The sequence below is a fragment of the Acinetobacter sp. YH12227 genome, from assembly GCF_013417785.1.
Classification (GTDB): domain Bacteria; phylum Pseudomonadota; class Gammaproteobacteria; order Pseudomonadales; family Moraxellaceae; genus Acinetobacter; species Acinetobacter gandensis.
In genome coordinates, this window is the sequence record NZ_VPDH01000007.1 from 1 (window position 1) to 57671 (window position 57671).

General features: G+C 37.4%; 63 protein-coding genes and 1 pseudogene (1 of these 64 running past the window's edge). 24 read left to right on the top strand and 40 right to left on the bottom strand.

Annotated elements, in window-relative coordinates; translation table 11 throughout:
• Positions 1-572: pseudogene (locus tag FTV09_RS02465) on the top strand (IS30-like element ISAba125 family transposase); the annotation flags it as partial.
• Between the two features lie 32 nt (positions 573-604).
• On the opposite strand, the gene FTV09_RS02470 reads toward FTV09_RS02465, so the two are convergent.
• From FTV09_RS02470 to FTV09_RS02495, 6 genes are all read right to left on the bottom strand, one after another.
• Positions 605-1213: a hypothetical protein gene (locus FTV09_RS02470; RefSeq protein WP_024160765.1), complete on the bottom strand. Its 609-nt coding sequence runs from the start codon at positions 1211-1213 to the stop codon at positions 605-607.
• Between the two features lie 31 nt (positions 1214-1244).
• Positions 1245-2078, bottom strand: coding sequence for a hypothetical protein (locus FTV09_RS02475; RefSeq protein ID WP_024160764.1), 834 nt, complete (start codon positions 2076-2078; stop codon positions 1245-1247).
• A 12-nt stretch (positions 2079-2090) separates the two neighbouring features.
• On the bottom strand, positions 2091-2732 hold the full coding sequence (locus tag FTV09_RS02480; protein WP_024160763.1) for a hypothetical protein: 642 nt from the start codon (positions 2730-2732) through the stop codon (positions 2091-2093).
• Positions 2733-2952: 220 nt separating this feature from the next.
• Entirely contained in the window at positions 2953-3483 is a 531-nt protein-coding gene (locus FTV09_RS02485; RefSeq protein WP_024160762.1) for a hypothetical protein, read from the bottom strand.
• A 200-nt stretch (positions 3484-3683) separates the two neighbouring features.
• Positions 3684-4157 carry a hypothetical protein gene (locus FTV09_RS02490; RefSeq protein ID WP_227504915.1) on the bottom strand — a complete coding sequence of 158 codons (474 nt, stop codon included), beginning with the start codon at positions 4155-4157 and terminating at the stop codon, positions 3684-3686.
• Positions 4158-4245: 88 nt separating this feature from the next.
• Positions 4246-4680, bottom strand: a complete 435-nt coding sequence (locus FTV09_RS02495; protein ID WP_005006045.1) for a DUF6573 family protein — start codon at positions 4678-4680, stop codon at positions 4246-4248.
• A gap of 150 nt (positions 4681-4830) precedes the next feature.
• Between FTV09_RS02495 and FTV09_RS18285 the strand changes: the two genes are divergently transcribed.
• Positions 4831-5328: a cold shock domain-containing protein gene (locus tag FTV09_RS18285; protein WP_038350031.1), complete on the top strand. Its 498-nt coding sequence runs from the start codon at positions 4831-4833 to the stop codon at positions 5326-5328.
• Between the two features lie 69 nt (positions 5329-5397).
• Here the strand turns inward: FTV09_RS18285 and FTV09_RS02505 are convergent, their stop codons facing one another.
• The 9 genes from FTV09_RS02505 to FTV09_RS02545 form a co-directional block, all read right to left on the bottom strand.
• Positions 5398-5736, bottom strand: a complete 339-nt coding sequence (locus FTV09_RS02505; protein ID WP_042892733.1) for a hypothetical protein — start codon at positions 5734-5736, stop codon at positions 5398-5400.
• Between the two features lie 157 nt (positions 5737-5893).
• Positions 5894-6991, bottom strand: coding sequence for a phosphohydrolase (locus FTV09_RS02510; RefSeq protein WP_042892735.1), 1098 nt, complete (start codon positions 6989-6991; stop codon positions 5894-5896).
• A 176-nt stretch (positions 6992-7167) separates the two neighbouring features.
• Positions 7168-7644 carry a hypothetical protein gene (locus FTV09_RS02515; RefSeq protein ID WP_005006052.1) on the bottom strand — a complete coding sequence of 159 codons (477 nt, stop codon included), beginning with the start codon at positions 7642-7644 and terminating at the stop codon, positions 7168-7170.
• A gap of 72 nt (positions 7645-7716) precedes the next feature.
• Complete coding sequence (locus FTV09_RS02520) at positions 7717-8031, bottom strand: hypothetical protein (protein ID WP_180056644.1); 315 nt, start codon at positions 8029-8031, stop codon at positions 7717-7719.
• 12 nt (positions 8032-8043) lie between these two features.
• Positions 8044-8886: a hypothetical protein gene (locus tag FTV09_RS02525; protein ID WP_042892739.1), complete on the bottom strand. Its 843-nt coding sequence runs from the start codon at positions 8884-8886 to the stop codon at positions 8044-8046.
• Positions 8887-9138: 252 nt separating this feature from the next.
• Positions 9139-9669 carry a hypothetical protein gene (locus FTV09_RS02530; protein WP_024160755.1) on the bottom strand — a complete coding sequence of 177 codons (531 nt, stop codon included), beginning with the start codon at positions 9667-9669 and terminating at the stop codon, positions 9139-9141.
• Positions 9670-9712: 43 nt separating this feature from the next.
• A complete protein-coding gene (locus tag FTV09_RS02535; protein ID WP_024160754.1) occupies positions 9713-10276 on the bottom strand; it encodes a hypothetical protein in 564 nt (187 codons plus the stop codon).
• 145 nt (positions 10277-10421) lie between these two features.
• Complete coding sequence (locus tag FTV09_RS02540; RefSeq protein ID WP_024160753.1) at positions 10422-11180, bottom strand: Fic family protein; 759 nt, start codon at positions 11178-11180, stop codon at positions 10422-10424.
• 69 nt (positions 11181-11249) lie between these two features.
• The gene (locus FTV09_RS02545) at positions 11250-11462 is read right to left on the bottom strand and encodes a hypothetical protein (RefSeq protein WP_047471675.1); all 213 of its coding nucleotides are present in this window, start codon (positions 11460-11462) and stop codon (positions 11250-11252) included.
• 197 nt (positions 11463-11659) lie between these two features.
• Here FTV09_RS02545 and FTV09_RS02550 point away from each other — a divergent pair, with 197 nt between their 5' ends.
• Positions 11660-12115, top strand: coding sequence for a hypothetical protein (locus tag FTV09_RS02550; protein ID WP_005006073.1), 456 nt, complete (start codon positions 11660-11662; stop codon positions 12113-12115).
• A 102-nt stretch (positions 12116-12217) separates the two neighbouring features.
• Here FTV09_RS02550 and FTV09_RS02555 read toward each other — a convergent pair whose 3' ends face one another.
• Entirely contained in the window at positions 12218-12754 is a 537-nt protein-coding gene (locus FTV09_RS02555) for a hypothetical protein (protein ID WP_047471672.1), read from the bottom strand.
• 359 nt (positions 12755-13113) lie between these two features.
• Here FTV09_RS02555 and FTV09_RS02560 point away from each other — a divergent pair, with 359 nt between their 5' ends.
• Positions 13114-13374, top strand: coding sequence for a hypothetical protein (locus FTV09_RS02560; protein ID WP_047471669.1), 261 nt, complete (start codon positions 13114-13116; stop codon positions 13372-13374).
• Here FTV09_RS02560 and FTV09_RS02565 read toward each other — a convergent pair.
• The 5 genes from FTV09_RS02565 to FTV09_RS02585 all read right to left on the bottom strand — a co-directional run bounded on the left by FTV09_RS02565 (position 13366) and on the right by FTV09_RS02585 (position 16794).
• Complete coding sequence (locus tag FTV09_RS02565) at positions 13366-13860, bottom strand: hypothetical protein (RefSeq protein ID WP_228719276.1); 495 nt, start codon at positions 13858-13860, stop codon at positions 13366-13368. The two genes, FTV09_RS02560 and FTV09_RS02565, sit on opposite strands and share 9 nt — an antisense overlap.
• 93 nt (positions 13861-13953) lie before the next feature.
• On the bottom strand, positions 13954-14379 hold the full coding sequence (locus FTV09_RS02570; protein WP_047471664.1) for a hypothetical protein: 426 nt from the start codon (positions 14377-14379) through the stop codon (positions 13954-13956).
• A gap of 41 nt (positions 14380-14420) precedes the next feature.
• Entirely contained in the window at positions 14421-15314 is an 894-nt protein-coding gene (locus FTV09_RS02575; RefSeq protein WP_024160915.1) for a hypothetical protein, read from the bottom strand.
• Positions 15314-15742, bottom strand: a complete 429-nt coding sequence (locus FTV09_RS02580; RefSeq protein ID WP_024160914.1) for a hypothetical protein — start codon at positions 15740-15742, stop codon at positions 15314-15316. The genes FTV09_RS02575 and FTV09_RS02580 overlap by 1 nt, the downstream gene beginning before the upstream one ends.
• Positions 15743-15969: 227 nt before the next feature.
• Complete coding sequence (locus FTV09_RS02585; RefSeq protein WP_024160745.1) at positions 15970-16794, bottom strand: hypothetical protein; 825 nt, start codon at positions 16792-16794, stop codon at positions 15970-15972.
• Between the two features lie 186 nt (positions 16795-16980).
• Between FTV09_RS02585 and FTV09_RS02590 the strand changes: the two genes are divergently transcribed.
• Complete coding sequence (locus tag FTV09_RS02590) at positions 16981-17307, top strand: H-NS family nucleoid-associated regulatory protein (protein ID WP_024160744.1); 327 nt, start codon at positions 16981-16983, stop codon at positions 17305-17307.
• A gap of 79 nt (positions 17308-17386) precedes the next feature.
• On the opposite strand, the gene FTV09_RS02595 is transcribed toward FTV09_RS02590, so the two are convergent.
• From FTV09_RS02595 to FTV09_RS02610, 4 genes are all read right to left on the bottom strand, one after another.
• Positions 17387-17656 carry a hypothetical protein gene (locus FTV09_RS02595; RefSeq protein WP_024160743.1) on the bottom strand — a complete coding sequence of 90 codons (270 nt, stop codon included), beginning with the start codon at positions 17654-17656 and terminating at the stop codon, positions 17387-17389.
• Positions 17656-18000 (bottom strand): hypothetical protein, encoded by a 345-nt coding sequence (locus FTV09_RS02600; RefSeq protein WP_024160742.1) that lies wholly within the window; start codon positions 17998-18000, stop codon positions 17656-17658. Before FTV09_RS02600 ends, FTV09_RS02595 begins: the two co-directional genes overlap by 1 nt.
• A 237-nt stretch (positions 18001-18237) precedes the next feature.
• Positions 18238-19320, bottom strand: coding sequence for a hypothetical protein (locus FTV09_RS02605; protein WP_159123865.1), 1083 nt, complete (start codon positions 19318-19320; stop codon positions 18238-18240).
• 76 nt (positions 19321-19396) lie between these two features.
• The gene (locus FTV09_RS02610) at positions 19397-20041 is read right to left on the bottom strand and encodes a type I-E CRISPR-associated protein Cas6/Cse3/CasE (RefSeq protein WP_207778890.1); all 645 of its coding nucleotides are present in this window, start codon (positions 20039-20041) and stop codon (positions 19397-19399) included.
• 403 nt (positions 20042-20444) lie between these two features.
• On the opposite strand from FTV09_RS02610, the gene FTV09_RS02615 reads away from it, so the two are divergent.
• The 4 genes from FTV09_RS02615 to FTV09_RS02630 all read left to right on the top strand — a co-directional run bounded on the left by FTV09_RS02615 (position 20445) and on the right by FTV09_RS02630 (position 24107).
• The gene (locus FTV09_RS02615; RefSeq protein WP_077169170.1) at positions 20445-21623 is read left to right on the top strand and encodes a SprT-like domain-containing protein; all 1179 of its coding nucleotides are present in this window, start codon (positions 20445-20447) and stop codon (positions 21621-21623) included.
• On the top strand, positions 21620-21988 hold the full coding sequence (locus tag FTV09_RS02620; RefSeq protein ID WP_005006108.1) for a hypothetical protein: 369 nt from the start codon (positions 21620-21622) through the stop codon (positions 21986-21988). Before FTV09_RS02615 ends, FTV09_RS02620 begins: the two co-directional genes overlap by 4 nt.
• A complete protein-coding gene (locus FTV09_RS02625; RefSeq protein ID WP_005006110.1) occupies positions 21988-23655 on the top strand; it encodes a DEAD/DEAH box helicase in 1668 nt (555 codons plus the stop codon). The genes FTV09_RS02620 and FTV09_RS02625 overlap by 1 nt, the downstream gene beginning before the upstream one ends.
• Before the next feature lie 191 nt (positions 23656-23846).
• Positions 23847-24107 carry a hypothetical protein gene (locus FTV09_RS02630; RefSeq protein WP_024160877.1) on the top strand — a complete coding sequence of 87 codons (261 nt, stop codon included), beginning with the start codon at positions 23847-23849 and terminating at the stop codon, positions 24105-24107.
• On the opposite strand, the gene FTV09_RS02635 is transcribed toward FTV09_RS02630, so the two are convergent.
• Positions 24102-24941 carry a hypothetical protein gene (locus tag FTV09_RS02635; protein WP_227504986.1) on the bottom strand — a complete coding sequence of 280 codons (840 nt, stop codon included), beginning with the start codon at positions 24939-24941 and terminating at the stop codon, positions 24102-24104. The genes FTV09_RS02630 and FTV09_RS02635 overlap by 6 nt on opposite strands.
• Before the next feature lie 201 nt (positions 24942-25142).
• Here FTV09_RS02635 and FTV09_RS02640 point away from each other — a divergent pair, with 201 nt between their 5' ends.
• Positions 25143-25793, top strand: a complete 651-nt coding sequence (locus FTV09_RS02640; RefSeq protein ID WP_024160879.1) for a hypothetical protein — start codon at positions 25143-25145, stop codon at positions 25791-25793.
• The gene (locus tag FTV09_RS02645) at positions 25769-26560 is read left to right on the top strand and encodes a TraX family protein (RefSeq protein ID WP_024160880.1); all 792 of its coding nucleotides are present in this window, start codon (positions 25769-25771) and stop codon (positions 26558-26560) included. Before FTV09_RS02640 ends, FTV09_RS02645 begins: the two co-directional genes overlap by 25 nt.
• A gap of 68 nt (positions 26561-26628) precedes the next feature.
• Here FTV09_RS02645 and FTV09_RS02650 read toward each other — a convergent pair whose 3' ends face one another.
• The 4 genes from FTV09_RS02650 to FTV09_RS02665 form a co-directional block, all read right to left on the bottom strand.
• Positions 26629-27375 (bottom strand): hypothetical protein, encoded by a 747-nt coding sequence (locus FTV09_RS02650; RefSeq protein WP_024160881.1) that lies wholly within the window; start codon positions 27373-27375, stop codon positions 26629-26631.
• Positions 27376-27492: 117 nt separating this feature from the next.
• Positions 27493-28233 carry a hypothetical protein gene (locus tag FTV09_RS02655; protein WP_024160882.1) on the bottom strand — a complete coding sequence of 247 codons (741 nt, stop codon included), beginning with the start codon at positions 28231-28233 and terminating at the stop codon, positions 27493-27495.
• Between the two features lie 34 nt (positions 28234-28267).
• Positions 28268-28807, bottom strand: coding sequence for a hypothetical protein (locus tag FTV09_RS02660; RefSeq protein ID WP_024160732.1), 540 nt, complete (start codon positions 28805-28807; stop codon positions 28268-28270).
• Between the two features lie 80 nt (positions 28808-28887).
• Entirely contained in the window at positions 28888-29310 is a 423-nt protein-coding gene (locus FTV09_RS02665) for a hypothetical protein (protein ID WP_159123867.1), read from the bottom strand.
• 59 nt (positions 29311-29369) lie between these two features.
• Between FTV09_RS02665 and FTV09_RS02670 the strand changes: the two genes are divergently transcribed.
• The 6 genes from FTV09_RS02670 to FTV09_RS02695 all read left to right on the top strand — a co-directional run bounded on the left by FTV09_RS02670 (position 29370) and on the right by FTV09_RS02695 (position 36349).
• On the top strand, positions 29370-30176 hold the full coding sequence (locus FTV09_RS02670) for a hypothetical protein (RefSeq protein WP_024160730.1): 807 nt from the start codon (positions 29370-29372) through the stop codon (positions 30174-30176).
• Position 30177: 1 nt separating this feature from the next.
• Positions 30178-31032, top strand: coding sequence for a transglycosylase SLT domain-containing protein (locus FTV09_RS02675; RefSeq protein ID WP_024160883.1), 855 nt, complete (start codon positions 30178-30180; stop codon positions 31030-31032).
• An 85-nt stretch (positions 31033-31117) separates the two neighbouring features.
• The gene (locus FTV09_RS02680; RefSeq protein ID WP_005006141.1) at positions 31118-31624 is read left to right on the top strand and encodes a thermonuclease family protein; all 507 of its coding nucleotides are present in this window, start codon (positions 31118-31120) and stop codon (positions 31622-31624) included.
• A gap of 5 nt (positions 31625-31629) precedes the next feature.
• A complete protein-coding gene (locus FTV09_RS02685) occupies positions 31630-31938 on the top strand; it encodes a hypothetical protein (RefSeq protein ID WP_024160884.1) in 309 nt (102 codons plus the stop codon).
• A 172-nt stretch (positions 31939-32110) separates the two neighbouring features.
• Positions 32111-33646 (top strand): site-specific DNA-methyltransferase, encoded by a 1536-nt coding sequence (locus FTV09_RS02690; protein ID WP_024160885.1) that lies wholly within the window; start codon positions 32111-32113, stop codon positions 33644-33646.
• Between the two features lie 15 nt (positions 33647-33661).
• Positions 33662-36349 carry a DEAD/DEAH box helicase gene (locus FTV09_RS02695; RefSeq protein WP_180056646.1) on the top strand — a complete coding sequence of 896 codons (2688 nt, stop codon included), beginning with the start codon at positions 33662-33664 and terminating at the stop codon, positions 36347-36349.
• Positions 36350-36401: 52 nt separating this feature from the next.
• Here FTV09_RS02695 and FTV09_RS02700 read toward each other — a convergent pair whose 3' ends face one another.
• Complete coding sequence (locus tag FTV09_RS02700; RefSeq protein ID WP_005028493.1) at positions 36402-39245, bottom strand: hypothetical protein; 2844 nt, start codon at positions 39243-39245, stop codon at positions 36402-36404.
• 297 nt (positions 39246-39542) lie between these two features.
• Between FTV09_RS02700 and FTV09_RS02705 the strand changes: the two genes are divergently transcribed.
• A complete protein-coding gene (locus tag FTV09_RS02705; RefSeq protein WP_044112290.1) occupies positions 39543-40205 on the top strand; it encodes a head GIN domain-containing protein in 663 nt (220 codons plus the stop codon).
• A 144-nt stretch (positions 40206-40349) separates the two neighbouring features.
• On the opposite strand, the gene FTV09_RS02710 is transcribed toward FTV09_RS02705, so the two are convergent.
• From FTV09_RS02710 to FTV09_RS02725, 4 genes are all read right to left on the bottom strand, one after another.
• A complete protein-coding gene (locus FTV09_RS02710; RefSeq protein ID WP_010591044.1) occupies positions 40350-42017 on the bottom strand; it encodes a virulence-associated E family protein in 1668 nt (555 codons plus the stop codon).
• A 28-nt stretch (positions 42018-42045) separates the two neighbouring features.
• On the bottom strand, positions 42046-42954 hold the full coding sequence (locus FTV09_RS02715; RefSeq protein ID WP_024160890.1) for a hypothetical protein: 909 nt from the start codon (positions 42952-42954) through the stop codon (positions 42046-42048).
• A gap of 68 nt (positions 42955-43022) precedes the next feature.
• On the bottom strand, positions 43023-44222 hold the full coding sequence (locus FTV09_RS02720) for a hypothetical protein (RefSeq protein ID WP_005028487.1): 1200 nt from the start codon (positions 44220-44222) through the stop codon (positions 43023-43025).
• Between the two features lie 1096 nt (positions 44223-45318).
• Complete coding sequence (locus FTV09_RS02725; protein WP_227504920.1) at positions 45319-45807, bottom strand: hypothetical protein; 489 nt, start codon at positions 45805-45807, stop codon at positions 45319-45321.
• Between the two features lie 388 nt (positions 45808-46195).
• On the opposite strand from FTV09_RS02725, the gene FTV09_RS02730 reads away from it, so the two are divergent.
• The 3 genes from FTV09_RS02730 to FTV09_RS02740 all read left to right on the top strand — a co-directional run bounded on the left by FTV09_RS02730 (position 46196) and on the right by FTV09_RS02740 (position 50315).
• Positions 46196-48859, top strand: a complete 2664-nt coding sequence (locus FTV09_RS02730; protein WP_024160892.1) for a type IA DNA topoisomerase — start codon at positions 46196-46198, stop codon at positions 48857-48859.
• 16 nt (positions 48860-48875) lie between these two features.
• The gene (locus FTV09_RS02735) at positions 48876-49886 is read left to right on the top strand and encodes a hypothetical protein (RefSeq protein WP_024160720.1); all 1011 of its coding nucleotides are present in this window, start codon (positions 48876-48878) and stop codon (positions 49884-49886) included.
• Positions 49887-50081: 195 nt separating this feature from the next.
• Complete coding sequence (locus FTV09_RS02740) at positions 50082-50315, top strand: hypothetical protein (RefSeq protein ID WP_024160719.1); 234 nt, start codon at positions 50082-50084, stop codon at positions 50313-50315.
• A gap of 79 nt (positions 50316-50394) precedes the next feature.
• Here the strand turns inward: FTV09_RS02740 and FTV09_RS02745 are convergent, their stop codons facing one another.
• From FTV09_RS02745 to FTV09_RS02760, 4 genes are all read right to left on the bottom strand, one after another.
• A complete protein-coding gene (locus tag FTV09_RS02745) occupies positions 50395-52203 on the bottom strand; it encodes a zinc ribbon domain-containing protein (protein ID WP_024160893.1) in 1809 nt (602 codons plus the stop codon).
• 201 nt (positions 52204-52404) lie between these two features.
• Positions 52405-52734, bottom strand: a complete 330-nt coding sequence (locus FTV09_RS02750) for a hypothetical protein (protein ID WP_024160894.1) — start codon at positions 52732-52734, stop codon at positions 52405-52407.
• 242 nt (positions 52735-52976) lie between these two features.
• A complete protein-coding gene (locus FTV09_RS02755) occupies positions 52977-53438 on the bottom strand; it encodes an H-NS family nucleoid-associated regulatory protein (RefSeq protein ID WP_042892477.1) in 462 nt (153 codons plus the stop codon).
• A 111-nt stretch (positions 53439-53549) separates the two neighbouring features.
• Positions 53550-54068: a DUF2726 domain-containing protein gene (locus tag FTV09_RS02760; RefSeq protein WP_042892478.1), complete on the bottom strand. Its 519-nt coding sequence runs from the start codon at positions 54066-54068 to the stop codon at positions 53550-53552.
• A 218-nt stretch (positions 54069-54286) separates the two neighbouring features.
• Between FTV09_RS02760 and FTV09_RS02765 the strand changes: the two genes are divergently transcribed.
• The 3 genes from FTV09_RS02765 (at position 54287) to FTV09_RS02775 (ending at position 56579) form a co-directional block, all read left to right on the top strand.
• Positions 54287-54976, top strand: a complete 690-nt coding sequence (locus tag FTV09_RS02765) for a hypothetical protein (protein ID WP_042892482.1) — start codon at positions 54287-54289, stop codon at positions 54974-54976.
• Between the two features lie 413 nt (positions 54977-55389).
• Positions 55390-55740: a hypothetical protein gene (locus tag FTV09_RS02770; RefSeq protein WP_151303332.1), complete on the top strand. Its 351-nt coding sequence runs from the start codon at positions 55390-55392 to the stop codon at positions 55738-55740.
• A gap of 2 nt (positions 55741-55742) precedes the next feature.
• Complete coding sequence (locus FTV09_RS02775) at positions 55743-56579, top strand: nuclease-related domain-containing protein (protein ID WP_042892488.1); 837 nt, start codon at positions 55743-55745, stop codon at positions 56577-56579.
• 112 nt (positions 56580-56691) lie between these two features.
• Here FTV09_RS02775 and FTV09_RS02780 read toward each other — a convergent pair whose 3' ends face one another.
• Positions 56692-57671 carry the 3' portion of a hypothetical protein gene (locus tag FTV09_RS02780; protein ID WP_042893444.1) on the bottom strand. It continues 58 nt past the right edge of the window, so the window shows 980 of its 1038 coding nt (coding positions 59-1038); its start codon lies off the right edge, out of view; the stop codon is at positions 56692-56694.

The following is a 57671-nucleotide window of genomic DNA, read 5'->3' on the forward strand; positions in this document are numbered from 1 at the left end:
GTGAACCTAAAAAAGATTCTATATTACAGGATATTAAAACTATTCATGAGCGCCCAGCCGAAGTTCAAGAAAGAAAAATACCGGGTCATTGGGAAGCTGATTTAATTAAAGGTAAAGACAATAAAAGTTCGATAGCAACACTTATTGAACGAAATACACGGCTCTGTATCTTGGCAACATTACCTGATGCAAAGGCAGAATCAGTGCGCAAGGCTTTAACTGAAGCTCTGAAATATTTACCTGCAGAACTGCGTAAAACGTTGACCTATGACCGTGGACGTGAGATGTCAGAACATAAAATACTCGAAGAAGATTTAGGCATAGATGTATATTTCTGTGACCCACATTCACCCTGGCAAAAAGGCACATGCGAAAATATGAATGGTTTAATTAGGCAATATTTACCTAAAGGGATTGATTTAAATCAGGCAGATCAGCATTATTTAAATCAAGTTGCCATGTCACTGAATACTCGTCCTAGAAAAGCGTTAGATTGGCTTACACCATTAGAGAAATTTGCTCAGCTTGTTGATTATCATATGGCTTTTGAAACTGTCGCACCTCATGTTTGAATTCGCCCATCTTTTTGAGTTCTAGTTAATGATTAAATATATTCTTCAACCGTACTGGTCATACGTTTTTTCATTTTGTAAGGCTTGTAATGAGGAACATAACAAGGCTTGCAAACTGCTTCATAGGTTTTGGTATCAGAATGATAATAAAAGCGATCCAGTGGTTCATAGCCATTGCAATGATGGCAATAACGCTCAAAACCCAATGAAGTGAAGATCATCTTCTGCACAAATGCTTGTTTTTTATGTTTTGCTTTAAGTGTAGGTGAGTTTTTGACTTCACAAGAACAGATATAATCTTGGTAGTTATCGAACTCTGGTGCTTCTTGGTGTATGTGAACAAACCGATTTATAACTTTTGGATCAAAAATATTCCATTGTTGGTCATGTTCTGAAAATAGGAAATATCCATCTGCACCTGATGGCATTTCTTTACTGTATTTCGAGTAATGGATAACATGTTTTTCCGTTGGCTCAAAGTCATTCAGGAACATTCTCAAGGTATTGAGGTTCGGGAATTGGACTTTCATTAACTGTGCTTGAGTCACCAGATTGGATCTTGATTCGTAGTTCACCAGAACCATAATTTTACGGCTTTTGTCGATTCTGCCGATGATGTAATTATAGATATGATCAGACATTGTATTTTCTCCTATTCTATAGAGATCCATGTTAAGAACATGGATCATTCCCAAAAAATGCAATGAGATCGTTGCTCTGGTAGCTAAACTGCAATTCGGTGTAGTCCATTTTCAGTGTGCTATCTAAGTACGGTGTAATGTCGAGTTGCACGAATGAATCAATAAATTCACTTTCTGCGCCATACGCATCTATTGAGCCTTTGAACAGCTCCAGTACATTGCATGTTACATAGTCGCCAATTTCTGATTTATGTGTCTTACATGATGGTAGTAGTGCCAAGTCATTCAGGATCACTTGAACATGAGTGCCATCATATGAGCCTTGATATAGGCTGTAATATTTTTCAGGATTCAAGATACATTCAAGAACTAAATCAAAGTTGTTGCTGTAAGAGTTACGCGTAGCGACATATACACTTTCTGCTACTGGCTTTTCGACTTTGGTGAGTGTGATTGAGTCTGAATGCTCATGAGCGAACAAAATAGGGTCGTCTACGTCTTGTTCTTCATCTGGCTCAATGTCCATTAACGCCAAGCGTCTATCTTTGGTTTCTTGGTCGAGAATTTCCCAACCATCGATAGATAAAGTACCGCCGTCAGCAAGTTGAATGAGAACAGGGGTTTCTTTGTCCTGATCTGTATTGTCCAGAATGGTGAAGATCCCTAGTAATCGAACCCATGAAGTGATTAACTGGCAAATGGGTAGGTTTTCATTAATTTCATGGCGATTCTTGCAAGACTCGCTAAACATCGCCAGATTTTCAGGGTGATTAATATCAATATAGACATTGTGCAAAACAGCATCAGCACTGGTGTTGTTTGGTGCTTCGTAGCTCAATTCAATCAATAAGTATTTTTTAGACATGATCAATATTCCTTAGTACAAAACTTCAGTGCCAACAACGCAATCCAAAAACTTACCTTGCAGATCAAATACTAAAAATTGTTGCAGTTCTTTTTGTGTCGAGTGGATGTTAAAAACAGGCACAATCAAGCTGTCTTTTTCAAATAGGTTATGGTTGTTAATGACGAAATCATGAGCTGAATAGCAATGACCTTGCAGATATACACCGCAACGCATCAGCTTATCTAAATCAAAAGATTGAGAGATGTAGTGAACATCTTCTGGTGCATATTCACTGGCAATATCTCGGCTATATGCAAGATTGACTTGCTTGACCAAGCTTTGTTGAAAAAAGTCGCTGTCATGCACTTCTGAACGTGCGATGTCAGTAACAACTAAAATGGGTTGTGTTTCCCAAAAAATGCTGAGTAATTGATTAAAATCAAGATGCTCAGGGAATTGAACTTTTGAAGTAATAACGCTCCAATCATCAAGGGTTAAAGATAGAAAGTTTCCGTAATGATCAAGCGGAATAACCGTTAATACATTAAGGTCTTGATGCAATTCTTCGTTATACGAAAAATCAGCAAGGGAATGACCTGTATTTAATTCAGGATTCACAATAATGTTTAATGTTTTAGAACGGTTTGTAAAAAAATCAAGTACGCTTTTCATATCTTCAACTCCAAGTTTTAAGCAATTGCTTAGGTATGAATTAATTATATTTGTGAAATATCCCTTAAAAACTTTTCTCAAATTACTTATGGAACTGGCAATGAAAAATTTCAATATTTTTTAATCAATTAAAAAACATCGTATACGTCATTAAATCTAATGGCATAAAAAAAAGAGGGTAGACCTTTATTGGATCTCCCTCTATTTGTTTAATGGTTTCTTATGACAGGTTGTTTTTAAAGTACTCAATCAGTCTTAAATAAACAGTGTTCGCCATAAAATGTGAGCTATGCAGCGCATTAAAATCTGCGACATCTTCAAAACATTCTGTCAGTAATGCACTGGCGAAACCTTTATTCCATGTATTGAACTTTTCCAGTTCTGCATCTGACAGCAAATCATATTGAATCATGTCATTAATGGCTTGGCGTTGTAAATTTATCGCCACATCCATGACTTCGCCCTCAATCAATGCATGAGAATCATCAGGACTGAATCTAAATGATTCGTGAGCGTCTGCGATGGCTTGAACCTGTAACGGTGCATTGACTTCAATGCAGTAGGCTTGTGACTTGTGTTGGTGAAATAAAATGACATCCAGTTCAATGTTAAAAATAAACTGCGGATCTGCTTTGGTTGCTACGCCAATCACATTGATGACGCAACTTGGTAAACCGTCATACGCTTGGGTGAAGCTTTGTAGCAAGTGGCGCACATTAGCAGTACCAGTATTAAATTTTTGTAGTTGCATTGTCGTATCTCCAAGTTTTAAGCAATGAGCTTTGATGTATTCATTATATCGGTGCATGTGGCCTGTATAACTTTTCAGTAAAAGTATTACGGCTGATAGGCTCATGGTTTCAAGTTATTTTTAATCAATTAAAAACACCGTTTACGGCCATCATCTTATGAAAGGAATAAGCTATGGGTGCTTATTCCTGGTGGGTGTGATTAGTGCGGTTCTACGTCATACGTGTTTTCATTTTCTTTAAGTCTGGCTTTTTCACGCTTCAGTCTTAAACGCTCCTGATGTTCCCTGTATAGGTTGGTGAGTTGACCGACTGGCAAATGTAGAAACTTTAGATCAATGTTTCTTACCCAACTATCAACAGCAAGCTTTTTGCTTTTTTTAACGTCTGGCACTTCGTAATGATCACGCTTGATTGCGCCTTTTACGGCATTTAACACGAGATCCGCGGTAGCTTCATTCCAGCACTTGAATAATTTAATGCCTTTAAACGCCTTATATTTTGCTGGTACTTTTTCACTGTACTTAAACAGCTCTCCAGTAGATGTCACGGCGATAAACCAGTCACAACGGACAAGCTTCATCGTTTCTATACGTTTTAATTCGTTTTTTTCTCTTTGTTGTTCTATTTCTTGCATATTTGCAAAGCCGAATAAGTCAGGGTTGTCAATTTTCATAGTCGCCATTTGAATTTTTTATACCTCTCAATGAACGTTCGGATCTCAAAAAAACCTAGCATTGTTTGGTCAATGCTAGGTGTTGTGTTTATTGGTCTTCAGGCATCATAAAAGTAATGATAGGCTCACCATTCACACCAGGCCCAACCGTAGCAATATTGGTGATTAAGGTGTCAGAAAAGGTATGCGGTGTATCTTGTAGAGCATATTTAAACTTAACGCTTTGGTCATTAAGTGCAACTGAACCACGAACGCTCATGTTCAACATATCAAAGATGGTATATCCCATTAAATCATTGATTTTTTCAGCATCAGCTTCCGTACCATTCGGAAAAATTGCTTTTGCAGCTGTCAGGTGCTTGTTATACAAGTTGCTTGTAATATAAACAGGGAACTTATAGAACTGTTTGCAATCTTTGGCATGTTCTTCTTTATCGCTAAGGCAAAGAATCACGCCCTCTTCTAAAGCGTCTTGTAAAGAAAAAACAGTGATGACTTCAGCACCAGCGAAAAAATTATTCATAATAGCTACTCCATGTTTTAAGCAATTGCTTTTGATGTTTTAATTATAATAAATCCATAAACCTTAAAACTATTTTTTAAAAAAAAGATAGTATTTATTTAGGTTTAACAAATATAATTAATATAGCTTTTAATATATATGGGGTTTTAGGTGGTACTAACAGGAACAATTAAAAAATATAATAATGAGCGTGGTTTTGGTTTTATATCTACGAGTAATTTTGGTGATGTATTTTTCCATATTAAGGATTTTCAGAAAGGCGAACAGCCAATAGTAGGTCGAGAGGTCTATTTCGAGGTAGTTAAAAAAGAAAATAAAAATAGGGCAATCCATGTTTACTATTCCGACCATGAACAAACGCATGACAAGCAAAAATCATTGCCACTATATCTATGGATAATTTTTATTAGCATAGCTATTGGGGTGGCATATCTAGGTAGCATTCAATTAAAGAAATATCTATATAAAGATAATCAAACTACAAATGTTATATATCAAAAGCCAGTAGCCTATAAGTGCGATGGTCGTAAGCATTGCTCTCAAATGCGATCTAAAGAAGAAGCTGATTGGTTTGTGAAAAACTGCCCAGATACCATGATGGATGGTGACGGCGATGGCGATGCTTGTGAAAATGATTCAAGGTGGTAGTTGTATAGTTTCAGACAATAAAAAATGAGCTATTAATACTTAATTAATAACTCATTCCTTAGGTTGATTTTAGATTTCTGCCAGTGTTTTACCGTCTTGTAATTCATTAATCTGCGCCAGTGTGACAGCTTGAGCGTCATATTCTTCTGTCACATACGATAAAATTTCTTCTATTGAGCATTCACCAACTACACCCCAAAGCACAAAATTGGTATGGGTTTTTTCATTCCAGACCTGCTCAACTTGTTCTAGATCCAGATGCCCAATACTCACCAAAAGGTCATAAGCCAATGCCCAATTTTCGTAACGGCTGACAGATTCATCAATGATAGGATCATCAGACATTAAATAGGTCATCATTGCCTTAGCTTTACAGAACTTTTGCATTGTTTCGTTTAAAGTTGTCATAAACATCATCTCATATTGATTGGTTTAAAATCATTTTATGCTGACAGGTGGTGTCAAAAACTTATTCAAAAACAAAATTATTCCAAACCATTTTTAATCAATTAAAAAACATCGCTTGCGGTTTTCATCCTAAAAAGGTGCCAAATGGCACCCTAATTTACAGCGATCCACAACCCTCCTTGTTGAATGCGCCTGGTGGAACCGTCCAGTTATCCGTGAACACTGGTAGGTAATAACTTTCAATTTTGGACTGTACCAGTGCTTCCATATCCTGAATGTCGAATGGCTCAATGCCATTGCTCAGACTGACGACATCGATCTTTGAGCGACTGATCGTACAATCAAACTTTTGTTCATAACCAGCGATCAGCTGAGCGCGTTCCGGGTAGTAGGTGCTGATGGTTGACCAGATTTTAGGACTGTTGAAGATACAGGTCATGCATGAGCTACGGCCCCAACCTAAGCGATATGGCACTGGTGGCGTAACCTTGTACTTCTCCAGTAACGCCCATACTTGCTCTTCAGTGAAGTGAAGCACGTTCTTCCACCAGTCAACGCGTCTTGCTTTCTTACCGCTTCTACGGTCGCATGGGTGCGGTTCTAGCTGGTTGTACTTACTGCGGTTTGGCGACTCTTCACGGCGTTCACCAGTGATAAAACAAATGTTCTTGCCGTCAAAGCGTTCTTGGTTGTTCAATGCTCTGCGTCCGACATCGATCTTTAACGCTGAAGAACACCAGCGCGTCATGAGGCTGGCTGCTTGTTGTGGGAACTTCAAGCGTGTGCCTGGTTTACTGCGGTTGTTGTCGCGTTCAAGCTTAATTAAGCCCTCTGGTGTTTCTACGAAGTGGGGTTTTGAGTAGCTGTTTTCTTTGAGCATTTCGCCAAGGAAACCGCCCTCGAGCCAACTGAAGTACAATGGTGTGTCGAATGCCTGAGCGAATGCTTTGGTATAGTTTTCCATGAACACCCAATCCATGAACGGCTGGTTTTCTTCATCAATTTTGTGGTGCCAAAGCTCAATTTTGCTTTTATCTACTCCAGCCTCCAGTAAGCGCAAATACGCTGCAATCGAATCCTTACCGCCACTTAAGCAGACAATAAAAATGTCATAGATACTTAGATCGATGTCTGGTGCTTCATGAAAAACATGCTCAGCCAGTTCTTTGTTTAGATCGGTACCAGACAGCAACTCCAGTTGCCCGGCTATTGTTGGGATGATGACTTGATCATCGTACTTATGCGCTGTATTCATTCGACTTACTCCAGATTTAAGGCTTTGTGCCTTGCTTGCTATGGATTAAGTATAGAGGGGTGTGCCAGGGGAAAAACTTTTCTCAAAATTTAAAATTATTGAAAATATTTTAACCAATTAAAATCATCGTAAGCGGTTATAACGTCTAGCAAAACGGCATTGCGCCGTTTCGGTGGTTACTTATATTTTTGGATGATGCGTTCAATAAATCGAATCATTGTGTCCTTATCAATTTTGGCCTGGTCGTAATTGTCATAGCTAAACATCACCAAAGCATCTTCCTGAGTGATGCCAAAAAACTCACGTACTGCTTTCCACTGGTAAACGACTGGTACAGTGACAACAGGCGCATCTTTTAGCTCTTCATTGCTGAGTATTTTTTCATACATGAAGATTGGCCCAACAGAACCATGAAAATTGAAACCTAGATTTTGGAAATACTCGACAGACGTAGCCCAACCAATCAGGCATCCTACAATATTTTTATCTAACAATTCTTCTGTGGTGAAACCTGAAAAGAAATCGGTGTGTTGTTCTGTATGGCTTGCGTCATAATCACGCCAAATGTCGAAATCAAAGCTTTCATCAGGAATGACCTCGATCACTAGCTCAATCAGCTTTTCTAAACGCTCAACGGTCGTTGCTTTGTTCATATCTGCTCCAAGTTTTAGGCGGTGTGCCAAAAGGGGTAGCGGTACATATTGGCGCACGTACCGCTGTTGGATTTACAAATCCAATTGAATTAAGAACAGTGGTAAAGGTGCATCACTGTCTTGTGTAATGAGCATAGGCAAGAAGAAACTAAATCCCTCAAAAAACACGCCCATATCGTAATCATCTTGAAAAGAAAAGGGCTGTGAAGTGATGCTGACATTCTCAATAGCACTAATTAGTGCCTCGATGTTGGTGTGTTTTGCTGTATCGATCACATACACACGAAAACCGGCTTCTGTGATGTTCGGTATCTGTTGTACTTGCTGTGGCAAGTAAAAGCCAAGTTCATTGATAGCACTGACGAGTTGCGGATTTTCAATTGTCATGGGTAGGTTTCCTTATTGAACTACTTTTGCGTTATTTAAATTTTGCAATGCGATATGCGTTAAACGTTGATTAATGATTCCGTCATACGGCGAAATGAAATCCTCTTGCCAGTTATGCATGAGATGTTCAATCGGGTATGTTTCCAGATATTCTTCTAATGCTTCATTCGGCTTAGGAACGAAAGCTAATGGCTCTTTAATGTTGTAATTGCTGGCGATGTATTCCAGTGGATCACAATCACCTGGTACGTTGACCGTAGCAACAAACTCAAGATAAGCACCATCGGGAAAAAACTTATTGAAGCAATCAACCACAACAGATATTTCACGGACTTCATCATCATTTAAAGTGAACTCACGGACTTCGTTATCCAGTGCAACAATTGAGCTAGATAACAAGTGGTCAAGGTCTTGTGGACGGATGTTCACGCAATTAATAACTTGGTTGATATGATGAATAATCTCGTCTTTGATTCGGTCTTCAAAAGCGTAGTTGCTGTCAAAAATAATATGATCGACATCTTCATAATTGAGTCCAAAAAACTCACGTACTGCTTCAGAACCGCGATAAACAACATTTGTTTTGAGTTCTTCATAAGTGAATGGCTCACCAGTATTCGCACGGAATGGTGCATAAAGGGGAACGCCGTCTAACATCATGAAGTTAAGTCTTTTAAATGTTTCATCAGCTGTCGCCCAACCTATGACGCAACAATTAGCATCACTATTTATAAGTTGAGCAAAAGTCATATTGTCGGTACCAGGGATCGTGCGCCATAAATCCAGATCAAAACGCTCATGTGGTACTTGCTTGATGATATTTTTTAAATGATTTAACTTATCAAGTTGATTCATTACAGGACTCCAAGTTTTAAGCAATTGCTTTCGATAGAGCCATTTTATTTAAAAAATACTAATGAATAACTTTATTGGAATTGATTAACCGACCTAAAACACGTAATGGATATTTGAAATATTTTTAATCAATTAAAATCATCGTATACGTTTTAAGCCATGCTTAGACGGCGTATATACCGGTCTATTTTTCTAATGCAAAAAAAAAGAGTACTTAAGTTCGGACTTAAATACTCTTAATGAGTTGGGGCATTATTTCCGATTGGCTAAGTTGAAAAATAGTGAATACATTGCATTCTTAAATAACCAAAAGGTGAGGGGATTATCCGCTTCATCTTTAGACTGGTGGCGAATGATATTCCAGTTGAAATACTTTTCTGAATAGCCCATGTGAGTGACATAAGCAAAATTACGAACGTCATTTTCTGAAACGTATTGGAATGCTTGTTTAAGCTCATTTTGGGCGTTTTGTTCGCCGTCATGGTCAAAAGCATCAGCTTCTAAGATAAGTTCGCGCATGCCGACCATAGCAAGGTATATGACTGCTTCAAAGTCATAGTTCATCATGCGTAGGAAGTGTTTTTTCAAAAAAGCTTCGTCAATGTGTTCAACTTCTTTGTAATTTTTAAGTGCGCTTAGACCATGCTCACCAAAGATATATTTAAGTACACGAAATTGAGCGCATAACGGCAAGTTTTCACCCTCCACATGTGAGCAAAGGGCGGTGTAGCGGTTCATGTCGATGACTGAGCTTAGAGATTGTTTTAAAGCGCCTAATAGCATTGTTATATCCTTTTTCGGGTTTTGTTTATTGTATGGTGTACGGTTAAGCAAGAAATGTGTTAACTAAATGAGTTGTGTCATGGTGTTGAGATAACTTTTCGGCATCCATGTCGTTATGTTCTTCATAGATAGTTTTTAAGGTTTTGATGGTTTCATGCATCAAGGTTTCATGATGCTCAGTATTGAATTTGAACTTGTGGCACTCTTTAGCAAGGGATACACGAACTTTGAATTTTTCTAAAAATTCGATGGTTTTATTGGTGGTGTCACTTTCACATCCAAAGTAACAAACATTATCAATATGCAATGCGGTTGTTTTCAGCATTAATGGATTTTTATCAAACACAAAATAAGCAAAAATGCAGCTTTCTCGACTGTTGTAAGTAATGTAAGACTTCTCAACATTAATTGCGTCCACTGATTTAAACCAAACAACGCCATCGTCATAGGTTTCAGCATGGCTTGAGAAAAGCATATAAATTAAGGTGTCGATAATTTCTGCGGTGCTGTTGCCGATAATTAAATGATTCAGACTTGAATCACTTCCGTTTGTAAATTGGTATTGAGCGACCACTTTATTTGCAAATTTATGTGCTGCGTTATTCATTATTCATCTCCAAGTTTCGGACAATATTTTCCTAAGGTTTTATTTTAATCTGAGTCACTTCATTAGAAATTTTTCTCAAAAAAAAAGATTCTTTTTTCAAGAATCTTTTAATCAATTAAAAGCCATCGTATACGGATTAATCTAATTATCCGTAACTCGGTGAATCATCATCATTTGATTTATCCTGGTCATTTTCCTGTTCTTGCTCTTGTTCTTCCGTATTTTCAAGCTTCAGGACTAGATCGTATGGTTCAATGATACTGTCCATGACTTTTAAAAGGTAAGAGAGGTCTTGTTCCATCGGTTCTAGGTTTTCATAGTTTTCACCGACATAAAGCTCTTGATCTGTCAGTGAACGTTTAAACGCATAGTTCCAATCTGATACGGCGACCTTGCTATATACCATGGTGTAACCAGCATCATTCGCCAGCTGGTTCATCATCAGTTTTGCAGCGCGACCGTTACCCTCTTCAAAAGGGTGAGCTTCATTTAACTTGGCATAAAGCTGAGTGAACTCTTGCACAAACTGGTCTTTGTCCAAACCTTTCAGGTGGTCTTTTTCTTTAACCGCCTGTGAGAACTTATTCAGTTCATCAGGGATCAGGTTTTTATCTAGGAAATGACCGATTTCATAATTACCGTTCGGGTCGATCGCACGTTTAGAAATGTCGTCCAGACGCACTTCTCCAGCCCAATCGTAAATATGCTCAAAGATTTTTTCATGGATTTTAGAGAGGTGGTCGAGATCGTAATTGCCACGTAACGGCGAAATTTCCATTTTCGCTATTCGATGTTCCGTGATTTCTTTTTCCAGTGCCTTTTTATAGTCGCCTTGCGCTTGGCAACTGGTAGGTTGAGATAAGATGTCTTTCGCATCTAAATAAAACTCAAGTTTATCGTCCATATTGTTCTACTTATGAGTGATTGGGTTTGGTAATCCGCTGTAAGCTAGATTAGGTTGTATTCGCGATGATTAGGCTTTGTTTTTAAGTGCATTCCATTTCTTCATCAATACAGCTTCTTCCTCGTCAAATGTTGTTTGACCAGTTGCTAAGCGCTCCATACGTGCGTTTGATGATGCTTCACATGCTTTAACAATGTGAGGGGAGAACTCTTGAGCTACATTGCCTTGAGCAGAACGGTATGCAGCACGTACACGGTCTTCGTATTTCACTTCTTCAGACATATCGGTTTCCTGTATCAACAATCTGTAAATTACAATAATTGTAACCCCAAACAAGGGGGCGATTCTTGCTAAATTGCGTATAAACAATCTTATTGGTATATACCGATTAACAAAATCAAATAAGATTAAAATTCCAAAAAAACCAAATATCGTATATTAAGTATATAATTTAAGTATATACAGGAAAGTCGTTAAACATGAACGTATTCAAAACACTAAAACTATCTGCAGTTGCAATAATCTCAGTGTCTATGTCGTGCGCTGTTTTAGCTAATAGTTCTTTAAATAACCTGAATACAAACAGCTTAAAATCTGCTGTTGCGCTTTCTCCTACTGCTGAAAACAAACGTAAAGTTGAGCGTTTGCTTAACACTAAAACACCGTACCAGATTGAAACTGGTGCGGTACTTAAAAAAGTGAAGTATTCAAAACACTTTAATATGAACGTTCAGATGTCTAGCAAAACTGCAGATAAATACTCTTCTGATGAAACTGACTCTTTAAACCGCTTTGTGAATGAAAAGATTCATCCGTTTTATTGCTCTGTATTCGCCAATGCTCCAGTTAAACCAGATCTGTATGTAGACATCGTGGACAATCAGGGTAAATCATTCTTTGGAAGTGCTGAGCGTTATTCAGATACTTGCCAATAGTTTTAAGGGCTAAATATTACATAGATCTGTTAACGCCGTTTTAGGCAAAAAAATAGACCGCTTAATTGCGGTCTATTTGTTTTTATACTGGCACCTAAAACGTTATGGAAAGGTCTTAGGTAGCACCGCTGTATAGCCTACGATCTTGCGTATTTTGATCTGCATATCAAGATGCAACGGCTGTACTGTCAAACGATTGAAGTAAGACTTAATCTCGCGCATCCACGCATGGAAACGATCATCACAATGACGCATAAGCTTCTTAAGGTGATTGCGGTCAGCTTCTTGTAAGAAACTGAGTTCGCTGTCGATTGACCAAAGATCAATATCCTGATCATTTATACATAACAAGTACTGCGTATCAACGACCAATGAAGATACCAACTTGCCTTGGTCTTGCTTGTAGATCAGCTCAAAATCAACTAGTGCATCTAAAGCGCCGTTGATGTTTTCGATTTGAATGTCACGGCGTAAACGTACTGGTAGCTCCAGCAGTACAGTATTCTTATTTGACTGGTAATAATCAGCACGGACTTGGCTATCCCATGCAATATTTTCAAACATAAAATTTTGAAAAGAGGTGAGAGAATCTTCTTTTAGACCGACAACTTTTGTTTTAGATAAGATTTCAAAGTTCATAAAATTTCTCCAAATGGTGAGCATTGAGCTCATACATTCATTATATTTCACTGTACATTTTTAAAACTTTTTTCAAAAAATATAGATTGTTTTAATGCTGTCTACGTTTACATTACATAGACAATGGCAAGAAATCTAATTAAACTGACCTTGAATAAGAAATGCGTTCAAGTGATTTGTGTTTTTTTTATTCACCTTTCAATTTTAAAGAGCCAGGCGTTTTGCGTCTGGTTCTTTGCTTTCTGGTATATACCAAGCACATTTTTTTAATGTGCATTGACCAATCTCAATAATAAAGTTTCAGTTTTTAACCTTATTTATCGCTACGATTAAGCCAGTTGCTAGATGGGCTTTAAGATATGAATGCATCAAGTACAATAGCTTTAATGGCGGTATCTATTGGTTTTCCAGTGGTATTAAACTTTGACTTTGCTTTTACTTATTTAATTGGTTTTGCCTTATTTCTCTGCACGATCGCTTTAATGTTTATGATTGTTTTTATTGTTCATAATGGTGCTGTGACGGAAAAGATTAGCGCAATAGTTAAAAGGATGTTCTTTTTTGCTGGTTATTGCGCTTGTGTATTAGGTGTGGTTTTCTTTACAAGATGCCTAGTTTAGTACGTTAATATTTAATGCATATTTGCTAAATAAGTAATACCCAAACATACAGATCGCTAAAGTAACTACCGTCACTTTACGCGTTGAGTTCACAACTTCAGCACTGTCTTTCTTGCTATTAAAAATACCAACTTTGACTAACTTAAACACTGAGTCAAAAAGGGTGATGGCAAACCACGTTCCTAAAAAGTAAATCGCCATGGTCAAATATTCCTGTTTGTGTAACACATAGTTATATAAATAGACCAGTGTAGTGACCACAATTAATGAAAATGAAGCGCCATAGTGCAAGGTTTTGACGGCATTGCGATGTTGTTTTTCATTGTTGATGTTAATCGCTGCGTTCATAAAACAAAAAATTGCCAATTGTCCAATGATGACGACAATCCCCATTGCAAATAATTGGATGTTAAGACCATAAGCCTTTTTCACTAAAATTACGGCGCTTGCAAACGCAAGGAACATTAAATATATGAGATATGGCATGATTTTCTTGGTATGAAGCGATGATATTGGATGATTCTAGGCTAAGGTTCAAAAAAAAAGAAGTATGCTGGTCGCAACATACTTCCGATCTGATCAGGCTTCTACGTTCTGATTGATATAGTTTTTGTAGGCTAACTTCACTTCACTTAAAAGGGCTTCTTTCAAAACACCTTTGTCTTTTATCGTTGGATTGTGCAAACCAAGTGACGCACGGCGCTGTTTAGTGGTGTTTTTATTGGCATCTGTTACCCAAACTGAGTCGATATAATCATCAACTAAAGCATGCAATTCGTTTGGTTTTACTGCATTGTCTAAATTGGAAAGTATAGCCTTATTGGTTACGATCGCTAAACTTTCATCATATTCTCGATAGCTTGTACGTAAAGTATTCTTAAAATGAAGCAATTGATCTTCAATTTTTAATTTACCGCCATCAAGCTCGATGTCGATTACAAATGTCGTGATTTTAGATGATAGACCTAAAACACCAACTGATTTAACGCGAACAATAGTATCCATAACAACCCCAAGGTTTTGAGCAATGAGCTCAGGTAAAACGGTTAAACTTTTGTGAGATCTGCTTCAATATCTATCAGCAATTCTTTTACTGCTTTCATGTGTGGCAATAAAGTATAGGTGTTCATTTCGCTATTAAATGCACCAGCTTCAAGTTGTACACCAGCAATAAACGGCTCATTGATTAAGTTGTTGCCAATGAGATGACTTAAGCAAGCCTGTACCAGTTTGTTATTTTCTTCAGACTTAACCAGTAGGGGATACAAAACCACGAGTATTGGTAAATCACAAAACTCCATGTTGTTTGCATCAAGTAGCTGTTTAAGTGCATCCTTAATATCTTCATTGAGAACCAACAGTTCTAAACCTTTTTTCATGTCTTTATAGGCGTTATCAATGGCTACTTCGGAAAAGTAAAACCAATCGCGCTGGTCATCGAGCATGAAGCTATCTAATGCAGCGATTTTCTGTAAGATCTGCAATTGTTCAGGGTTGAACGTGCGAATCGCTGTTCCATTGATTTTATGCTGTAACAACAGCTTTAACGCCTTTTGCGCTTGATCGTTTAACTGCTGTACTTCTTGATTGAAGAAATTGCATAACTGATTCGACAGATCTACAAAGATAGAATTGTCATAGCAATCAGGTACCACGTTTTGAGTGGATAGCAACATAAAGCCATTTTCTGACAGCTCAGGATTCATATAGATACAAAGATTATGATCTTCGGTCAGCTCTGCAAAACCTTTTAAAGTGGTATATGCAATTTCATGATCAGGCAATTCAATGCCAGCATGGATATTAATGTGGAAGCTTGGGCTTTGGTCGCCGTGGTCTTGATCTGCAGTACTGATCATAGATAACAGGGTTTCCAAAAGCGCCGTATTCTTACGAATAGGCGACATAGCTTCATTAATTAAGATAAAGCTACTATTCATTAAAGTGCCTCCAAGAATAGTGAGCCCACAATATCAGTATTGAGTGGGTTAATTTCAATGAATTCGACTAGCTCCAGCGCTTTATCAACTGTGAGTTCCTTAGCGCGGAAATCAAAAAGTGTATCCACGCCAACGCCATCAATCACACCATATGAAGACATCAACTCTTCCAATTCAGGGATATTTTGATAATTTTCTTCAGCCAAGTTTTCCAAGGTCAAAAGGGCATTATCCACATGTGATTTGAACATGTGGGCAAGGAAGAAAGCTAAACGGTGCTCATGAGGTGCTCGAATGAAGAAATACTCACTATGCTCGTCATCGTTAGAATCCTGGCGTGACGCTTTAACCAAAAACAAAGGTAAATTGTCAGTACTGCCGTAAACTTCGTTAAAATCGATCGGGCAAAAATTACGGTTTAAATTCATGAGCTTTCTCCAAGTTTTAAGCTATTTGCTTGATTAGGTTTCATTATATTAAGAATATGAACGGATAAAGTTTTTTTAAAAAATACTTATTTAAGCATCCAGAAAGAATTAATAATGACGAGCGCCATTGCAGCGCTAAAAATTCAAAACCTTTTTTAATCAATTAAAAAAACATCGTTTACGTTTTTAAGCGCAACTTTAAGAGATTTCTCTCTTAAAGGCTTGGTTTATTCAAAAGTGTTGGTGTATAAGTCGGTCTTAATAAGATTAAACACATACTCGCATTCAACAACGAGACTTGCATATTCATCATCAAAACATTGTTCATCTTCAAGCATAATTTCAAGATTTAAAGGCTCAATCACTGAATAAGGGTTTTTGACGCCAGTTTCTTTGTAATTTGAAATAATGACCTGAATAGCTCCAGATGCGAAGTCACCCTCAAGCGTATGGCTAAAGTAGGAACGATTTCTTGTATCGCTGTGAGTGCTGTCGATAGGTTCTAAAGCTGTACCAAACTTGTAGGTAGTCAGCAACTCTATAACGTCTTGAGCAAATGTCGAGTTTAAAGGGGCATCACTTTTTAGGTTGAATGCAATGTCTTTAAACTGCTTCAAGATTTCTTGCTCTTTAGACTCGTTAAAGTTTTTGAAATATTCGTCAAAATTATGCTCACCATGATTCGACAAAAGTTTATGGTGGTAGTTGTATTCGTCTACCACGGTCAACAGGTCAAGTTTTTGCAATAATTCAAACTCGTCTTTTGTAATTTCTTTAAAACCCAAAACGTAAAAAGAATCACCGCTGATTTCCCAAGAGTCATAGCGAGTTTTAAAATCATGTTCTTCTAATAAGGTTTTAATGTCTTCAAGTTCTTCACTCTCATAGCTTGAATACTTAAACAGGGTGTAATTAACCAATGCCATTAAAGCTGGCACTTCTGAAATTTTCTTAGAGGCATATAAGCCGATATTAAAATCACAAATACGGATACCAATTGGTAGTGCTGATGTTTCGTTAATCGCAAGATTCATCATGAGATACTTGTGCATATTAATTTACCTAACAGGTTGAATGTATTTTTAGATTAATGGATTTAAAGTGGGAATAACTTATGCTTAAAAATTAGAATAGCCATGGAATAAGTTGAATATTTTAATCAATTAAAACTACCGTATGCGGTTGTAAACAAAACGCACTGGTGTATATTTGATATATCCAAATTTTCGAGATTAGTTATGGAAGTTGAAAACCTAAGTAAAGACCAGTTAGAAGACCTAATTAAAAAGGCACAAAACCAAATTGTTGTAGTAGAGAATAAGAAACTTGATGACGGTTATCTCAAAATGTTTGAGATCGCAAAAGAATTAGGCTTAACTATTCTTGAATTAAATGAGCACGGCGAAAATCGTAAATTAAATAAAAAGCCAGTGGTTAAAGCAGATCCTAAATATCGCAACCCGAATAACCACAAAGAAGTGTGGGCCGGTCGTGGTAAACGTCCATCCTGGTTAAATCGTGAGATTGAATCTGGAAAAACATTAGAAAGTTTTCTTATCGTATAAATATTAAAAGGGCTTAATTGATTTAAGCCCTTTTTTTAAATGCCATTGTCAGTGTTGTTTAGAGCAGGTGCGCGACTACTTAACAAAGTTCAGCTTTGATGTGTTCTAACACATCATCTTCAACACCCTCATTAGAAAATGCTTCAATGAATTCATTCAGGTTTTCATTGCTTAATGGCAAACTTCCGTATTGATCTACTGCAATCATTTGTGAGTTATGCACCAGATATTCAATACTGCAGTCAACAGAACAAAAGGTTTCTTGAATTACATCATTCACCTGATGGCCAGACTTTTTATCGTTAGTATCAATATCACTATTACAGTGAGGGCAACTAAATAATCCCATTACGCAACTCCTTTCTCAATTAAGCTAATTACACCGTGTTCTAATTGATCATCAAACCAGTGCCAGATAATGAAGCGGTCTGTACCTTTGCCCCATAGATGAAAGTCTTCTTCGATTTCATCATCATTGTTTATCGGGGTGTTGCCAAACTCTTCCCATAATGTTGTATAGGTTTTGCCTTGCAAGCTTAATACGCCATTTTCAGAATTTGCTTCAAACCAATCTAGGATCTGATAGCGATATGCACCTTTATTCCAGATATGGAATTCGCATGGTAGGGAATTAGATTCATCAAATTGAATCTGCTGTAATTCACCCCATAACTGGTCTATTGATTTGGCCATGCTTTATAACTCCTTGCTTAATAATTTAATTTTAATAAATAAAAGCGCTCAAAAACTTTTCTTAAAAAATATATAAAATCTGCTAATAATTTCTTTTGGAAAAATACTATCTAAGCAAAACTATTGTTATTATCGAGTGAGCTTATTAAGAGGTTTAAGCATGAATCTAGATAAAAACGAAAAAGAAATTCTTGTTTGACCAACCCAAAAAAAAGAGCCTTAGGGCTCTTTCTATTTTTAGGTGGCTTTTTCTTTAGGCACACCGCCAACAATCTGAAATGGTATCCAATGGTTAACCCATTTTTCTTTGGTACCACGTTTGCCCAACCAGTAAAAGTTCCAGTGAGGAATCCGTGGATGTGGTTTTTTGGTACCTTTGTAGTTGCCAGACTTTAGATCTTCATCGCGCTTTAGGATCGCTTCATTGATCTTTTTATTTGTTTCGGTACCAACAATAGTCGGCTTGTACTTATTGGCCTCAAATAAACGCAATTCACGCTTAATCAGCTCTAATTTAGGCCTGGCTTGTGTTGTTTCTGGTGTTAATGGTCTGAGATCTGGTTCTTTTTGGCTGAACCATAGAATCAAATTGATTAGCTTCTTCTGCAGTTCCATGAACGTGTTAATTTCTTGTTCATCAGGCAAGTTCTTTTCATCAAAAAACGTATCAATGAAATCGGTCATGCAGTCCTCAACAGTTGATTCAAAATCATCATCATCAGGGAAGTGCATGGTAATGGTTTTTGCTAAGCCAGTATCGGTATATACCGTGGTAAATAGCACCTTGCGATCGTTCAACGTGTTTTTCGCAAAAATAACACCGACCACTTGTTCATTTTGCACGTAGAGATTGGCATTGTCGGTTTGAACGTAGATCGCAATATCAGGTAGGTTTAATAGGAAACCGGGGATACTGCGGTTGTATTCGGTCTTTACAAGCATTTGAATGACTTGATCTTCAAACCGATAAATATTTTTGGTTAGGCTCCATGAGCCAAGGGTAATGATTTCACCAATGTTGCAAGGTAGCTGATTGATAAATGAGAGTGGGATTTCTTGGCCAGTGGCTTGAACACCCATAATGGTACTGGTGCGTTTCATTCGTTCACGCCAGATAGGATCTCGACAATCTAGTGCAGCATATGTCCATTCATCACCACTGATTAGGCATTCGTGCGGATCTTTACTGTTTTGTCGTGCGATCGCATAAGCTTCTACACGTTTCATTAAGCCATTGAGGTTAAACTTCACATGTTCTAATCGCGCTGTGATGACTTTAAGTGGTATTCCTATCTTTGGATCTAAATCTTTATTTCTCATGTTGAGCAACCAGGATCTACATCAGATCAATATCTGAAAAATTTCGTTTAAAAAAGGACTTTAAAAGTCCTTTCGATTAGGCGTGAGCACTATTATTACAAGGCGGTGTAAACAAAGTACCATCTAAGCGGATCATTCCAAAGCCGTAGGTTTTATCACGACCAATACCATTGAGCCATGCTGTTTTAAATATCTCTAAATCCCCAACAGTCGCACTAAATGAAATATCTATGGTCTGGACTGGAATATTCAAAATGCTGAGCTGTGGTCCACATTGTTGCTCAATTATAGTGACATCCAATAGACCTTTGCTACTAAGAGCGTTTTTGGTGAATTCGGCTGCTTCATCTCCAGTTAGATTTTTACGCTTCTTACCTGAATTGCCTTTGGGTTTTTCGCCGTGGACCGAAATGTATTCTTCAATTTCTTGGCGGTTAAAGCTACATTCACGGTTAAGAGGAACCATGATTTTTCCAGTGATTTGCTGACCGTGCGAAATTTCAATGTATTCTTTGGCCATTGGGATTTTGACGTCCGATACGCACGTTCTTAAATAGATGTGCTTGCCATCTGTAAAAAATATGACTTTTGCGGAACAGAATGTCTCGACCTTATTTCGTTTAAACATTTCTCTAAAAATGTACTTGAACAAGTTCTTTTCATTTTCAGGATGTGTAAGGGCAAAACAATTGGCTGTTAGTTTTATGTTATTCAGACTCATTTCGATATCCAGTTTTCTATAAACAGCATTATTAAGAACCATTGCCTTTAAATAGCGCCTTATTGACAATAAGGGTATTATTCAGCATTTATAAACGCTAAAAGTAACTTCTATGTGCATTTAACAAAAGTGGCTTATAATATACTTAAAACCCTCAAAATTGATATAGGAACACCAGTTTTGTGTGGAAGTAAAGCGTAACACTCATATTATGAAAACCAACCACAATTTATTAAACCTACACTTTAATGATACTTATTTTTTGTGTTGTAATTTTTTATTAAAAAAATATATGCTTTGCTGATTATTTTAAACTATTGACTGTATTTTAAGCTGTGCGTAAACTTTAAGCGTTGTTTTGTACAATCCACACCTAGTTTGATCCTGTTTGGACGACTGAAAAATGAACATAAAGAATAGAACTACGTTGCAGTTTTATAAAGAACTGCAGTTGGTGTATGACCGTTTCAATGAAAGGCTATTCAAAAATGAATTACCAGATTGTTTGATTACGCTTCAACGTATCAACAAAAATACCGGTTATTGGTCTGAGAATAGATTTGCTTCGACAGAAGATGATACGGCGTATACGCACGAACTGGCCCTTAACCCTGATTACTTTGGCACCCAACCATTGCTTAACATTTTTAAATGCTATGCACATGAGATGTGTCATATGAAACAAAGCATTTTTGGTGAGCCATCTAAACGCTCATATCACAATGCTGAGTTTGCGACATTTATGCTTGAGATCGGTTTGATTATGACTGATGACGGCACAAAAGAAGGTCGCACGACAGGCGAGAAGATGACCGAAATCGTTGTACCTGATGGCTTGTTTATTCAAGTGTGCAATGAGCTTGTCGATGAAGGGCGTATCATCAAATGGTATGACAAGTACGCACCCAAAACGATTTCCAGTCTTGAAATGATTCAAGAGCAAGTGCAGTTGTTGGAGTCCATTCCGACTGCTTCTCCAAAGCTATTTCATATTGCCTTACTTGGCAATGAAATCAATTCAGCTTTGAAATCACCTAAAAAAGAGAAGCCAGTTGCCGAACCGTCAAAAGCACCAGATACCCTCACTGGATATGCCATCCCAACAAGTGATGAAGAAGAGGAACCGACTCCCACTACAATGAATCCCTTTGATGTAGCGATCGGACTAATCGACATATCAAATACCGCTGCAAACCTTGGCGGTTATTATCCAACGGCTTTTGATGAAGATCCGCTAGATGATGACGACCAACCAATACCAGAACCTAAGGTTGTTAAACTTTATAAGGGTGAACAACCAAACGGCGATGATAACGAGTTTTTTGTACTCAAAGAAACTATGATCGGTGAAACACTCTATCAAGAGCTTGGTTCAGCCAATTTTGAAGAGCCTGAGCCTAAGAAACAGACTAGGGCATCTTTTGCGTGTCCTGAGTGTGGCCGTGGTGCAACGTGTAGTCCTACTTTTAGATTGTCGTGTACTGAATGTGAAGTTGAACTGGTACCGTCAAAATCCATTGATAAAAGCCAGGTGAAGAAAAACAAAAAGGCTGCTAAAGCTGACCAAGGGGATGCAGAATGAAAACGATTGAAGAGCTTGGAATTCTGTTTTCTTCACACAAATACCGTTTTTATAACGAAAAAGACTTACAACTCGCGATTGAGCAAATGTTTATTGCCAATGAGATTCCGTATGAACGTGAGGTTCGTCTATCAAATAAAGACATCATTGATTTTACTGTTGAGCTTGATGTCGGCAAGGTGGGTGTTGAATTAAAAATAGATGGTGCACGTAACGCATTATTGCGTCAGATCAATCGTTATTTAAGCCATGACAGCATAAAAGCGCTCTATGTGGTTGGTACACCGTATTGGGTGAATAACATTCCAATCCAACTGAACAATAAATTTATTTACCGCCATCGTATTTTAGTGGGGGTCTTCTAATGTATAAATCTTACGGCACCATTTCTCGTCAAGAAAAAAACTGGCACATTGAATGTGAACCACATGTTAAAACACGACTTAAGCGTGTATTCCCAAAAGTCAGCCAACATGCATCAAAATTTATTGAGTTAAGCGATACGCCGTCTAATTGTCACGACCTACTTTGGTTTATTGAACGTTATCCAATGCGTGTTGATGATCTTAAATACATGAAAGCGCAATCTAAGGCTTATGTGTCGCTAAAAGAAGATATTTTGGATGTGATGGACTATAAACGTCCGATCAAAACATTTGATCTTGCTGTGCCTCCATATGAGTATCAAAGAGCAGCTGCAGATCTACTACTTAATGTTAAAGGTTTGCTCTTGGGGGATGATTTGGGCCTTGGCAAAACAGCGAGTGGAATATGTCCGATGATTCTACCTGAATCGCTCCCGGCGCTTTTTGTGACAATGACACATCTTCCAATGCAAATTAAGAATGAAATTGAACGCTTTGCTCCGCACCTAAAATGTCACATCCTAAAGAAAGCATCGCCTTATCCATTGCACAAAGAGGGTGAAGCAGCACCCGATGTCATTATCACCAGTTATTCAAAGTTGAACGGTTGGGCTGAATATCTTGCCGGAAAGATTAAGTACGTAGTGTTTGACGAGATCCAAGAGTTACGGACTGGCTATACATCGCAAAAGTATTCCGCTGCTAAACTCATTAGTGACCAAGCTGAATTACGCCTCGGTCTATCAGCTACACCGATTTATAACTACGGTGATGAATTCTACAACATCATTGAAATATTGCGTCCAGATAGCTTAGGTACCGCTACTGAATTCGCTCGTGAGTGGTGTTCACAAGAAAAACGTATTAATGATCCTAAAGCGTTTGGGATGTTTTTACGTGATGAAGGTCTAATGTTGCGCCGTACTCGAGCAGATGTAAATCGAGAGTTACCGCCAGTACAAATCATCCCTCAATATGTCGAAAGCGATCCTAAAGTACTGGATCAAATTAAGGGCAAGGCAATGGAACTGGCAAAAGTAATTTTAAGCTCTACTCAGGAATTCCAAGGGCAAAAGCTTCGTGCGACAGAAGAATTCAATATTATGATGCGCCAAGCAACAGGTATCGCCAAAGCGCCGTATGTCGCTGAGTTCGTGCGTATGCTTGTTGAGTCTGGTGAATCAGTCATGCTTTATGGTTGGCATCGAGATGTGTACAACATTTGGCTAGAACGCTTGGCTGAATTCAATCCTGTTATGTATACAGGTACGGAAGGACCTGCAGCTAAGGAACGTTCTAAACAAGCATTCTTGAATGATGAAAGCAAAGTCTTCATTAGTTCATTACGTTCATCTGCCGGGCTTGATGGCTTGCAGTACCACTCAAAATGCAAAACATTTGTGTTTGGTGAGTTGGATTGGTCGCCTGGTGTTCATGATCAATGTATTGGTCGCTTAGACCGTGACGGTCAAATCAAACAGATCTCGGCATATTACTTGTTGGCTGATTCGGGTTCAGATCCAATTATTTCTGATGTCTTAGGCATCAAAAAAGGCCAGTTGGAAGGAGTTAAAAACCCGAATGGCGAATTATTTGAACATTTAATTACGGACGGTGGCGGTATCAAGCGCTTAGCCGAACACATACTGAATAAGAAAGTAGCTTAAGAGAAACTTTATGACTGAACTTTACCTAGCTTGTTTTAGAGATAATGTCGGCTCAAATATTGGGTGGCCTGGTTTTAGTTGATCAAGCGCACGTATATACTTTAGAGCAAGCTCAGGTAGTATGGGATAACGCACGGTCCATAGATCAACCGATCGCCGTGCACCACGTTCGCAAACATATAGTATGAAAGGTGGACTATCAATATATCCCCTCGATCTCACAAATAGATGATCCTTATATCAAGTATGTGGCGCTTGAAAAGGATAATTTAGGTTTATTGTGCGATGGAAATTACGTCTTTTGGTTGGGCTTTGCCACGGGCAAAACCAGTACAGATCTTCCTTCTGCTACAAAACTTCGGTATGGCCAGGCCCTTTCGTTAAAAGATCGTTATATTCTTCTTCCTTTTGATATAGCCGATGCACATAAACGACCATGGTGCTATTTATGAATATTGAAATGCTTTTGTGTATGTCCAACTTAAATTGACCAACAAATTAGGTTCTTTATCCATAGCGAATAGATCTGAATAAACATTAAAGTTTTTACCCAAAAATGCATTGTGTAAGAAGTGAATAAGGTCTAGATCCACGTAGTTAACCGTAGACACAATCTTTAAGTATTCAGACAAAGCTTTAAACATCGATGTTAGCTCTGCGATGGCACGGCTAAACCGCTGTTCTGATTTATGCTCTCTATATTTTTCAAAGCCATTTTTCAAAATCCTTTTGAGCTCTGCATCATCAAATGGAATATTTGAATAAAACTCACCAGTACTAAGATCTCCAAAATTAGACATAAAGTTATCAATCACGGGTAATTTACGTTCTAGAGATAAGCGCTGCGTTGATCTGATTAATTTAATGAATGAATAGAAAAACGGTAAGAAGCGTCTGTAGTAATCATAAATGACCTCTGCAAGCTTACGATCGCGAACATCAGCATTGATGGCTACACATTTAGGATATTGCGTAACAAAATTGGGTTTCTGCAGATAAATGGTTAGGTCCTTAAACACCTCAGCACCATTTAGGCGATTAGATTTAAGAAATGACCAATCTACCAAGTCATAATCAACTGCACGAATCTCTCTTAGATTTAATTCATCAAACTTAAAGTTGAGTAGGCGTAGGTAATCTACAAAATTAGCCAAGTACCATGGCTGAGTTTTATTGATGTTGTATTCAGGATGACTATCAATGTCCAAGTGATTTAATAAATTGGTCCACGACTTGTCAATTCCAGCCAAATTAACTTGTTTGTCTATTCGATCAGGGGTAAGCATAGTAATCCCAATTGTATATACTAATTCGTAAGAAATTAGATACATTGTATCAATAATTCCTAGAATAAATATTCTTTTAAATTTTTTATCAATTCTAATTCGCCACACAACAAAAATGCTTATTTACTGAGCTAAAAACTTATATCCAATTATTTAAAACCCTATATAATTATTTTAATACTCTAATTCGAGTGAGTTGTTATGATTAGTGATCCAATCGAAATCGCAAAATTAAAACAAAGCATCTTAGATTTAAGAAACAATATTTTTCCTCCACAAAACCTTTTAACGGTTGATGGATTACCAATTTATTATGGTGAGAAAAAGTTTGTTGATGAATATCTTGCACAATGGATGGACTTTTATCAAAAAGCATTAGAACTTTCTAATCCTTTTGGTGATCCTATTGATTTGTCCGAAATAAATGAAATTCATTTGCCTGTGCATTTTAATTTGCCCGTGTTTGCTCGTAATGTCACTCGCATGATTTTAAATAAAACACTGGCCAAGGAATCTATTACTTTTCGTTCAAGTGCAGATCTGTTTGAGAAGTGTGGATACTTCAATCGTGAATATACGGATTTAATTTATGAGTACTTTGATCGTGATGAAGATAACGTATTGGTCGGGCATCGACCGTATAACGATATTCGTGCGTACTTGTTTTATGCCGGCGATGAAGAGCGTCATCGCACGAGATTTTATAACTCAGGCCTGGTGCTCGGTTATCCCGAAGGTTGGAATAGCATTGAGATCTTAGATAATCGTAACAACACCCGAAAACAGCGTAGTGATGCTTATACAAACCCTTTAGCGAAAAATAACACATGGTTCATCTACAAGAAGCTGTAATTAGCCAAAGCGCCGTGCGAGATCGCAATAGAGCCTTGGATCTATTGAAGTGGATCGCGATTGTGACCATGGTTATTGACCACGCATCAATATTATTTCCTCAATATAATCTGTTGTTGAGGACGATTGGCCGTTGGGCTTTTCCTATTTTTTGTATCATGCTTGCATTCAATTTGAACCAAGCTATTTCTAAAAAGAAAACCCATACATTAAAAAACTATTTTAAAAATTTGGCGTTGTTTTGTGTGCTATCAGAAGTACCGTATCAACTATTCAACCAAGAGCCATTTACAACACTGAACGTCATGCCTACGTTGCTTTTAGGATTTTTGCTTGTTGTATTGGGGGAATCTAAACATAAATATGCAACGCTGCAGTTTGTCTCTCTGTTAGTCGTGACCACATTGCTATCTAATTTTATTATGTATAGCGTGTGGGGCGTTTTATTAATTGTATTCCTGTATTTATTCTTTAAAACAACCAACGTTCGTTCTAAGAAATACTTTTTAATGATCAGCGTCTTGCTCACTTCATTGGCCAACATTTTCAACTGGTTGATTGGTGGCTACTATACGGATATGACTACATATTCTTTGGCATTCTCATTTGCTGTCAGTAGCGCCATTGCAACGTATATTGGTGCACAATTCCTACTGAAAGGACAGCACATGAATATACCTTTTGAATTACCGCCAGTGGGGAAGTGGGCGTACTGGTTCTATCCAGTACATCTCGTAATCATTTGGATTCTTTTTAAATTTGCATAATAAATTTAGGCACAAAAAAAGCACCAAAGTATTTACGACTAAGGTGCTTTTTTATTGCTTAATCAGCGTTATTCGCTAGATCCAGCATCTAAACCGAATGAGCTAATTTCTTGCTGTCTTTCTTGCTCAGCTGCTTGTTCTGGTGAAGCTTGTGGAGTAGGTGCACCAGCTTGGTTATTTTGTTGATCATATTGATTCAGCAATTGCTTTAATGCTTCAGGATCTTGAGCAATTTGATTCGCAATTTCTAATGTTGGGTCCTGTTGTTTTTTACCAGCAACATAACCAAAAATAGCCAAACCAATGAAAGCAGCGAAGAAAGTGGCAAGTACGATCAGTACAAACTTACCAATAACGCTACCTTTGAAGCGTTCAAACCAAGTTTCATCTTCATAGTGGTAAGGTTGGTTAATGTTTTGGCAACCATCACTAAATGCATCCATCCACGCATTACGAACCAATTGTTTAATTTGTTCTGTTTGCGGTAAATGACCTTTTTTAGCCACGTTTACCTTGATTTTTGGCTCTGCTAATACAAAACGTTTTTCTTCACCATTACCTAGTGTATTAACGAGCTCTACGGTACCAGAACAAGTGAAATAACGACCAACATCATTGTTTTCTAAAGTATCAAAACCACTGATTTGTATTGTTAACTCTTTAAGATCGGCATTCGGGATTTTTATATTTTTAGGTTGACGATTCAAATCTTCAGAATCCGTATCAACTGAGATTGTTAAAAGGTCATTGTTACTAAAAATTGAAACAAGAGGGTCGTGAGATAGAATGTCTTTTTGCTTCTTAATTAAACTCACAATGTATCACCAGTTAAAATAGAAATTAAAAGTATTATATTTTAAAAAAGGGTTTTAGTGATAGTTTATTTTATGTTTAACGTAAAAAAGCCACTTTTAAGAAAGTGGCTTTTAGGTTTAAGGGTGATAGTTATTATTTATAAAATATTCCTTTTTAATTCTCTTAATCTCCATGCCTTTGTCTAAAAGCAATTTAAACTCATTAAAATCATCACGCATAAGCTTATGAACCTTTAATGATTTTTGACTCTTAGCTTTGATAGCACTGTTGTATTGTACTGCAGCAACCAGATCGTAATGCTTATTAAGATCCAAACCATAAAGTGATGTTAATTTTTCAGAAATATAATCAAATATAACGGTCAAACAGATGACCTTATTGTTAGTGTTAGTCAGTATCTCTTCTGGAAATTCATTATTTCCCGAAGCTGCACTGGCTAAACGTGCCCATTCTGTCATGGGTAGGGAACCATCTTCACCAATCACGTTGATTAAGTTGTTTAAAAAGATAAAGCGGTGATTAAAAAACTTCACTTTGCTTTTTTGCAAAATTCTAAATGTATAAACGTTTGCCCAATACACAACATAGTTTTTAATCTTTAGACCATTGATTGAGTCTTGCGTTAATAAATCTTCATTGGTGATGCCATGATATTGAGTTGCTTCTTCAGTGACTTGTTTTTTTGGCTTCCAGTAGCTCTCTTCAGCATTATAAAGATACTGAGCCTGTTCTATTGATGATGTGCGGCACTTTTTAATACGCGTCAAAATAGACGACTTAATAATGTCAGGCACATCAACTGGATTCTTGACTTTGGCGGTAAATTCCAGTGTGAGGAAACATAATGGTGCTGGCATAGCTTGGCCTTTCTAATATCCCTTAATTTATAACTTAAAACGTTCTATTTTCTGAATTGATATTCGCGAAATAAGGAACTAATTGCTTTTCTCGGTCATGAATGTATGCAGTTGATGACATATCCAATACCGCACCTGGTACATAAGTTAGGTTTAGATTGATATTTTCACCGTTACCATCGATCAAGACGCCATTAAACCGCGCTTTGTCTGGATCTCCTTTTACAAATAGCTGTTGGCCAACATAACCGGACAAGCTATTGATATAGAGGTTTTTCATTTTTTCCGAAGATTGCAAAGCATTTATATAGAGAAGATCCATAATTTTTTCTTCTCCATTTTGATTTCTAATTTTTACTGTTTTTGGACCAACAACATCCACAATTGTAGCAATCCATAAGTCATGATGTTCAACTTCCCAACCATTGTAGCGACTTTCAATCCAATCGGGGCTTAAGAGTCTTGGCTTAAAGGGGTAGGAGTAGATTTTGAATATTAAGATCGAAACCACAATTATGATTGGCAAGCCAAAACATATTTTTATTTTATGTTTCTTAAAAGCACTGTTAAACATAACCGTATATACCAAAAAATTTAAAATCATTTTAACTTAAAATAATAAGTTTGTATTGGTTAAAACCATTGATATATCAATTATTCATCACTGTTATAGGTATAACCATCATCACTACTGCGATCTTTACCTACTAATAATTCTTCAATACGCTTAGCTTCAGCTATTGTTCTGAGTGCATTTTCCTTTTTTTCTTGTCGTTCTGTATTTTCACGAATCGCTTCAAGAATCTCAGGAGATAAGGCCTTTTCAGGTTGTTGTTCTTGGGCTTCAGGCTCGGAAGTACTTGCTTCTTCAGCCTTTATAGGTTGGTCTTTTTTCTTAGGATCTACCAAGTCATAAAACACAAGTTCTTTTGATTCACTCGTTGCGGATTCGTCTAAAAACTTCTTTTCTTGACCTTTTAATGGATCTTGTTCATTTGGAGTATTAGAGTTATTACAGGCACTTAAAAGGGTGGAAATTAAAATAACCGTTGCGAAGTTAAAAAGGGTTTTAGACACGTTGAAAATCCTTTAATATAATAACGTATTCTACATAATAAAAGTCCGTAGGTAAAAGTATGTCTTCAGATAAAAATAGTTCTGATAGTGCTACACAAAAGGTAAATATTACCAATGAGGTTTTAGATGAAGCTGCCATTAAACAGGCAATTGAAGCTAATCAACCCCGTAAATCAGGTATTTTAAAGCGAGTCTTTTTTGATTTCGGGCGTAAAAGCCACTGGAGTTCAGCTAGAAAAGGGTTTTTACCGCATTTATCTAATATTAGATCAATGCTGTCGCCAACATGCCCCGAATGCGGTAAATCGATTTTAATGCATGACAACAGGATTCCACGTTCTTATAAAGGCAACGTGAATTGGGTATGTGCACACCCTTTATGTGAATATGAAATTGTCGCACCTAACAATTTTAAACAACTGAAAAAACTCATTGCTAATACTCACTACCCAAGAGGGCAAGAACGTTTAGCTTCAATGAGTAATGATGAAATAGACAAGCTTATTAAAAACCATCAGTTTTCTTCTTATTTGTATTTAGCATTATCTATGTTTACAGGCTTGTACGTAGTTTATATGTTCTTTAAAGCGCTATATCCAATGCTTGTTGTACCAGGTGTATTATTGGTGTTTTATCTATACATGGTTAGCATCAATTCAGCTTATCGTGCATGGCAAGTCCGTACTGGTCTTTTATTCTTACCGAATTCGCCATTCTTGGCATGGTTCCGCTATGCGCCAAAAAAATATAGCTTATCGTGGTATGACGGCAAAAACCCATTGCCAGTTGAAACACTGAATAAGTTAGCTGACCGTAAACAGCACCTAATCGACAATTTCAACAACAACGATAAAGGTGCTGATTAATATGCTGTTAAAACCAACGCTATTTGCGACTCTATTAGGATCAAGCGTTGCTTATGCTCAATTGCCTCAAAGTTCTGAGGCTCTAGGTTCATATGCAAACCATGTCAATTCTAATGGATCAAGTACACCATATCGACCATTTCAGGTCATGACCAACACTCAGCAAGAAACGGCGCCAGCAAAGCAAAGAGGCTTTACGAGTCGTTACTTGGGCGTGAAGTACACACCGAAAAAAACTGAAGAAACTTCGACTAGCACTGAGCGCACGGCAGTTGCACAAAATGGACCACAACCTAGTGGCCAGCAAGCACCAGCACCACAACAACAACCCGTTCGCCAGAATATCCGTCCTGTTACTTATACCTATCCAACTACGCAATACAATCAAGCGAGTGCATCTTACGATCAAACCGTACCGGGTAGAGTCGCTACTTTGAGTTGTGTTATTCATGCTGCGCGGTCAGAAGGTGTTCCGCTGTATGTTTTATTGGGTATACATAGCAAAGAGCGTGGTACCAATGGACAAACAGTGCAAAACAAAAACCTTTCATTGGATATGGGGCAATTCCAAATCAATACCATACACTTTAAACGTGGCGGTATGTTTGAAAGTTATAACAGCCATTATGTGCGTACTGATGGATGTCTGAATGCGCGACTTGCAGCCAAGATCTTGCGAAATCGATTAGCCACAAAACCGTCAACCGATTTTTGGGTTAGAGCAGCTGCTTACCATTCATGGACGCCATCTTTTAATGCGATATATCGCAATGGCACGGCGAAACAACCTGGTTTAGTTGCGTATGCACTTCAATGGAAAAACTGGCTTGAGAGAAAGGGGATAAATCCTAACTAATCAGCTAAATATATTTTTTAAGAAAAAAATTCCAGTTATGTAATGCGATATAATTTACCTATTCTTTACCCACTAAGGATTCAAAATGAACCTTAATACAACTTTAAAAAGTTTAGCTTTAACCTTATCCATGTCTGTTGTTGCTACTGCAGCTCAAGCCGATTTTGTTGGCAAAGTTGTACGTATTTCTGACGGCGACACTATCACCGTTTTAAACAACAACAATGAGCAGATCCGTGTTCGCTTCAACCAGATTGATGCACCAGAAAAGAGTCAAGCTTTTGGTCAGAAATCGCGTCAGAACATCAGTTTCTTGCATGAAACGATTGTGTATGTGCAAGAAAATAGTAAGGACCGCTACGGTCGTACTCTTGGTACCATTTTTCAGATGCGTACAAACCAAGTGCCTAACTTAAACATCGTGAATAGTGTTAACTATAAGCAAGTTAAAGATGGCTATGCATGGGCTTATCGTGAATATCTCAAAGATAAAATTATTTTGAGTGCTGAAAGCAACGCACGTTCTCAACGCCTTGGTTTATGGGCTGATCCAAACCCTGTTTATCCAAGCCAGTACCGTCACAATAAGTAATATTGATGAACGGTGAATTAAATACCGCTAAAGCCGTAGCGGTATTAAATAAATATGTACTGCAACAACAATGTGGTAATCGTATGGAACTGCAGTTTTTCAGTGAAGAACTGCAAGCTCAGATTGAAGCTCTCAGCTTGGCTTCTGTACGAAATGAGTTGGTTACTCAGTTGGCAAATTTGGGAAAATGTCTTTGTGATGAAAAGTTGGTGAATTGTTCAGCCAACGCAAATTACTCAGAAGTGGCAATAGATTTCCTTGAAATGCACTTAGAGTCGCTGGAAGGGCGACAGTTCAAAGAAGGTTTTATATGACATCTATTGTCATATCCACGGAATCCAATTAATCACCAAAACAGAACAAGCCACTAAGCTATTTAGTGGTTTTTTAATGGGTTAAATTAAATATTTTCATCATTCTTATAGATATAAAATAAATAAATAGTTGATAATAGGTTATTAATTTAAACCTATAATTGTGATTTTTATGCCTTTACTCGATTGGGTTAATCGTAACCAAGCCGAAGAAACAGCAAGCCAAGTTCCATTCCATCTTTTAAAATTCCAGAAATCATTTGGTGATACCGATACAGCCAAAGAAAACCTTATTATTCAGGGTGATAATCTACAAATCTTAAAATCTTTACTACCTTTATATGGCGGTAAGGTTAAATGTGTTTTTATTGATCCACCGTATAACAGTCAATCAGCTTTTGAGCACTATGATGATAAATTAGAACACGCTCAATGGCTTACAATGATGTATCCACGTTTGCAATTACTAAAGGAGCTTTTAACTGAAGATGGTTCTATTTGGATTACTCTTGATGATAACGAATCACATTATTTAAAGGTCATGTGTGACGAAATCTTTGGAAGAAAAAACTTTGTAGCAAACATCGTATGGCAAAAAAGATATTCGAGAGAAAACCGTGAAGCTATTGGAGATGCTCACGACCACTTGCTTGTATATGCTAAAAACTCAATGGAGTTTAAAAAAGTTCGTAATCTAGTTCCTATGAATGAAACGCAAGCAAAAGTATATAAAAACCCAAATAATGATCCTAAAGGCAGATGGCGTGGTATTCCTATGACAGCGCAAGCTGGACATGCTACACCAGAGCAATTTTATGAAATTGTGAGCCCATCAGGTAAATCTTTCAGACCTCCAGAGGGAAGGTGTTGGGGTGTTTCAAGAGCAACATATGATAGATTGTTAGAAGAAGGGCGAATATATTTTGGTAAAAATGGTGATTCACAACCTAATATTATTAGATACTTATCTGAAGTTAAAGGTGTAGTGCCTTGGACTTGGTGGAACCATGAAGATCATGGACATACCGATGAGGCAAAAAAAGAAAGTCAACTTTTGTATGGAAAAGATGAAACATTCTCTAGCCCAAAACCTGAAAGATTGATGGAAAAAATACTCTATATTGCGACAAATAAAGGGGATATGGTTCTTGATTCATTTTTAGGTTCAGCGACTACCGCCGCTGTAGCTCACAAAATGGAAAGACACTACATTGGTATCGAAATGGGTGATCATGCTCAAACTCACGTTATCCCGCGTTTAGAAAAAGTCATTGAAGGTGAGCAAGGTGGCATATCTAAATCCGTGGAGTGGCAAGGTGGTGGAGGTTTTAGTTTTTATAAACTAGGCAACGCCGTTTTTGATGATCAGGGATTTTTAAATTCTGATGTTAAGTTTATGGACCTAGCTAGTTATATTTGGTGGCTCGAAACTAAATCAGCATTCAATAGTGCTGTAAGCCTTGAGAGTCCATTCTTAGGTGTTCATGACGGCGTATCTTATTTCTTACTATATAACGGCATTTTAGGTGATAGACGGCCTAATAGTGGGAATGTACTCACACATTCTATATTAAACTTCCTCAATGATTGCCATACCAGTGAAGGTAAGCGTGTGATTATTGGTGAAGCATCACGACTAGGTAAAACCAAATTAGATGAATTAAATATTGAGTTTAAACAGATTCCATATTCGTTATATGGCAATTAATACGTAAGGTTCCTCATGACTTTTCAATTAAAAAACTATCAAAGCCAGTCTTTACAATCTTTAGAGAACTACCTAACTTTAGCTGCCTCATTAGGTGCTGAAAAAGCTTTTAATAAGTGTGTCGGTGAAGACATTAAATATAATGATCGCTTAGATGGAATTCCTAGTGTATGTCTACGCGTACCAACTGGAGGGGGTAAAACCGTACTTGCTTCACATAGTATTGCGATTGCTGCGCGTAACTACGTAAATACAGATTCTCCAATTGTACTATGGCTTGTACCAACAGATATGATTCGCCAACAAACACTTTTGGCGTTATCTGATGCTACACATCCATATAGAAAAGCATTACAAGGGTATTACGGCGATCGCATCAAAGTATGTGACATTGAAAGTCTACAAACTTTGAACAAGCATGATGTGAATCAATCATGCATTGTGATTGTGACAACGATTCAAGCGTTCAATATCGACAAGGAAAAGACTTATCAACGCAATGCTTATGCATTTGATGAATCATTAAGTGAACATTTTACGAGCCTTACTGACTTCCAAACTGAAGGCATGGATCGAGTATCAGAAGATACTTTGAAATATCAAACATTTCTAACGCAACGTGATATAGGCCGTGTAAAGCATTCCTTGGTTAACTTTTTTCATTTACATAGACCGATCATCATTGTCGATGAAGCTCATAAGAACCGGGGTGGTAAAACGTTTTTTACTACATTAAAAACGTTGAATCCAAGTTGTTTGATTGAGCTTACAGCTACTCCAAAAGACAATAATGTGCTTTATTCAGTATCGGCAGCAGAATTAAAATCAGAAGAGATGATTAAACTTCCTGTAGTTCTGACTGAACATACTGGTAGTTGGCAAGATTGTATTCGCGATGCGCTAATACAACGCCAGAAACTAGAAGTACTGGCACAAAATGAAAGGGAATATATCCGACCAATATTGCTAATACAAGCTCAGGATAAAAATGGTGATGCTAATGTAAATGTTGTTAAAGAACATTTATTAAGTGAATATGAAAATATTACTAACGACTGGATTGCTATTTCTACTGGTGGTACCAAAGAGCTTGAAGATGAAAATCTATTTAGCCCTAAAAGCAAAGTCAAGATTGTAATCACTGTAGAGGCATTAAAGGAAGGTTGGGATTGTTCTTTTGCATACGTGTTAGCAAGTTTGCAAAACATAAATTCTGCAACTGATGTTGAGCAATTATTAGGCCGTGTTTTACGGATGCCATACGCTAAACTGCGTCAAAATGACGAGTTAAATAAAGCGTATGCTCATGTCATTTCGAGTTCTATTGCACAAGCTACGATGTTACTTAAAGATCGCATGATTCAAAATATGGGGTTTGAGAAGTGGGAGGCTGATGCAACAATTGTCGCTAAACCTCAGTACAATCTTGGGCTTGGAGGCGATGGTACAGCAACGAAACAAAAGATCCCTGAAACTATGATCTCTGTCCCGTTTGAAGTAAAGCCAGAAACCCTATCCGAAGAACTTAAGCAAGCAATTCAGACAAGAGAAAATAGCCAAGGTACCTCTTTGATTATCAATAAAGGTACGACTAATGAAACTTTTGATAAGATTGAAAAGGCCGTAATTGATCAGACTCCGCCTAAACAACTTGAAAAGGTTCAGGAAGTCTTTAATGAAGCTCGTGCTGAACGCCAGGCATATCAAGCACCTGAAAACTGGAATGCTTCTTTCGCATCAATTCCACAACTAGGTTTGTTCGTGGATGGTATGTGGCAAATTGCAGATAAGGAAACAATAGAAGACTCTATAGAATGGAATCTATTAGATTTCCCTATACAACTTGAAGGTTTTTCTATCAAAGAAACCGTCAATAGTTTTGAGATTGATCTTAATATAGATGAACAAAAACTCAATTATGCGTTACTTCAGAATCAACAAGCTCAATTTTCTAATATGCCGACTCTGGTTACTGAAACCGATCTTATTAATTGGCTTGATCGCAAAGTAAGTAGACAAGGGGTAACGCAAGTTCAGCTAAGAGCATATTTAACAAAACTGTTAAGTTATTTGCTTCACGTAAAAAACTTTACTCTTACACAATTACATCGTGCTCAGTTCCAACTATCCCTAGCCATCACAAAAGAATTGGATCGGTTATTTGAGTTGGCGCGTCAACAGGCTTTCCAAGGCGATTTGTTTAGTCAATTCCAAGTGGCCAATCAGCCTCAACCTGAAAATACATTTAAGTTTGAACCAGGCAAGTATCCTGTAAAGAAACCTTATCGTGGTGGATACAAGTTTGAAAAACACTTCTATGCTCAAATTGACGACCTAAGAGAAAAAACTGAAGGTGGTAGCCTTTCGGAAGAGTTTCGATGTGCTCAACTACTTGAATGGCACTCTCGAGTAAAATATTGGGTCCGAAATATACCGAAACAGCCACAAACATCATTTTGGTTGCCTACTGGTAAGGACTATTTTTATCCAGACTTTGTTGCTGAGTTGGATGATGGATCTATATTCGTTCTTGAGTATAAAGGTAGTCACTTAGATAGTGCCGATGATGCGAGAGTTAAAGATGCTATTGGTAGACAGTGGGCTAAAGATAGCCAGGGTAAGCGTATTTTTCTTATGGCGACAAAACTAGATAAAAACGGACGTAGTTTGGAAGATCAAATTAACCATGCTTTAGCAAAATAGATATATACCCACTAAAAAAGCCCCGATATTCGGGGCTTTTTCATATCTGCTTTTACATATCGAACGACTGTCCACGTTCGTTAGTTTTGTTTAAATTTTGCGGTTCTATACCATACAGCTTTAGACCATCACCTAGAACGAGATCATCTACACGCTTTTCAAAACGAGTAAAGAAATCGTTCAGTCTTTGGAAGACTGGTGGTTCATCTAACAGTTTGGCCATGTTGTTTAATGTTTTACTTAGACCGTTCACAAGATTGAACTTTTGTTGACGGTCCAAAGACAAGCTGTTCGATGTATCTAAAAGGGTGGTGAGGCTTTCTTGAACCTTTTGATAGTTTTGATCATTGGTCACATTACTGACAATCAAATGCACTACTTTGTTTTTGATCTTCAATGTATCCAGATTCAATTGATCAAATGCAATGGTCCTATCAGTAAGATTTTCTCTAAATGTTTTGAGATTCTGCCACTCTGGATGTGCAGCCTCTAAATCAGATAAAACTTTCATGATTGACGCACGGTATTCGCTATCAGACGCACTAATCACAAAAAGTTCAGGATACGACCGCTTCTTAGAAACTTCTTCCTGAGCTTTATTGAGCTTATCTTCAGCGACAGCAATTGAACCCTCAACATCGGCATTACTAATACCAGCTTCATGAATTAACTTTCTAGCTTTATACATTTCTGCTGAATGAAGCCAAAAAGCGGTAAAGATAGCTGACTTAGCGTAGCTATGATGATCGATACCTTGCTGAAGGTTTTGTTCGGGAATGGTCGAACGATCCACACTCTGCAATTTAACTGTATCTTTGTTGATGTCCTTGGATACATCAATATGTACTTTGGTATTTTGCATGCTATCCATACTTGGGTTTGTGCTAGTGGTTGGTTCTTTGGCACCCATTTTCTCGAATTCAATATCACCGGCTTTAATCTTTTGATGGCCATCTGCAGTAGCTACAACTTTCAAAACATCATTTTGAACTTTGGTGACATCAATTTCAGAAAGGATCTCCATATAAGACTTAATGCCCTCAAGAGTCATGACGGGCGAAGATACAGGTGCCGTAGCGGTTGGAGTTGATTTATCATCAAATGCTTTATCAAATGACGGCGGTTGGTACTTTGGTTTTGCATAGGATTTCGTGCTACCTGTACCAGCTGGTCCATCATAGTTAGCTTTTGATAGATCTTGTTTACGCTTTTCAATATTTGCGTTGTAATTTTCAATATTTGCTTGGTTTTTAGCTCGTATGTTCTGCAATTCCAGATATTTTTCATCTGATTGTGCAATCACAATGCCGTAATTCGGTTGGTATTCTTTATTAGGGAACTTGGCTGCATAAGCTTCGCGTTGACGGTTGTAGCGGTTAATTGCATACGCAACTTCAGGGATCTTGTTGTCTATACGTTTGACGGCGTTATTTAGTTCTTTTGCCAACTCTGCAGCTAAACGTTCAACACCTAAATATTGACGAGCATCATCCCAATCAGAAACAGATAATTTATTTTGGAAAACTGGGGGTAGGGTGATACGTGTATTTTCATGTTTGCTCACATCACCTAACACACCACTTAATGAAAAGTTGTGACAAGCTTCTTGTAAGCCAGGATTCAAACCAGACTCAAGCGTTTGGCCAGCATCGTTATCATAACCAACAAATATATTGGCTTCAGGATTGATGCTGCGGATAAGCTCAGCAACACTTGAGATATTGGATTTACTGTATGACGCTAAAACTTGTGTGTTTTCTGCAGTAAAACCCTCACCCAATAAACCAAGCTCTAAACCAGCATCCAACGCCTTACGTGCGCTGATCGCTGTTGCCCAACCCTCCTTGATCAAATAGTTCTTTGCATTTGGGTTAAAGACTTCATAGCCAACATCAGGATTTTTGCTAACAGGCAAGAATGCATCTTTCGTTTTGGCTTTATCAAAAAAGTACTTGCCCTTATGCAGTACTTCTTCAAGCTTGTTGGTTTCTTTGTTGCGCTTTTTTTGGCGATGGTGGGTGATACGCTGTAAATTGACGACTTTGTTATTGGTGTCAATTAACGGTGCAAGAATGACAGCTCTGCTTTTACGTAAATCAAAGCCTTTTTTCTTTTCGCCCTCAAGCTCAGGTTCAAAGTTGATAAAATGCTTTTGATACGCTAATACATTCTCTACTGTTTCAACGAGAAGCTGTTGATTGGTGGCTGATTCAGGAAGTTCACGCTTTACTGCTTCAATGGCTTCATCACGGGTAAAGTTATCTTTACGCATGATTTTAGCGCCGTATGGCTCTAGGTTCTTTTCAACCATATACGGCATTTGTCGAATGTCGCGTTTAAAGGTCTGAATGCTTCCAGTTTTATTATTAAAAAATGAATCGTCAATAACTTTACCAGCACGTTGCCACTCAATACGGATAGCGATTTGTGCAGCTAAGAGCTCTTTTTCTTGTTGAAGTAGATGCTTCTTTTGAGCTTCTTCAAACTCACGTACACGGCGATCAACATCTTCTTTGCTTGGTGGTTTGTAGTTAGGGTTTGAATCTCGTTGAGGCTTGATTACGTTCTTATAGTGGTCAGCAAAAGCAATTGAGATTTCAATGTCAGTTACACCAAAGCGGTGTCCTTTGAGCACTGGCCAGTATTCACCAGTATCACGGTTCATGTTTGGATAGATCCAATACATCCCTCGTGGTTTGACATTGTTGCTACTTGATTTACTAGGGTTATCTGATTCGGTGAGGCAAGGCACTTTTTCATCAAATACGGTCACGAATTGATATTTACCAGATGACTTGAATACGAATCCGTAGTTTCGCTCCAGTTCTTCTTGGAAAAACTGAAACATCGTATTTAAATCACAATTATGTCGGGCGCTCGGTACTTTCTCAGCCATAACAATTCCAATTTCTAATATATATTCAGGTGCAATGTGCTACCCAGGTTGCATAGGACTATTAATCATATGCTTAAGAAAATTTATACTTTTAGTATATACCGATTCTAAAAACATTTCTGTTTAATCTTTAATATAAGCTATGTCTAATAAAGGTTTAAAGAAAAATTAAAAGTTTTAATTTATTATTTTAATAAAAAAGATTTAAGCCCTCAATGTTATAATTTACAGACAATAAATAGGTTATGAGTGACCACTTATTTAGGGTTAAATTACTTTTATTAATTTGAGGTTTATATGTCAAAACAGTTTTTTTCGGGTTCTGTTGTAATCAATGGCAACGCCAATGTATACAGTTCAGGTTCAAACCATCAAATCGTTGGAAGTGGAAAACGAGTGACTAAGCAAGTACCTGTAAGCCCATTTAACGAAATCTGTATGAAAGGTCCAATGAGTCTGAAGTTTTTTGCTTCAAGTGATTCTAAAATGGAAATTACTGCAGACGATAATATTGTGGATCTTATTAGTGCTACTTTTCAGGGTGGTGTATTGGTTTTAGCTATTCAGGACAATGTGAGTTTTAGTACTCGTTCACCGTTAGAAGTATCGATCACTTACCCAACTTTAAAAGCTATTGATTTAAAAGGTTCAGGCAATATCCAGATCTTAAATCTAAATGAAGATAAATTTACCGCAAGTATTAGTGGATCTGGAAATATGGATTTAGACGGTACCATTGAACACTGTGTCTTATCTTTGAAAGGATCAGGCAATTTTGATGCGTTACCACTGAAAAGCACCAATTTAGAAGTGGCGCTATCTGGTTCAGGCAATATCTTTTGTACAGCTATCAATTCAGCTCAAGTACAGCTTTCAGGCTCAGGCAACGTTAAAGTTTATGGAAACCCAATCCATAAGACACAAAACCGAACTGGTTCAGGACAAATTAGTTTTAAATAGGTCGATAAACCTAGTTGTAAGACACTAAACCGAACTAGATCAGGAAACATTTGTCTTAAGTAGATCGATAAACCTAGTTCAATGAAAGTTTAGAGAAAAATAAACCCCAAAAGTTTGCTACCTTTGGGGGTCTATGTTTGACATTCAAATTATCGAAATAAAAATATTATTAATGAAGTTTTCGGACCATTCAGGATCGTTCGATTTACTCAAAATATCTTTGAGCCAAACCTTTAATGTTTCAATTGGATAATCTGCATTTTTGTATAAGTTAATCACGGTGATAATCTGTTGATTCAGTGCTGTTGTTGAATCATTACGTGCGATCATTTCTACAAGTTTTGTGTAGGCCTGAAGGAGTTCTGGTTCTTCAGCTCCAGTGACTTTACGGGGTTGCTTGCTAATCTGGCCAAGAATCTCAATAAATTGTTCTTTGACCAGCTCAATCGGGTGGATCTGACTAAATCCCTGTTGAGTCAGTAAGGCGTATGCGCGTAAAACCAAGCTAAACCAATTCTTTTTGGTCATGCTATCAGGATAGAGGCCTATATCATCCAACTGTTGTTTGATGCCAAAGAATAGGGCACTGATAGAGTAGTTCGGGTTAACCGTGCTTTGAATTGCAGTCGTCCACACGGCATTTTGCATTTTATGACGTATAACATCACGCGTGTAATCAACGCCGTATAAACATTTAAAATCGTTCCAGTCACTTAGATCTAGCTGTTCTTCAGTAAATTCAGGTCCAATCATGGCTGCGTTTACAGCTCGGCATGCTTCTGTTGCGTAATAGATACCGGGATTGCGCTTTATTTTGCTTTCTAATGCTGTTTTATGGTCATTATCATTGAAAATATAGAAGCGTGAAAACGGGAATTCGGCACGGAAATCACGTACTACATTCATGATGTTGCCAGCCACGTACACGACAATGACTGGAATAGAGTATTGAATTGATTCTGCAATTGCTTCACCAGTGGCGTAGCCCTCACAAAAGATTATCCGATCTTGGTTCCATGCATCCAATGGATCTTTATATAAGATTTTGAAAGCGCCGTTTGCAAGTACACCACGTAATGTAAACTTATCTTCACCACGCTTGTTTTTGTGTTCAGCGATGGTCTGAAGGAAAATGATTTGATTTTTGAGGTTTTGCCCCTCAACTAAAAGCTTGTTCTGGCGTAGCGACTGTTGATCTAGATCTGGTTGCAGATCAATAATACGGTTCAGAATAATGGTGTTGTTCTTGTGTTGAGGGTAGTACTGGCTGACATAATCAATCAGCTCATTTTTAGTGAAGTTGCTTGGATTGTACAATCTAGCATGACTGAAGCTAATCTGCTTTTTCACATTGTAGTTGTGTGGACGGTTTGACAAGGGTAGGCTTCTGGCCCATTCAAAACCCATATAGATTTGAGCCAATATCTCTTGGTCTTTTTTGTTCTTCTCAGCACTTTTGCATGAGTTTAAGAAGCGTTTAAGATCTTCTTCTTGCTGTTCCTTGGTATATACGGTGTCACCAGGTTGCAGATCCATTTCTTGAATGTATTCATACAAGCTGTAAGTGAAGTTTGCACCGCCAGCATGAAACCAACCATAAGACATACGTGCGTTATCTAGATCTACAAGATACCAGGCCGTTTTTTTCTTATTTTTTGTGGCGTCATTGTGGTGATTGGTTCTGAGGTAAATACGTTTAGAGCTTCGTTCAAGCTGAAAGTCACTCTCACGATCAAATACAATGCCCTCATTTTCAAGATGCGATCTAAATATTTTAGATAGCGTACCAATATCGATACCATACTTGATCATGAGGGGGTTCATAAATAAAGAAACTCACTTATAAATATTTTATAACCAGCGGTTGAGCAACGACATATTTTGATGGGTTGTTAGTTTGCAACGTGATTTCATGAGCGTAATGCCATGCCTTAGTGATACGGTTTAGGATGACACTTTCAAGGTCGTCTTCTAAGAATTCGTAAAGATTAAATCGCACGTTGTTTAAGATCAGTTTTTTATAACCTTTCACAAGGGTATTTAAAAAATTCTGGGATTGGTCCATAAAGGCGTTAACGTCAGCATCATAACTTATTGTGTTATTCACGACTGCATTATAAAAGTACTGCTCAGAATCAATTTTAATAATATGCATCTGCTCTAAGAATGACTCTAAATAAGCTGGATGCATATTTTTACTTAAAAACTTACAGATCCGCTTATTCTTGTTGTCGTTAAAATAGATGTATTTAGAGGTTAGCTCAGCATTAATCACTGTGACATATTCGCCGTCCACACGAAACTTCACGGTATTATTGTTGGTGAACTGCAGCATTAATTCTGTGAAGATATAGCTATCTAACGTTTTTTCATGCTTAAACGTCTGCTTGTCCAAGAAATAACTGTTGTACTGAAGATCTGCAACATTGGCATAGCTTTGAACGAATTGAGCGATGTCATTGTGCATGTTTTGGGTGTCGAGATCCGATACTTCAGTTGAAACCGATTGAAAGGCACTATTTTTATAAAGATGCCCTAATAATTCTGTTTGATTGTAGTTTTTAGGTTTAACTTTCAAGCCAACAGTAAACTCGTCTTGCTCATAATTCCCTTTAATTAGATTGCTTAAATAACTTTCAGCTTCTTGAAAAGATACGTTTCCAAGGTTGTCTAAAAATGATTTTAAGGAAGTGCCATCTAATCGTACTGCAACATGAGATATAAATGATGGATCGAACTCGAAACGCATAATACTTCATTGATTGAAATGGGTATTAAAATTATATAACAGGTTTAAGGAAAAAAGAATGAAAACCTTTAAGTATTATTACCATAAAAGTAATTTTGAATTGATTTAATAAGTTTAGTTTCGGTTTCTTGAGTATATAAACTACCTGAAATTAGTTTTAAGCCAGTATCAGTTTTAAGCCAATGTAGTGTATTAAAATGGTCATTAGCGATATGGCTACTCTTGTGCATGCGCGACACAAAACCAGTGTTCAGACCAGTATCAAACAGGCGTGGACAACTTGGTGCGTGGACATGATAGAGGACTTCACGGCGTTGATTGCTAGAGGGTGATTTACCTACGCCACGGCGTACTGGCATACCTTTGTGCTTTCTATAACTATTGAGAAATGAATCAATCGTATCGTTATACGTGGGTTGCATCAGGTAGCCACGGTGATTGTAGATGTCAGTTTTAGGATGAATAGAAAAATTAAATAAGCTAAGCATTTTACCAAGTAAGATTAATAGCTCAGGACTACCTTTAAGGTTGGTACCAATCAAACTATCTTTAATGGTTTTAATAGTATCCGTGCGATACTCTAAAACCACATAGTCTCCCCAATTAGAGGTTAAGCTTAAAGGATCTTCATCAGATATGTTGGCTTCAGTATCTTCATAGCAAAACACGATGATCAGTACTTTAACGTTGTTTCCGTTAAACAAAACTTCGTTTTGATGCGCGAAAAAACCATATAAAGGTTTGTCGTTGTGTCCTAGACCTGGTGTATGAATAAAGTTGGTCCACTGAAAGTAGTAATTCAGCAAATGACCATCGACATAGCGACCGTTTTCATCATTCAATAGGGTGCGATATACATCATTTTCAAGCTTTAGCACGGGTTGGCTGTACCGCCAAGCGCTCAACGCTGCAGTCGTAAATGCAAAGTCATAAAAGTTAAACTCAGGGTTCATATTTTTATAGAACAATGCATAAGGCTGTAACACACTTTCCCATACCTGTAATGGGATAAAGATGTTGGAACCCCACTTAGGAATCTCCGCAAAATAACCAGTGCCATAGGTATGATTTACGTTATCCCAAAACAGGCGTTCTAGCTGTTTATAGTCTGGAATGTCTTCGCTTTTAACCAATGATGCTGTACATAATGCTAACTTTTTCTCCAGTGCCAATAATTGACTGACAGGAGGGTATAAGCGACCAGCTTTTTGCGTAAAAACTTCCGCATTCAACTTTGATATAACATCAGCAAAGATTGAATCTTTCACTATACTGGTCTTCCATAAAAGGTGTGTGAGGGTGGCTAATTAGTATAAGGCATTCTAACAAGTTGTATGTATTCTATAAGGCGTAAAACTCTAAAAAGTTGATAATATATATCAGTTTTTAAAGCATTCACATTTCATACATAATTCTAACCTTGCTCAAATATAACATCATATTGTTTGCGATTTCTAAACAACAGTTTAACTAATCTGCAATATATCAGGGTAGAGCTGAGTATAGGGCTTAATCATTACTTTTGTTCAGCATGAGATAATAGTTTGTGGAATTTCCGTGAATATGATTAAAAAAGCTTTAAAACTTATTAGAGATCGGTTATATTACGAATCAAGGGATATTACCCTATTTAATAAACTATTAGACTGAGATTGTTCTAATAGTTTTTTTTTGCCCTTTTTTTGACATTTCCTGTTTTTTCTTCTATAGCTTCTGCTATATTTCTCCATATTTTACTCTATTTTTCGTTATTTTGATTAATTTTTAATCAATGTTAAAAGCTTAAATAATCAGCAACTTAGCCATTTATACCCACTACTATCCACAAAAACCTGTGCATAAAAAAACCAAATATTAAATCCCAAAATGGAATTTCTTCAATTTTAAGCTATAATTATGCTCATAGTTTTAATCATTGTAGTGGACTTAGTTATGAGCCATGTAGACCAAATAGAAACGATTAAAATTACTAACCGCGAAATCGGAATATTGCCTAACAATGTGCCAGTAGTAGATCAGTTTTTGAATAACTACCGCACACATAAAGCATCAACGACTCATTCAGTGGCTAGTAATTCACCTTTAATGAACATTACCAATTCAATGCATGTGCATCGAGTAGAAGATTCCCCCTATACTCAACCTATTCGTAAACTTCATTAGAAATAAAAAAAGCAGCGATTTCGCTGCTTTTTTATTGCCTATTGCATTTCTTTAGTGCTGATCCATATAGCTTTGAGTGAGCTTCTTACGCTCGTAATTCTCTTTGAGCTGTATGCCAATACCAATAATTATTATAGGTAAAATGGCTAGGGCAAAAAGAATGCAGATCGAATCAAAAATTGGCCTGGGCATATGAGCGCATTATTGCGGATTCGCATTGGTTAATTCCTCCAGTGTTGGTGGTTTTGTGGCGACTGGTTCATTTGCTGGTGCTTCAGGTGACACTTCTGGTACTTCAGGTGATACTTCTGGTGTTGAATTTGGTTCTTGTTGTGGATCTAACTTGTCTTCATAAGACTCTTGTGGAAGGCTATTGCTTGCAACAAAGTTATCTAGAATATCCTGAGCCTTATATGCCTTATTGCATTCGTCATTTGAGGCGTACATTTCTTTTTGTACGCTATCGTCTAAATACTTTTCTCGGCCATCACTAACATCATCGCTGTAATAACCAGCTTTCTTAGCAGAATCTATATAAATGGAATAACAAATATTTAAAACATTACTACGCTCGTAATCATGTTTGTAATACCAGTCAATACTACGTTCCTTTGCATCAGTTTTCGTATCTTCAAGGTATTGATCTAAGCGTTTCTCTTGTGGCGTAGACGAACACCCGATGATTAACAATGAGGTGCTTAAAACTATAAGTTTTTTAATCATGGTTTTAGCTTAAAACAAACGATACCTTTATAGTACAACATTAATTCGTTAAATAATATTTTTGGAATTTTAATTTGTGACGGTTAAACAGTGCATTTTCAAACAATTAAGCCATTTTTTCCCATAATTTTAGATAAATATTGTTGTCTTTTTTCGCGTAGATTATTGAAAACAGGAAGTAATTTAACCACTTGAAATGTTCATCCAACTAAAGATTAAGAAATAAGCCCTTAAAAGTGTTTGTTTATCAACCCTTAAACCTATTTAAACATTTTAAAATTGTATATACTTAAACCATTACTAGATTAACTTCAGTAATTATTACTAAAGAAAGTTAAAAATTGGATGAATTTTAATGAGTAGTTTGTTCATAGTAGAGTCACCCGGAAAGGTCGAAAAAATTCAACATATCTTGGATGACCTGTATCCGCACGAATTCGTTGTACGCGCTTCAGTTGGCCATGTATGTGATTTACCTAATCATGAGATCGGTTTCTCATATCCAGCCTTTGTTCCTAAATACGAAATATCTCAAAATAAAACACGCGTTGTTCAAGAATTAAGACAGGCTGCTAAAAATGCAGATACGGTTTTCCTCGCAACTGACTTGGACCGTGAAGGTGAAGCCATTGCATATCACTTAAAACGTATCCTGAACTTATCTGACGATCAGTATATTCGCGTCAAATATAACGCTATTGATAAAACTACGATCGCTAATGCACTTCAAAATGGTGAAGAGCTGGATCAAGGTATGGTGGCATCTCAAGAAACACGCCGTTTCCTTGACCGTATGATCGGTTTTTACTTGTATGAGCCAATTTCAAATATTTTAAAAGGCAAATTTCCTGTTGGCCGTGTTCAATCTGCCGTACTCGTTGTGCTTGGTGATTTAGAAGATCTACTGAAAAACTTCAAATCACATGAACATTACAACCTTGAAGTAACTCTAAAACAAGGTTGGGCTGCGAAATGGGATTTTTCTAAGTGGCTTAATCCTGAAATGAAGGATGTGCACAATAACCAGTGGTTAGATAAAGCTTCAATTACCCGTCTACAAAGCGAAATTGATAAAAAAGACTTAACCATTACCAGTGTTGAAACTAAGCCATCTTTCCGTAGTGCTCCAGCGCCGTTTATTACTGTTGATCTGCAAGCTGCAGCTGCAGCGCGTCTTGGTTTGGATCTAAAACAAACTATGGATGCAGCGCAAAAGTTATATGAAGGTGGTTATATCACTTACCATCGTACTGATGCTGCCGTAATTTCGCCTGAGGGCATGCAAGCTCTAGAAGCTTTTGGTGAGAGAGAGGGCATTGCGATTATCGGCAATAAAGCCAAATCTCGCGATGGTGCTCAAGAAGCACATGAATGTATTCGTCCTAGTGACTTCTTTACCTTTGAAGCTGGTGAGGACAAAGTTCAAAAGGATCTATACCGTCTAATCTGGTTGCGTACTGTTGCATCGCAAATGGCTCCAGCTGAATACGAAGTTAAATCCGTTGTAGGTGTCTATAAAGATGTCACGCTCAATGTAGATGGTGAAAGCATTACTAAAGATGCTGAATTCAAAGCTTCTAGCCGTATCTTAAAGGAAGATGGTTGGTTGGGTTTATTAAAGACCTACAGTATTGATGAAAATGCACTTGAATACGTGGACGGTGAAGAAGATTCAGAAAAAGAACCTGAACATACGCTACCTATGGATATTGAGGTCGGTCAAAACCACAATGTTATTGCTGGTAAAGTTATCGCGACCAAAACCAAACCACGTTCACGCTACACCGTACCATCATTGGTCAAATTACTTGAGAAAAAAGGAATTGGTCGTCCTAGTACTTATCAATCAATCTTTGAACGTTTAATCAAGCACGGCTATATCAAGCTTGTTAAAAAGAAAATTGAAGTTACACCGCATGGATTGACCTTGATTCAAAACATTAGAGGTAAGTTTAGTTTTGCAGATCCGCTTTACACCAAAGAAATTGAAGAAACACTGGATCTAATCGCTACTGGTGATGCCGATTACAAACAAGAACTCCAAAAGTTCCATTTAGGGATTGAAAGTGAATTAGGACAGTTCTCAAAACATTGGCTTGATTCATTCCCTATCTACAAATGTAATAACTGTGATGACGGACGCATGTTGCCGAAAATCGGTACCAATCGCGACAAAACAACATCGGTCTACTGGTCATGTAATTCATGCAAAAGTTCAGCGCCAAACAGAAATGTTGATGGTAAAGATGAACCGGGTAAGCCAACTGTACGTGAGCCAACTACTCATTTATGTTTATGTGGCAAAACACTGACTCAGGTTACAACTGATAAATCTGTATTTTTTGAGTGCTCTCAACGTGCGTTCGTAGATGGCACCTGTAAAGAAACATACCGTTCTACAAATGACGAAAGCGGTAACTTGGTTCCTGATTTTGACGAATATCGCCGTAACCATACATACAAATGTCAGCTTGAAGGGTGTGGCGGTTGGTTGCGTGAGTTAAAAGGTATTTCAACTTCTTCAGGTAAGCCGTATCACTTCTTTTCTTGTGAAAAATCCAATCCAAACCTGAAAGGCAAAAAATGTAAGTCGGGTCCATTAGAGGTGTTCCCTGATGGTAGTCCTAACTACGAGCCAAGATTCCAAGTGACCAAAACAGAGTATCCATGTATCTGTAAAAAGCCTCTTATACATACCAAGTACCGCAAAGAACCTGGTGTTTACGAAGAGCGATACAGTTGTGAAGCTGCATCATGTAAACGTTATTTCGACATATTGCCAGATGGATCACCAGATACCCAACTTACAAAATCTCGCACTGGCAACGAAGCCAAGTGTTTTGAGTGTGGTCAGACCATGATTCAGTCTGCATTTAATTTACGTGGTGAACGTAAGTTTAAATGGGATTGCTTTAGCTGTGGTGCAAGTGGATACGACAACAACGGTGAGCCAGTTCAACGTGGTAAAAAGAAAGCCAAGTCTAAATCGACCTCTACAAAAGCTAAATCAAGTAAATAATTGAATAGGTGAATAAATGAGTAATCACGAACCAGATGATATGGACAACATCGGGAAGGAAGCTGAAGAAGCGCTCAAACCCCAACCCGATGATGAACATGTAAGTGAGCCTGAACAGCCGGCCAAAACAGCAAAAAAGGGCAAAAAAGTAGACATTGATGAAAACTTTTTTGCTAAGCATAAAAAGCTAATCTTGATTGGCGGTGGTGTTCTTTTCTTTTTGTTAGTTGCTGTGGTTATTTTTGGCAATCAAAACATCGAAGTTGAACGTCCACAACAAAGCGATGTTGAACTTGAAGCTCGACTGCAGAGTGAAGTTGCAAGACGAGTAAAAGAAGAAAGTATGAAATTGGCTGCTCAGCGCAATGAAATTATCGACCGTATTAGTCGTAACTTTGACTGTAACGCACCACAAGTATTCTGTCATGCACAAGATACGTCAGAACCGTATTCAACTGTCGTTTCTAGTTTGCAGAACTTCCAATTTAAGCCAGATACGCCGTATGAAGTTTACATTGAAGTCTACCCCTTGAAAGTGGATGCCCAAAACCCACAATCAAGTCAGCGTAAAGGAAGTGTTTGTAGCCCGAACAACGTGCACCTTTTCTTATGCCAAAAAATCGTAATGAAAAATCCTGCGCTTATGGCCAATCAGATCCGCGAACTATATGCGCTGCTAACGCCGTCTATGACTTATCGCTTGCAGATCAGCAGTCGTCCAATTACGCCAAGTGACATCGATCTGACATTGATTTCTACCGAACTGGACAAAATGAATGCCGATTCTGCAACTGCTAGTGAACCTGAATTGGAGTGTGTACCGCCAGATCCTAAAAAAGATCCTGTTGCGTACAACTTATACGAAACAGGGGGCATGTCTTGTCAAGACATCATGAAGGACTTAGCTTTACGTAAGACTACTACTCCAGCTGGTCAACCTGGTCAAGCTCAACAAAGTGGTGGTGAGCAACCACAATATCAACCGCAAAGTCCTGATGCATTTGGTACGCCAGAAGCAACACATTAAACATACCAATAAGAAACGGATTGATTTTGGTTAATCCGCTATTAATTGGCTTTTGGTTGAGAATACTAATTTAAGCATCTGTTTATCAAATAGATCTTAAAAAAATGAAACAATAAAATGCAGATTTATTCTGCATTTTTTAATTTTCACATTACAATAGTTTAAATTCGCAACTTTTAAGCAACCGGGTACGCTATGAACAACCCAATCAAAATTCAAGATCTGCAAGTGGCAGATTTGCCGTCCACGTTTAAGCTGAAGAAAAAACATAAAGAAGAAGTTTTTCTGAAGTACAAAGAGTTGAATGAGGCACTATTCAAAGTAGGGTACATTCCAGTGACGTTCTCAGACTTTGTGCATGCACTTATAGAAACTGGCGTAAAGGGATTTTCTGTCGAAGAATATGTCAATGCTCAATTAAACTCTTAATTTTAGAAGTCTAATTATTTTTTTGATGTCAAAAAAAAGTGGACCACATTCGTAATCCACTCCTTTATTTTTTTAACGATTAACTTTCTTTTTTGGTACCACACTGAGGGCAAAACAGCATATTGTCCTGAAGTGGTTCACCACATTTCACACAAAACATATTCTTTTTCGGTTTGATGATCACGGGTACTTGATCTGATAGATCCTGACCGTGTGTTTCAGGGTTATTCATCAATCCAAGATGTGTACCATGTGTTCTTGGTGAGCTTTTATTGATTGCGCTATTCATCTGGTTCATAGATGACATGCGGTTAATATCTGCTTCAGACGTTGGGGCAACCACAATGCTTTGGCTTTTGGCAAAGTCGGCTAAATGCTCTTTCAGTACAACAGCATCATCAGTACAAGCAGTCATGCTCAAGATCGCACGGTTTTGATATTTACCGAAGGTCGTTGTGCTAATTTCAGCGTACCAGACACGTAACGTCATGGTTTCAACATTGATGACTTCTTTTTGTGATTTCACGCTGTCGTCAAGGTAACGGCCAAAGTTTATTTGAGACAATTGATAGCTACCTTTAGCCTCAACCCATATTAGTTTTGATACAAAGTCAAAACGGCTCCATAGGTAATTACCGTGCTCAAAACAAAACTTCCCTAAGATCCACATCGATACACCAAAGAAACCATAAGTGAAGTCGCTAAAATCCAGATAGCTTCCGTTATATAGACCTTTGGCAAAAATAGTCATTAAAACGACTGAAGCAATAAAACTTAACAATCCAAAACTATTGAGGATGGCTAACCAGCGATACTTTTCTTCTTTGAAGCATGAGCTCAATGTCATATCACGAAGGGTATTGATTGGCACTGGTTGAGTTTCTTCTAAGATCTCACCCTCAAAAGCACCGTTTTTACTGCTAGAGTTGATAACTGGCAACTGGCGTGAATAGATTCTGTTAGGAATAGCACTTTCCCAATTCTTTTGTAGATGGCGTTCAAGTTCATCAAACAATTGCATTGGTTGGCAATTCATACTCAAACTATCCTGAACGACTCCAGCACTGGCTTGTGGTGGCTGTTTTACCATTTGAGCAACCACGGCCAAGAAGAATATCGCAATCGCAATCAGCGCTGCAATTAACGTAAAAATGGCTTTATCCATGCTTGGCAACCAAATAGGCGCAACTGCATGTTGGGTAAGGATAGGTACCAATACAGGTCCAAGAATGGCAACTAAAACCAAACCAATGACCTTAGATAAACCAATTTCTTGTGCACCTGTGTTCGGATTAGCCATAGGACGCAATAAAACAATCAAAATAATGGCGTTGTAAACAATCCCAAGCCAAGCACCTGTATTGGGTGATGCGCCCACATACGCGATTAGAGCACTCACTAAGGTAATCAGAAAAACAATCGCATTTTGAAATTGAGCTTCTGCAGCGTTACGGATGAATAATGGCGAAAAAATAAGATTAGGGAACAGTGAATATAGAATCCCGTTCACTGAGCCTTTTGGTTCTTCATAAATCAAAGCGCTTTGGCGTAGGATCTCTTTAATATCGGTTGCACCAGGATAAGCACCAGTTTCTTGAATGGATAACTCCTGTGCAAGTCCGGCTGGTTGATCACGACCAAAGTAGAACTTTAGGTTTGATAAGCCTGTGGTCAGCAGTAGAGCGCCATAACTGAACATTGCTAGACCAACTATAAGCGGTGGTAGTGCAACAAATACACCGTTACTGAATAGACCTTTTGCACTGAAAATTAAGCTTAGGCCAGCCAGCATAAAAACGATGGCACCGATCACTTTAAAAATGTTTTCTATTCGGTAGGGATTAGGGAATTCAAACCGCTTATCTTGCGAGTTATATTCATATGCCATTTTTAATACTCCTTAACGCATTTATCTAATTACGTTTTAATTGGTTAATTATAACTAAGTCGTGGGGTATAAAGTTTTTTTAGTTAAAATGAATCACTGTTTTAGTTAAGTTTTAATAAGGGAATTTAAAAAGTATTTTAAAGGCGCATTAAAAAAGGGGATAACGAATCCCCTTTAAAGATGTACCAAGCTTATGTGCTGTTATTTGTTTTGATCTGCTTGTTTTTGAGCATCTGCAGCTGCAGCGTTCAGCATAGAAGACATATCATTTTGCTCGTCCTCTTTTGGTGGATTTTGTTCTGCAGTTTTTTGATGTGCATCAAAATCGTGGCCCTCAACTTTTGAAGGTTTTTCATTATCGACATAAGTTTCACGCGCTGCTTGTAAGTCTGCAGATGGATCTACTTTGTCAATTTGTTCATCTGGTTGAATAGGTTTTGATTGAGATGTTGATTCTTCTTTTTTACTACAACCAACTAAAACCAAACCTACAGATAATAAGCCAGTTAATAATAGAGTTTTGAATGACATTTAATCGCCTCCAGCGAAACATAAGCAAAGGTATAGTCACATATACTTATAATGTATATACCAAAATTTAACTAAAACTAGTCCGTTGTATAACGTGACCTTTATAAAAACGGTTTAAGTATATACCAATTGCAAATTTTCTTGTTATGGGCTGAAAGCTAATAGACTAGGGTATCGCTTAAGGACACTATATAGTGGCAAAAAAAAACCACCTTTTACGGTGGTTTCACTAGTTTTAAAGATTAAATCTCTTTAAGGTCTAGATTTTGTTCGCAATAACTACGTACTGCTTCTTTATCTGTAGGATCAAAACCCTTTTCAGTCATTTCTTCACGTAACCATTTGATTACTTGACCGCGACCAGCCCAACGTAAGCTGTTGTTCTCACGGTGAACCCATTCATGCGTAAGCTTACGTTTTTGACGTCTTACAGGCTCAACTTTTGTGGTTTCAATGTGGTTGTTTTTTAGATATTCGCTAAGTGTATGGATGTCCACAACACCATCGGCAGTAATTTTTTCTGAAATGATTGCATTAATGGCACTAACAGCATCGTGAAAAGCTTGGTTTTCTTTAACGACTAGTTGTTGTTGAAGTTCTTCAATATAAGTCTGAAGTTCAACAGGTGACATTTGAGCAACATTTTCTGGTTTTGATACATTTAACATGTCATTAGTTCCAGTATTGCGAGTTAAGTTGTTCATGATTAAACCTTTAGAAATATATTTGAAAATTAATTCAAAATATCTCTTACGACAAAACCATTTTTACACAATTACATTATTAAAATCAATTAGAGTTAATCGTATTTATACCTAAATATACCTTGAAATGGTTTTTCTTATAACTTTTATGTCGGGAATTTCCTTAAACCTAATGACAGGAATGCCAGCACTCTTCAAAAGCTCGTCACGCCTTTTATCTTTATCCTGGGTATATTTATGATAATGCCCATCAAGCTCAATAGATAATATAGGATTGTAGTCTTCATCAACGATCAAATAATCCACGTAAAGCCTAGAAAACTGATTTCGGATACTTATGTTTTGCGTGGTCATAAAAGCACTCATGCTTACTTGCACCAAAATGTTGCGTGATGGAATGACCTGTTCTAGTGCATCAAGCATTATAATCTCGTCTTTTGTAAGGACTTTTTTAGATACAAGCTCCTGATTCTTTTGAGGCTTACGATAGCCTTTTGGTGAATTCTTTTTGGCTTTAGTTTTAGGTTTGCGAAATACGCCACATAAAGCAAAAATGAACTTAAACACTATATAAAACAATAATGAATAAATTAAGAATTTTAACAATAAGGAATTTAAAATCGTTTCCATAAACCTAATACATAACAAATTTTAAAGGGTGCTTAAACTTCTTAAACATATTAGATAGTTTTAACGGTGATTGATACGAATTAACTAAAAATGTTTAAGGACTATTAGTGATGCAATGTTAAAAATAGTATAATCTTGTAAAGACAGCTTAGAACCAGTTTTAAAAGTAAAACTGGTTCTCACAAATAACACCGACTATTTCACTGGAAAAGTTTAAAATGGTATTTAATAAACGTACTTTAGCTTTACTGATTGGTACAATCTCGCTATCAGCACACATCTATGCCAACAACACAACCGTTAAAGTCACTCAAACTCCAATTGTATCATCTTCACCAATTCCCTTAGTTAAAGCTAATGCAATTGAACAATACTATATCAACGTTAAACATCGCTTTAACGGTGCGGAATTTGAACAACCGCCTCGTAAAATTAAGAGCATTAAACTTAACTTGAATGTTATTAATAACGGGGAAGTGGTTTTAACGGCGCACGAAGCTGATAAATCCAAGCTGGAAGACTATTTACAGCAAAACCCTAAAAACTCGGAACTATTGGCTAGTTACGTTGCTCGTATGATCAATTACAACCACGGCTATACGGTTCCAGAAAACAAGGGTAAATACAGCAAGTATGCAAGTACGACTGTATATGAAGCTCTTCTTGATGAATTGAACTATAACTTCGCAACTACGCCAGTAGTATCAGTAGATAGCTATGCAAGCCAACAACAGCTTGAAGCTGTTTATCTATACATCCTTTCTCGTTTAGATCCACAAGAAAAAGCGGTGTTTTGGCAATTTGTGAACACATACAAAGTAGGGGATAAGATTGAGATCCCTGAAGGTACTGTTATAGCAGATGTCTTGAACACTTATAAAATCCAATTGAATTTTAAAGCGCCTTAATCACTAAACAGGTAAGGAATATTTAGGAACAAACTATATTATTTTTTAAAGTTATTTTTTACCTGTTCCTATATGTATTCGCCTTTTTATGTTTCCTCATGGTATAGGGTGTTTTTATTAAGCTGGTGATGTATGTTGCAGCGCTATTTGGCGTCAATACAGCTTCTATGGGTGCTTTATTCATTATTTTGGGGGTCCATTACAGCATCAGCAATAGTTGGATCATGAAATTGCTCAAACCATAAATTTCGGAACTTGACTTTTAATCAACCAATATATTGCTCGAAAATTAGAAGCATTGGGTTGATGTGATTATTTCGGATTTGTTATTAGAAATTAATTGAAAGCAGTATTTTTTTAACTTTAGGTGGAATGAAAAGGTGATTTTTTCAAGTATATTCACTGGTCTTTTTATGACGGTGGGTTTCACAGCGTTAATTTATAACTACGTGTTGATGGGTGGTAATTCTGGTTTGTTCTTTTTGGTTTGGGGTGGTGCTTTCTCTCTAGCAGGATTGTATTTCCATTACCACGGAACAATTGGGCAAATTGGGTGGCAGAGACAGCGCTTTGTTCGTAACACGCAAACACTTGAATGGTATAAGACTGAATACCCTCAATGTGTTGTGACTACAAATATCGTGAAATGTTGTTTTTGCGAAAGTACATCAATTCGCAGATATGCCTTAAAAAACAATACTTACAAAATTCGCAACTCTTGTGCTAAATGCGGTGAAGTTTTGTTTTATACGGATGAGGATTAATAATGACTATTCATGCGTATTATGGTGATATTAGCCACCTGAAAAATGAACAAAAAATGTTTGATGACTTATTAACCCAATTGAAGCTTCATTGGGGTAATAGTGAAGATTGGATTTATTTGTTCTATAACACAATGTGGTCAGGTCAGGAAATTGATGTTATTGCTTTCACCAAGGAAGCAATCGTTGTTATTGACCTAAAAAACTATTCCGGCAATCTAGTTGGGTCGGAAAATGGGGAATGGCTGATTAATGGTGAGCTTGAGGTTCAGGGTGGTTCTCAGATTAATCCATTTGTTCAGATTCGGAAGAACAGATTTGCTGTTTTAGAGTGGTTCAAAAGTGCTGAATTGTTTACCGACCAAAACTTAGGTTTTATTAGTGGTTGCATCATCCTGAATGAGTTATCTAGTACGCAAATGGATTTGTCTCATTCGGTAAGAAAGTGGTTTTATGTTACCGATATTGCTAATTCAGTGGATACTTTGTCTAGGCTCCATACCAAGGGGATTAGTCTTGCTAGTGATGATATTTTATACCTAGTAAACAAGTTAAAACTTAAAGAATATTCTTGGGATCAGGGTGTTGCTCCTAGAGTGCGTAATCTTATTCAGTCAGATGATCGTGATACTCCAAGTGATAATAGTCGTGATCAAAGTTCCGCTCCGATCAAATACACATTACATGATCAAATGGAAAAGAAATTCAAAGGTGTTTTAGCACCGTACCTATTTTTCTATGGAACGGTCATCATCTGTTTAGCTTTTGCTTTTCATATTGCAAATGGTATGAAAGTTGGAGGGATTTTTTACTTATTTGGTTTGTTCTTTGGTCGCTAAAAATATCATCTAGATAGATGTTATTCAGGTTGGGATTCCGTAATTATTAAACCTTTTTCTTTTTGCATTAAAAAAGCCTACATTGTAGGCTTTTAGATTTCATAGATCTGTATTACTGAATTAAGTCGTCAACGGCTTCACCAAGGTAGGTTGGATCGTATTGCTTATACAAATAGTTTTCCAGAATTGGTAAATCTGGTGCTAAAACCATTCGCGTAATTTTAGGACGATCTTCTTCAAGGTTAAGCTTCACATGTACGGCGAAGAAATCAATGTTGTTCGTGATGAAGTCATATTCTTTACGACCAGTACTTTTGAGTTGATCAACCATACGCGAAAAGTAGTGGTTATTCGTAATAGAGCAATTCAAGAACTCTAACGCATCTTTTTCAGTAACATTAATTTCAATAATGTTATTAAGGAAGGCCAGCTCTGGTTTAATTAAGTTGCCGTTACGGTCTGCAGTTAGACATTTTGTAGAAAAGGTACCAATACCAGCCATACGACCATCATATTTCACAAAACCGTGCTCTTCAGATGCAACTAAGTTTGACGCATGAACGTATAGAGTAGGGTGGTGCTTTGTATTCCACTCTAAATCAATAACGTCAGTTTCATTTTCTGCATAGTGAGATTGTAAAAGAGATCTATTGAGGTTGGTATAGAGGACTTGATCAAGCTCTAATACTTTACGGCGATATAGCTCAGCGAAGGCAATACCGTACTGAGACAAGATATTACATGTTGTATTGAAGCTATTGCAGTAAATCGCACGGTTATCGTTACCGCCGTCACGATCCTCACTGACTACAATTACATGGTTCCCTAAAACACCATTGATTTTATAAACCACAATTGAGCCTAATGCGAAGTTTTGGGTAAGTAGTTCTTCACCCTCAAATCGTACTGCCGTGCAGTTTTTAATATTTTCTGCGCTTAAAGGATAATTACCCGGTGTGATGGACCACAATGTTGATACTGGTACAAATAGAGGCTCAATAGCACTACTTAAGTCAACTCGACCAATCGTGATGATGCTTGTGCCGTTAAAACTATCGCCCTTGTGTTCTGCAACGGCTGATGTTCCGATCG

Excerpts from the sequence above, each read along its gene's own strand:
- FTV09_RS02585 (WP_024160745.1), bottom strand. The coding sequence starts at position 16,794 with ATGCACAAGTATCTCATGATGAATCTTGCGATTAACGAAACATCAGCA.
- FTV09_RS02695 (WP_180056646.1), top strand. The coding sequence starts at position 33,662 with ATGACTTTTCAATTAAAAAACTATCAAAGCCAGTCTTTACAATCTTTA.
- FTV09_RS02610 (WP_207778890.1), bottom strand. The coding sequence starts at position 20,041 with ATGAGTCTGAATAACATAAAACTAACAGCCAATTGTTTTGCCCTTACA.
- FTV09_RS02560 (WP_047471669.1), top strand. The coding sequence starts at position 13,114 with ATGAATGCATCAAGTACAATAGCTTTAATGGCGGTATCTATTGGTTTT.
- FTV09_RS02685 (WP_024160884.1), top strand. The coding sequence starts at position 31,630 with ATGAACGGTGAATTAAATACCGCTAAAGCCGTAGCGGTATTAAATAAA.
- FTV09_RS02545 (WP_047471675.1), bottom strand. The coding sequence starts at position 11,462 with ATGTCTGAAGAAGTGAAATACGAAGACCGTGTACGTGCTGCATACCGT.
- FTV09_RS02645 (WP_024160880.1), top strand. The coding sequence starts at position 25,769 with ATGGTTCATCTACAAGAAGCTGTAATTAGCCAAAGCGCCGTGCGAGAT.
- FTV09_RS02735 (WP_024160720.1), top strand. The coding sequence starts at position 48,876 with ATGAGTAATCACGAACCAGATGATATGGACAACATCGGGAAGGAAGCT.
- FTV09_RS02505 (WP_042892733.1), bottom strand. The coding sequence starts at position 5,736 with ATGACAACTTTAAACGAAACAATGCAAAAGTTCTGTAAAGCTAAGGCA.
- FTV09_RS02625 (WP_005006110.1), top strand. The coding sequence starts at position 21,988 with ATGTATAAATCTTACGGCACCATTTCTCGTCAAGAAAAAAACTGGCAC.
- FTV09_RS02535 (WP_024160754.1), bottom strand. The coding sequence starts at position 10,276 with ATGAATAACGCAGCACATAAATTTGCAAATAAAGTGGTCGCTCAATAC.
- FTV09_RS02550 (WP_005006073.1), top strand. The coding sequence starts at position 11,660 with ATGAACGTATTCAAAACACTAAAACTATCTGCAGTTGCAATAATCTCA.
- FTV09_RS02555 (WP_047471672.1), bottom strand. The coding sequence starts at position 12,754 with ATGAACTTTGAAATCTTATCTAAAACAAAAGTTGTCGGTCTAAAAGAA.
- FTV09_RS02485 (WP_024160762.1), bottom strand. The coding sequence starts at position 3,483 with ATGCAACTACAAAAATTTAATACTGGTACTGCTAATGTGCGCCACTTG.
- FTV09_RS02755 (WP_042892477.1), bottom strand. The coding sequence starts at position 53,438 with ATGAACAACTTAACTCGCAATACTGGAACTAATGACATGTTAAATGTA.
- FTV09_RS02480 (WP_024160763.1), bottom strand. The coding sequence starts at position 2,732 with ATGAAAAGCGTACTTGATTTTTTTACAAACCGTTCTAAAACATTAAAC.
- FTV09_RS02510 (WP_042892735.1), bottom strand. The coding sequence starts at position 6,991 with ATGAATACAGCGCATAAGTACGATGATCAAGTCATCATCCCAACAATA.
- FTV09_RS02730 (WP_024160892.1), top strand. The coding sequence starts at position 46,196 with ATGAGTAGTTTGTTCATAGTAGAGTCACCCGGAAAGGTCGAAAAAATT.
- FTV09_RS02570 (WP_047471664.1), bottom strand. The coding sequence starts at position 14,379 with ATGGATACTATTGTTCGCGTTAAATCAGTTGGTGTTTTAGGTCTATCA.
- FTV09_RS02660 (WP_024160732.1), bottom strand. The coding sequence starts at position 28,807 with ATGTTTAACAGTGCTTTTAAGAAACATAAAATAAAAATATGTTTTGGC.
- FTV09_RS02760 (WP_042892478.1), bottom strand. The coding sequence starts at position 54,068 with ATGGAAACGATTTTAAATTCCTTATTGTTAAAATTCTTAATTTATTCA.
- FTV09_RS02640 (WP_024160879.1), top strand. The coding sequence starts at position 25,143 with ATGATTAGTGATCCAATCGAAATCGCAAAATTAAAACAAAGCATCTTA.
- FTV09_RS02745 (WP_024160893.1), bottom strand. The coding sequence starts at position 52,203 with ATGGCATATGAATATAACTCGCAAGATAAGCGGTTTGAATTCCCTAAT.
- FTV09_RS02675 (WP_024160883.1), top strand. The coding sequence starts at position 30,178 with ATGCTGTTAAAACCAACGCTATTTGCGACTCTATTAGGATCAAGCGTT.
- FTV09_RS02590 (WP_024160744.1), top strand. The coding sequence starts at position 16,981 with ATGGAAGTTGAAAACCTAAGTAAAGACCAGTTAGAAGACCTAATTAAA.
- FTV09_RS02615 (WP_077169170.1), top strand. The coding sequence starts at position 20,445 with ATGAACATAAAGAATAGAACTACGTTGCAGTTTTATAAAGAACTGCAG.
- FTV09_RS02680 (WP_005006141.1), top strand. The coding sequence starts at position 31,118 with ATGAACCTTAATACAACTTTAAAAAGTTTAGCTTTAACCTTATCCATG.
- FTV09_RS02520 (WP_180056644.1), bottom strand. The coding sequence starts at position 8,031 with ATGACAATTGAAAATCCGCAACTCGTCAGTGCTATCAATGAACTTGGC.
- FTV09_RS02475 (WP_024160764.1), bottom strand. The coding sequence starts at position 2,078 with ATGTCTAAAAAATACTTATTGATTGAATTGAGCTACGAAGCACCAAAC.
- FTV09_RS02705 (WP_044112290.1), top strand. The coding sequence starts at position 39,543 with ATGTCAAAACAGTTTTTTTCGGGTTCTGTTGTAATCAATGGCAACGCC.
- FTV09_RS02530 (WP_024160755.1), bottom strand. The coding sequence starts at position 9,669 with ATGCTATTAGGCGCTTTAAAACAATCTCTAAGCTCAGTCATCGACATG.
- FTV09_RS02515 (WP_005006052.1), bottom strand. The coding sequence starts at position 7,644 with ATGAACAAAGCAACGACCGTTGAGCGTTTAGAAAAGCTGATTGAGCTA.
- FTV09_RS02635 (WP_227504986.1), bottom strand. The coding sequence starts at position 24,941 with ATGCTTACCCCTGATCGAATAGACAAACAAGTTAATTTGGCTGGAATT.
- FTV09_RS02490 (WP_227504915.1), bottom strand. The coding sequence starts at position 4,157 with ATGAAAATTGACAACCCTGACTTATTCGGCTTTGCAAATATGCAAGAA.
- FTV09_RS02495 (WP_005006045.1), bottom strand. The coding sequence starts at position 4,680 with ATGAATAATTTTTTCGCTGGTGCTGAAGTCATCACTGTTTTTTCTTTA.
- FTV09_RS02605 (WP_159123865.1), bottom strand. The coding sequence starts at position 19,320 with ATGAGAAATAAAGATTTAGATCCAAAGATAGGAATACCACTTAAAGTC.
- FTV09_RS02620 (WP_005006108.1), top strand. The coding sequence starts at position 21,620 with ATGAAAACGATTGAAGAGCTTGGAATTCTGTTTTCTTCACACAAATAC.
- FTV09_RS02770 (WP_151303332.1), top strand. The coding sequence starts at position 55,390 with ATGACGGTGGGTTTCACAGCGTTAATTTATAACTACGTGTTGATGGGT.
- FTV09_RS02710 (WP_010591044.1), bottom strand. The coding sequence starts at position 42,017 with ATGATCAAGTATGGTATCGATATTGGTACGCTATCTAAAATATTTAGA.
- FTV09_RS02575 (WP_024160915.1), bottom strand. The coding sequence starts at position 15,314 with ATGAATAGTAGCTTTATCTTAATTAATGAAGCTATGTCGCCTATTCGT.
- FTV09_RS02775 (WP_042892488.1), top strand. The coding sequence starts at position 55,743 with ATGACTATTCATGCGTATTATGGTGATATTAGCCACCTGAAAAATGAA.
- FTV09_RS02470 (WP_024160765.1), bottom strand. The coding sequence starts at position 1,213 with ATGTCTGATCATATCTATAATTACATCATCGGCAGAATCGACAAAAGC.
- FTV09_RS02670 (WP_024160730.1), top strand. The coding sequence starts at position 29,370 with ATGTCTTCAGATAAAAATAGTTCTGATAGTGCTACACAAAAGGTAAAT.
- FTV09_RS02700 (WP_005028493.1), bottom strand. The coding sequence starts at position 39,245 with ATGGCTGAGAAAGTACCGAGCGCCCGACATAATTGTGATTTAAATACG.
- FTV09_RS02655 (WP_024160882.1), bottom strand. The coding sequence starts at position 28,233 with ATGCCAGCACCATTATGTTTCCTCACACTGGAATTTACCGCCAAAGTC.
- FTV09_RS02525 (WP_042892739.1), bottom strand. The coding sequence starts at position 8,886 with ATGAATCAACTTGATAAGTTAAATCATTTAAAAAATATCATCAAGCAA.
- FTV09_RS02750 (WP_024160894.1), bottom strand. The coding sequence starts at position 52,734 with ATGTCATTCAAAACTCTATTATTAACTGGCTTATTATCTGTAGGTTTG.
- FTV09_RS02765 (WP_042892482.1), top strand. The coding sequence starts at position 54,287 with ATGGTATTTAATAAACGTACTTTAGCTTTACTGATTGGTACAATCTCG.
- FTV09_RS02540 (WP_024160753.1), bottom strand. The coding sequence starts at position 11,180 with ATGGACGATAAACTTGAGTTTTATTTAGATGCGAAAGACATCTTATCT.
- FTV09_RS02580 (WP_024160914.1), bottom strand. The coding sequence starts at position 15,742 with ATGAATTTAAACCGTAATTTTTGCCCGATCGATTTTAACGAAGTTTAC.
- FTV09_RS02715 (WP_024160890.1), bottom strand. The coding sequence starts at position 42,954 with ATGCGTTTCGAGTTCGATCCATCATTTATATCTCATGTTGCAGTACGA.
- FTV09_RS02595 (WP_024160743.1), bottom strand. The coding sequence starts at position 17,656 with ATGGGATTATTTAGTTGCCCTCACTGTAATAGTGATATTGATACTAAC.
- FTV09_RS02740 (WP_024160719.1), top strand. The coding sequence starts at position 50,082 with ATGAACAACCCAATCAAAATTCAAGATCTGCAAGTGGCAGATTTGCCG.
- FTV09_RS02565 (WP_228719276.1), bottom strand. The coding sequence starts at position 13,860 with ATGCCATATCTCATATATTTAATGTTCCTTGCGTTTGCAAGCGCCGTA.
- FTV09_RS02600 (WP_024160742.1), bottom strand. The coding sequence starts at position 18,000 with ATGGCCAAATCAATAGACCAGTTATGGGGTGAATTACAGCAGATTCAA.
- FTV09_RS02690 (WP_024160885.1), top strand. The coding sequence starts at position 32,111 with ATGCCTTTACTCGATTGGGTTAATCGTAACCAAGCCGAAGAAACAGCA.